The 55,635-nt window shown below is 41.9% G+C and carries 72 protein-coding genes, 1 rRNA gene and 2 other annotated features; of the genes, 71 read left to right on the forward strand and 2 right to left on the reverse strand.

Going from position 1 to position 55,635, the window contains the following annotated elements; translation table 11 throughout:
* Positions 1–43 precede the first annotated feature (43 nt).
* From rrf to BM213_RS05640, 70 genes are all read left to right on the forward strand, one after another.
* A 5S ribosomal RNA gene (gene rrf / locus BM213_RS05290) occupies positions 44–160 on the forward strand.
* 221 nt (positions 161–381) lie between these two features.
* Positions 382–792, forward strand: coding sequence for a CtsR family transcriptional regulator (locus tag BM213_RS05295; protein WP_370627990.1), 411 nt, complete (start codon positions 382–384; stop codon positions 790–792).
* Positions 793–806: 14 nt separating this feature from the next.
* Positions 807–1,358: a protein-arginine kinase activator protein McsA gene (gene mcsA / locus BM213_RS05300; RefSeq protein WP_091701732.1), complete on the forward strand. Its 552-nt coding sequence runs from the start codon at positions 807–809 to the stop codon at positions 1,356–1,358.
* Positions 1,351–2,415 (forward strand): protein-arginine kinase McsB, encoded by a 1,065-nt coding sequence (gene mcsB, locus BM213_RS05305; RefSeq protein ID WP_091701735.1) that lies wholly within the window; start codon positions 1,351–1,353, stop codon positions 2,413–2,415. Before mcsA ends, mcsB begins: the two co-directional genes overlap by 8 nt.
* 20 nt (positions 2,416–2,435) lie before the next feature.
* On the forward strand, positions 2,436–4,868 hold the full coding sequence (gene clpC, locus BM213_RS05310) for an ATP-dependent protease ATP-binding subunit ClpC (protein ID WP_091701738.1): 2,433 nt from the start codon (positions 2,436–2,438) through the stop codon (positions 4,866–4,868).
* A 57-nt stretch (positions 4,869–4,925) separates the two neighbouring features.
* Complete coding sequence (gene radA / locus BM213_RS05315; protein WP_091701741.1) at positions 4,926–6,320, forward strand: DNA repair protein RadA; 1,395 nt, start codon at positions 4,926–4,928, stop codon at positions 6,318–6,320.
* A 90-nt stretch (positions 6,321–6,410) separates the two neighbouring features.
* Positions 6,411–7,499 (forward strand): PIN/TRAM domain-containing protein, encoded by a 1,089-nt coding sequence (locus BM213_RS05320; RefSeq protein WP_091701744.1) that lies wholly within the window; start codon positions 6,411–6,413, stop codon positions 7,497–7,499.
* 19 nt (positions 7,500–7,518) lie between these two features.
* Complete coding sequence (ispD, locus tag BM213_RS05325; protein WP_091701747.1) at positions 7,519–8,205, forward strand: 2-C-methyl-D-erythritol 4-phosphate cytidylyltransferase; 687 nt, start codon at positions 7,519–7,521, stop codon at positions 8,203–8,205.
* A complete protein-coding gene (gene ispF, locus BM213_RS05330; RefSeq protein ID WP_091701750.1) occupies positions 8,205–8,687 on the forward strand; it encodes a 2-C-methyl-D-erythritol 2,4-cyclodiphosphate synthase in 483 nt (160 codons plus the stop codon). Before ispD ends, ispF begins: the two co-directional genes overlap by 1 nt.
* A 63-nt stretch (positions 8,688–8,750) precedes the next feature.
* Positions 8,751–10,211 carry a glutamate--tRNA ligase gene (gltX, locus tag BM213_RS05335; RefSeq protein ID WP_091701753.1) on the forward strand — a complete coding sequence of 487 codons (1,461 nt, stop codon included), beginning with the start codon at positions 8,751–8,753 and terminating at the stop codon, positions 10,209–10,211.
* 42 nt (positions 10,212–10,253) lie between these two features.
* Positions 10,254–10,476 (forward strand) — a binding site (T-box leader).
* Between the two features lie 53 nt (positions 10,477–10,529).
* Positions 10,530–11,195, forward strand: a complete 666-nt coding sequence (gene cysE, locus BM213_RS05340; RefSeq protein ID WP_003397631.1) for a serine O-acetyltransferase — start codon at positions 10,530–10,532, stop codon at positions 11,193–11,195.
* Positions 11,176–12,573, forward strand: a complete 1,398-nt coding sequence (cysS, locus tag BM213_RS05345; protein ID WP_091701755.1) for a cysteine--tRNA ligase — start codon at positions 11,176–11,178, stop codon at positions 12,571–12,573. The genes cysE and cysS overlap by 20 nt, the downstream gene beginning before the upstream one ends.
* Positions 12,574–12,577: 4 nt before the next feature.
* On the forward strand, positions 12,578–13,003 hold the full coding sequence (locus tag BM213_RS05350; RefSeq protein WP_091701758.1) for a Mini-ribonuclease 3: 426 nt from the start codon (positions 12,578–12,580) through the stop codon (positions 13,001–13,003).
* Between the two features lie 2 nt (positions 13,004–13,005).
* A complete protein-coding gene (rlmB, locus tag BM213_RS05355) occupies positions 13,006–13,743 on the forward strand; it encodes a 23S rRNA (guanosine(2251)-2'-O)-methyltransferase RlmB (RefSeq protein WP_091701761.1) in 738 nt (245 codons plus the stop codon).
* Between the two features lies 1 nt (position 13,744).
* Complete coding sequence (locus BM213_RS05360; protein WP_003397638.1) at positions 13,745–14,254, forward strand: NYN domain-containing protein; 510 nt, start codon at positions 13,745–13,747, stop codon at positions 14,252–14,254.
* Positions 14,255–14,315: 61 nt separating this feature from the next.
* Entirely contained in the window at positions 14,316–14,966 is a 651-nt protein-coding gene (sigH, locus tag BM213_RS05365) for an RNA polymerase sporulation sigma factor SigH (protein WP_091701831.1), read from the forward strand.
* A gap of 63 nt (positions 14,967–15,029) precedes the next feature.
* Positions 15,030–15,179, forward strand: a complete 150-nt coding sequence (gene rpmG, locus BM213_RS05370; protein ID WP_003397640.1) for a 50S ribosomal protein L33 — start codon at positions 15,030–15,032, stop codon at positions 15,177–15,179.
* A gap of 31 nt (positions 15,180–15,210) precedes the next feature.
* Entirely contained in the window at positions 15,211–15,393 is a 183-nt protein-coding gene (secE, locus tag BM213_RS05375) for a preprotein translocase subunit SecE (protein WP_003397641.1), read from the forward strand.
* A gap of 118 nt (positions 15,394–15,511) precedes the next feature.
* On the forward strand, positions 15,512–16,045 hold the full coding sequence (gene nusG / locus BM213_RS05380; RefSeq protein ID WP_091701763.1) for a transcription termination/antitermination protein NusG: 534 nt from the start codon (positions 15,512–15,514) through the stop codon (positions 16,043–16,045).
* A 151-nt stretch (positions 16,046–16,196) separates the two neighbouring features.
* Positions 16,197–16,622, forward strand: a complete 426-nt coding sequence (rplK, locus tag BM213_RS05385) for a 50S ribosomal protein L11 (RefSeq protein WP_003397643.1) — start codon at positions 16,197–16,199, stop codon at positions 16,620–16,622.
* Positions 16,623–16,725: 103 nt separating this feature from the next.
* Complete coding sequence (rplA, locus tag BM213_RS05390; RefSeq protein ID WP_003397644.1) at positions 16,726–17,427, forward strand: 50S ribosomal protein L1; 702 nt, start codon at positions 16,726–16,728, stop codon at positions 17,425–17,427.
* Positions 17,428–17,480: 53 nt separating this feature from the next.
* Positions 17,481–17,628 (forward strand) — a sequence feature (ribosomal protein L10 leader region).
* A 41-nt stretch (positions 17,629–17,669) separates the two neighbouring features.
* Positions 17,670–18,170, forward strand: coding sequence for a 50S ribosomal protein L10 (gene rplJ / locus BM213_RS05395; protein ID WP_003397646.1), 501 nt, complete (start codon positions 17,670–17,672; stop codon positions 18,168–18,170).
* A gap of 45 nt (positions 18,171–18,215) precedes the next feature.
* Positions 18,216–18,578: a 50S ribosomal protein L7/L12 gene (rplL, locus tag BM213_RS05400; protein ID WP_091701765.1), complete on the forward strand. Its 363-nt coding sequence runs from the start codon at positions 18,216–18,218 to the stop codon at positions 18,576–18,578.
* Positions 18,579–18,665: 87 nt separating this feature from the next.
* Complete coding sequence (locus tag BM213_RS05405) at positions 18,666–19,265, forward strand: class I SAM-dependent methyltransferase (RefSeq protein ID WP_091701767.1); 600 nt, start codon at positions 18,666–18,668, stop codon at positions 19,263–19,265.
* Between the two features lie 206 nt (positions 19,266–19,471).
* Positions 19,472–23,032: a DNA-directed RNA polymerase subunit beta gene (gene rpoB, locus BM213_RS05410; protein ID WP_091701770.1), complete on the forward strand. Its 3,561-nt coding sequence runs from the start codon at positions 19,472–19,474 to the stop codon at positions 23,030–23,032.
* Between the two features lie 49 nt (positions 23,033–23,081).
* On the forward strand, positions 23,082–26,681 hold the full coding sequence (rpoC, locus tag BM213_RS05415; protein ID WP_091701773.1) for a DNA-directed RNA polymerase subunit beta': 3,600 nt from the start codon (positions 23,082–23,084) through the stop codon (positions 26,679–26,681).
* A 126-nt stretch (positions 26,682–26,807) separates the two neighbouring features.
* Entirely contained in the window at positions 26,808–27,056 is a 249-nt protein-coding gene (locus tag BM213_RS05420) for a 50S ribosomal protein L7ae-like protein (RefSeq protein ID WP_091701775.1), read from the forward strand.
* A 101-nt stretch (positions 27,057–27,157) separates the two neighbouring features.
* Positions 27,158–27,580 carry a 30S ribosomal protein S12 gene (gene rpsL, locus BM213_RS05425; protein ID WP_003397652.1) on the forward strand — a complete coding sequence of 141 codons (423 nt, stop codon included), beginning with the start codon at positions 27,158–27,160 and terminating at the stop codon, positions 27,578–27,580.
* A 44-nt stretch (positions 27,581–27,624) separates the two neighbouring features.
* Complete coding sequence (gene rpsG / locus BM213_RS05430; RefSeq protein WP_004888658.1) at positions 27,625–28,095, forward strand: 30S ribosomal protein S7; 471 nt, start codon at positions 27,625–27,627, stop codon at positions 28,093–28,095.
* 135 nt (positions 28,096–28,230) lie between these two features.
* Complete coding sequence (gene fusA, locus BM213_RS05435) at positions 28,231–30,309, forward strand: elongation factor G (protein WP_035066575.1); 2,079 nt, start codon at positions 28,231–28,233, stop codon at positions 30,307–30,309.
* A gap of 127 nt (positions 30,310–30,436) precedes the next feature.
* On the forward strand, positions 30,437–31,624 hold the full coding sequence (tuf, locus tag BM213_RS05440) for an elongation factor Tu (protein WP_021095336.1): 1,188 nt from the start codon (positions 30,437–30,439) through the stop codon (positions 31,622–31,624).
* Positions 31,625–31,898: 274 nt separating this feature from the next.
* Positions 31,899–32,207 (forward strand): 30S ribosomal protein S10, encoded by a 309-nt coding sequence (gene rpsJ, locus BM213_RS05450; RefSeq protein WP_021095335.1) that lies wholly within the window; start codon positions 31,899–31,901, stop codon positions 32,205–32,207.
* Positions 32,208–32,230: 23 nt separating this feature from the next.
* Positions 32,231–32,857: a 50S ribosomal protein L3 gene (gene rplC, locus BM213_RS05455; RefSeq protein ID WP_091701778.1), complete on the forward strand. Its 627-nt coding sequence runs from the start codon at positions 32,231–32,233 to the stop codon at positions 32,855–32,857.
* Positions 32,858–32,884: 27 nt separating this feature from the next.
* The gene (rplD, locus tag BM213_RS05460; protein WP_091701780.1) at positions 32,885–33,508 is read left to right on the forward strand and encodes a 50S ribosomal protein L4; all 624 of its coding nucleotides are present in this window, start codon (positions 32,885–32,887) and stop codon (positions 33,506–33,508) included.
* On the forward strand, positions 33,508–33,795 hold the full coding sequence (gene rplW / locus BM213_RS05465; protein ID WP_003397660.1) for a 50S ribosomal protein L23: 288 nt from the start codon (positions 33,508–33,510) through the stop codon (positions 33,793–33,795). The genes rplD and rplW overlap by 1 nt, the downstream gene beginning before the upstream one ends.
* 27 nt (positions 33,796–33,822) lie before the next feature.
* A complete protein-coding gene (gene rplB, locus BM213_RS05470) occupies positions 33,823–34,653 on the forward strand; it encodes a 50S ribosomal protein L2 (protein ID WP_091701782.1) in 831 nt (276 codons plus the stop codon).
* Between the two features lie 57 nt (positions 34,654–34,710).
* Complete coding sequence (gene rpsS / locus BM213_RS05475) at positions 34,711–34,989, forward strand: 30S ribosomal protein S19 (protein WP_003397663.1); 279 nt, start codon at positions 34,711–34,713, stop codon at positions 34,987–34,989.
* Between the two features lie 20 nt (positions 34,990–35,009).
* Positions 35,010–35,351 (forward strand): 50S ribosomal protein L22, encoded by a 342-nt coding sequence (rplV, locus tag BM213_RS05480; protein WP_003397665.1) that lies wholly within the window; start codon positions 35,010–35,012, stop codon positions 35,349–35,351.
* 3 nt (positions 35,352–35,354) lie between these two features.
* Positions 35,355–36,011: a 30S ribosomal protein S3 gene (rpsC, locus tag BM213_RS05485; RefSeq protein ID WP_091701785.1), complete on the forward strand. Its 657-nt coding sequence runs from the start codon at positions 35,355–35,357 to the stop codon at positions 36,009–36,011.
* A gap of 2 nt (positions 36,012–36,013) precedes the next feature.
* Positions 36,014–36,448, forward strand: a complete 435-nt coding sequence (gene rplP, locus BM213_RS05490; RefSeq protein ID WP_003397670.1) for a 50S ribosomal protein L16 — start codon at positions 36,014–36,016, stop codon at positions 36,446–36,448.
* Entirely contained in the window at positions 36,438–36,638 is a 201-nt protein-coding gene (gene rpmC, locus BM213_RS05495; protein ID WP_003397671.1) for a 50S ribosomal protein L29, read from the forward strand. Before rplP ends, rpmC begins: the two co-directional genes overlap by 11 nt.
* A gap of 25 nt (positions 36,639–36,663) precedes the next feature.
* Positions 36,664–36,927, forward strand: a complete 264-nt coding sequence (gene rpsQ / locus BM213_RS05500) for a 30S ribosomal protein S17 (protein WP_091701788.1) — start codon at positions 36,664–36,666, stop codon at positions 36,925–36,927.
* 48 nt (positions 36,928–36,975) lie between these two features.
* Positions 36,976–37,344 (forward strand): 50S ribosomal protein L14, encoded by a 369-nt coding sequence (gene rplN / locus BM213_RS05505; protein ID WP_003397675.1) that lies wholly within the window; start codon positions 36,976–36,978, stop codon positions 37,342–37,344.
* A gap of 36 nt (positions 37,345–37,380) precedes the next feature.
* Entirely contained in the window at positions 37,381–37,692 is a 312-nt protein-coding gene (rplX, locus tag BM213_RS05510; RefSeq protein WP_003397676.1) for a 50S ribosomal protein L24, read from the forward strand.
* A 29-nt stretch (positions 37,693–37,721) separates the two neighbouring features.
* Positions 37,722–38,261, forward strand: coding sequence for a 50S ribosomal protein L5 (gene rplE / locus BM213_RS05515; protein WP_003397677.1), 540 nt, complete (start codon positions 37,722–37,724; stop codon positions 38,259–38,261).
* Between the two features lie 34 nt (positions 38,262–38,295).
* Positions 38,296–38,481 carry a 30S ribosomal protein S14 gene (gene rpsN / locus BM213_RS05520; protein ID WP_003397678.1) on the forward strand — a complete coding sequence of 62 codons (186 nt, stop codon included), beginning with the start codon at positions 38,296–38,298 and terminating at the stop codon, positions 38,479–38,481.
* A 33-nt stretch (positions 38,482–38,514) separates the two neighbouring features.
* Complete coding sequence (gene rpsH, locus BM213_RS05525; RefSeq protein ID WP_003397680.1) at positions 38,515–38,913, forward strand: 30S ribosomal protein S8; 399 nt, start codon at positions 38,515–38,517, stop codon at positions 38,911–38,913.
* Between the two features lie 29 nt (positions 38,914–38,942).
* Positions 38,943–39,482, forward strand: a complete 540-nt coding sequence (gene rplF, locus BM213_RS05530) for a 50S ribosomal protein L6 (protein WP_004888688.1) — start codon at positions 38,943–38,945, stop codon at positions 39,480–39,482.
* 32 nt (positions 39,483–39,514) lie between these two features.
* Positions 39,515–39,877 (forward strand): 50S ribosomal protein L18, encoded by a 363-nt coding sequence (gene rplR, locus BM213_RS05535; protein ID WP_003397682.1) that lies wholly within the window; start codon positions 39,515–39,517, stop codon positions 39,875–39,877.
* A gap of 19 nt (positions 39,878–39,896) precedes the next feature.
* Positions 39,897–40,397 carry a 30S ribosomal protein S5 gene (gene rpsE, locus BM213_RS05540; protein WP_003397684.1) on the forward strand — a complete coding sequence of 167 codons (501 nt, stop codon included), beginning with the start codon at positions 39,897–39,899 and terminating at the stop codon, positions 40,395–40,397.
* A 14-nt stretch (positions 40,398–40,411) separates the two neighbouring features.
* Positions 40,412–40,600: a 50S ribosomal protein L30 gene (rpmD, locus tag BM213_RS05545; protein WP_091701790.1), complete on the forward strand. Its 189-nt coding sequence runs from the start codon at positions 40,412–40,414 to the stop codon at positions 40,598–40,600.
* 14 nt (positions 40,601–40,614) lie between these two features.
* On the forward strand, positions 40,615–41,055 hold the full coding sequence (rplO, locus tag BM213_RS05550; protein ID WP_003397686.1) for a 50S ribosomal protein L15: 441 nt from the start codon (positions 40,615–40,617) through the stop codon (positions 41,053–41,055).
* On the forward strand, positions 41,055–42,347 hold the full coding sequence (gene secY / locus BM213_RS05555) for a preprotein translocase subunit SecY (RefSeq protein ID WP_091701793.1): 1,293 nt from the start codon (positions 41,055–41,057) through the stop codon (positions 42,345–42,347). Before rplO ends, secY begins: the two co-directional genes overlap by 1 nt.
* Positions 42,348–42,406: 59 nt before the next feature.
* Positions 42,407–43,057: an adenylate kinase gene (locus BM213_RS05560; RefSeq protein WP_091701796.1), complete on the forward strand. Its 651-nt coding sequence runs from the start codon at positions 42,407–42,409 to the stop codon at positions 43,055–43,057.
* Positions 43,057–43,803 (forward strand): type I methionyl aminopeptidase, encoded by a 747-nt coding sequence (gene map / locus BM213_RS05565; protein WP_091701799.1) that lies wholly within the window; start codon positions 43,057–43,059, stop codon positions 43,801–43,803. The genes BM213_RS05560 and map overlap by 1 nt, the downstream gene beginning before the upstream one ends.
* A gap of 98 nt (positions 43,804–43,901) precedes the next feature.
* Positions 43,902–44,120, forward strand: a complete 219-nt coding sequence (gene infA, locus BM213_RS05570; RefSeq protein ID WP_003247618.1) for a translation initiation factor IF-1 — start codon at positions 43,902–43,904, stop codon at positions 44,118–44,120.
* 30 nt (positions 44,121–44,150) lie between these two features.
* Complete coding sequence (gene rpmJ, locus BM213_RS05575) at positions 44,151–44,264, forward strand: 50S ribosomal protein L36 (RefSeq protein ID WP_091701801.1); 114 nt, start codon at positions 44,151–44,153, stop codon at positions 44,262–44,264.
* A gap of 22 nt (positions 44,265–44,286) precedes the next feature.
* Positions 44,287–44,652: a 30S ribosomal protein S13 gene (gene rpsM / locus BM213_RS05580; protein WP_003397691.1), complete on the forward strand. Its 366-nt coding sequence runs from the start codon at positions 44,287–44,289 to the stop codon at positions 44,650–44,652.
* Between the two features lie 25 nt (positions 44,653–44,677).
* On the forward strand, positions 44,678–45,067 hold the full coding sequence (gene rpsK, locus BM213_RS05585) for a 30S ribosomal protein S11 (protein ID WP_003397692.1): 390 nt from the start codon (positions 44,678–44,680) through the stop codon (positions 45,065–45,067).
* A 168-nt stretch (positions 45,068–45,235) separates the two neighbouring features.
* The gene (locus tag BM213_RS05590) at positions 45,236–46,180 is read left to right on the forward strand and encodes a DNA-directed RNA polymerase subunit alpha (protein ID WP_003397693.1); all 945 of its coding nucleotides are present in this window, start codon (positions 45,236–45,238) and stop codon (positions 46,178–46,180) included.
* 60 nt (positions 46,181–46,240) lie between these two features.
* A complete protein-coding gene (gene rplQ / locus BM213_RS05595; protein WP_003397694.1) occupies positions 46,241–46,603 on the forward strand; it encodes a 50S ribosomal protein L17 in 363 nt (120 codons plus the stop codon).
* Positions 46,604–46,716: 113 nt separating this feature from the next.
* Positions 46,717–47,571 (forward strand): energy-coupling factor ABC transporter ATP-binding protein, encoded by an 855-nt coding sequence (locus tag BM213_RS05600; RefSeq protein ID WP_091701805.1) that lies wholly within the window; start codon positions 46,717–46,719, stop codon positions 47,569–47,571.
* Positions 47,529–48,398 (forward strand): energy-coupling factor ABC transporter ATP-binding protein, encoded by an 870-nt coding sequence (locus BM213_RS05605; protein ID WP_091701808.1) that lies wholly within the window; start codon positions 47,529–47,531, stop codon positions 48,396–48,398. Before BM213_RS05600 ends, BM213_RS05605 begins: the two co-directional genes overlap by 43 nt.
* A complete protein-coding gene (locus BM213_RS05610) occupies positions 48,395–49,192 on the forward strand; it encodes an energy-coupling factor transporter transmembrane component T family protein (protein ID WP_091701810.1) in 798 nt (265 codons plus the stop codon). Before BM213_RS05605 ends, BM213_RS05610 begins: the two co-directional genes overlap by 4 nt.
* A gap of 16 nt (positions 49,193–49,208) precedes the next feature.
* Positions 49,209–49,952 carry a tRNA pseudouridine(38-40) synthase TruA gene (gene truA, locus BM213_RS05615; RefSeq protein ID WP_091701813.1) on the forward strand — a complete coding sequence of 248 codons (744 nt, stop codon included), beginning with the start codon at positions 49,209–49,211 and terminating at the stop codon, positions 49,950–49,952.
* Positions 49,953–50,098: 146 nt separating this feature from the next.
* A complete protein-coding gene (rplM, locus tag BM213_RS05620; protein ID WP_003397700.1) occupies positions 50,099–50,533 on the forward strand; it encodes a 50S ribosomal protein L13 in 435 nt (144 codons plus the stop codon).
* 23 nt (positions 50,534–50,556) lie between these two features.
* A complete protein-coding gene (gene rpsI, locus BM213_RS05625) occupies positions 50,557–50,949 on the forward strand; it encodes a 30S ribosomal protein S9 (RefSeq protein ID WP_091701815.1) in 393 nt (130 codons plus the stop codon).
* A gap of 92 nt (positions 50,950–51,041) precedes the next feature.
* Positions 51,042–51,446, forward strand: coding sequence for a DUF2521 family protein (locus BM213_RS05630; protein WP_004888712.1), 405 nt, complete (start codon positions 51,042–51,044; stop codon positions 51,444–51,446).
* Positions 51,447–51,501: 55 nt separating this feature from the next.
* Positions 51,502–52,200, forward strand: a complete 699-nt coding sequence (gene cwlD, locus BM213_RS05635; protein WP_091701818.1) for an N-acetylmuramoyl-L-alanine amidase CwlD — start codon at positions 51,502–51,504, stop codon at positions 52,198–52,200.
* Positions 52,201–52,279: 79 nt separating this feature from the next.
* On the forward strand, positions 52,280–53,287 hold the full coding sequence (locus BM213_RS05640; RefSeq protein WP_091701820.1) for an Mrp/NBP35 family ATP-binding protein: 1,008 nt from the start codon (positions 52,280–52,282) through the stop codon (positions 53,285–53,287).
* A gap of 16 nt (positions 53,288–53,303) precedes the next feature.
* Here BM213_RS05640 and gerD read toward each other — a convergent pair whose 3' ends face one another.
* Positions 53,304–53,903 (reverse strand): spore germination lipoprotein GerD, encoded by a 600-nt coding sequence (gene gerD, locus BM213_RS05645; protein WP_091701823.1) that lies wholly within the window; start codon positions 53,901–53,903, stop codon positions 53,304–53,306.
* Between the two features lie 132 nt (positions 53,904–54,035).
* Here gerD and BM213_RS05650 point away from each other — a divergent pair, with 132 nt between their 5' ends.
* A complete protein-coding gene (locus BM213_RS05650; RefSeq protein ID WP_091701825.1) occupies positions 54,036–54,632 on the forward strand; it encodes a KinB-signaling pathway activation protein in 597 nt (198 codons plus the stop codon).
* Between the two features lie 17 nt (positions 54,633–54,649).
* On the opposite strand, the gene pdaB is transcribed toward BM213_RS05650, so the two are convergent.
* Entirely contained in the window at positions 54,650–55,411 is a 762-nt protein-coding gene (pdaB, locus tag BM213_RS05655; protein WP_091701828.1) for a polysaccharide deacetylase family sporulation protein PdaB, read from the reverse strand.
* Positions 55,412–55,635: the final 224 nt, after the last annotated feature.

Raw genomic sequence — 55,635 nt, forward strand, 5'->3', positions numbered from 1 at the left:
ACCTGTTATCTAGTTTTGAAGGAATCATCCTTCTATATGATTGCTCGGTGACGATGGCGGAGAGGTCACACCCGTTCCCATCCCGAACACGGAAGTTAAGCTCTCCAGCGCCGATGGTAGTTGGCGGGACACCGCCTGCGAGAGTAGGACGTTGCCGGGCAAGAAAAGACCAAGACTAAATTTGTCTTGGTCTTTTTGTTTTATTGAACGAATACAATGGGTAAAATATATAGTAGTGTAGGAAGGGAACCCTTGCATTTTTGAAGAATTCCGTGTATATTAAAGTTAAAGTCAAATATAGTCAAAGTCAACTGGCAGAGGAGGGATTATGTGAGGAATATCTCTGATGTCATTGAGCAATATTTAAAACAAGTGCTAAATATGAGCGGAAAAGATATCGTTGAGATTAAACGAAGTGAAATTGCAGACAAATTTCAGTGTGTTCCTTCGCAAATTAACTATGTCATTAATACACGTTTTACACTAGAGAGAGGATATATTGTTGAAAGCAAGCGTGGCGGTGGTGGTTATATTCGCATTATGAAAGTGAAAGCCCAGAGCGCTTCACAACTTATTGATCATCTACTGTCACTTGTTCAAGAGCGAATTAGCCAAACGCACGGCGAACATATCATTCAACGATTGCTAGATGAAAAGGTAATTTCAGAGCGAGAGGCGAATATGATGTTAAGCGTTATTGATCGCGCCGTCTTATCTATTGATCTTCCTCATCGTGATGAACTGCGTGCGCGCATATTGAAAGCGATGTTGACATCGTTAAAGTACATGTAGAGAGGGTGAATACTTTGATATGCCAAGAGTGTAATCAGCGACCAGCAACGCTTCATTTCACTAAAATTGTGAATGGGGAAAAAACAGAAATACATCTTTGTGAGCAGTGCGCTCATGAAAAAGGTGAAATGTTTATGTTCCCGCATCAAGGCGCTTTTTCAATTAATAATTTAATTGCTGGACTGTTAAATATGGATGCGTCATTAAAAGAACAGAAAGCGCCATCTTTCCATAGCGAGCATGTATTACAATGCGAACGGTGTAAAATGACGTATGCTCAGTTTGTGAAAGTTGGACGTTTTGGTTGTGCGAATTGTTACGAAACATTTGCTCATTATTTACCACCTGTTTTTCGAAGACTACATGGCGGCCATGTGGCTCATGAAGGAAAGATTCCGAAGCGGGTCGGCGGCACACTATATATCCGTAAACAAATTGGACAGCTAAAGCACGTGTTACAAGATCTAATTGTTAAGGAACAATTTGAAAAAGCAGCCGAAGTTCGTGATCAAATTCGGGAACTTGAAACAAAATTAAAGGCAGAAGGGGGCGCTTCACATGAGTAAACAATTATTTTTTCAGCGCGCTCTTAGCCCATGGATGAGTGAAGAAGGGCCAGATTCCGATATTGTGTTAAGCAGTCGAATTCGTCTAGCAAGAAATATGAAACAATATTCGTTTCCAACCGTATTTACAAACGAAGAAGCAATCGCAATTATTGAACTATTTGAACGGTTATTTTCGCAAAAAAGCTATGGGCATATCGGACCTTTTTTCTTATTGAAAATGAACGAATTACAATCAATTGAAAAGCGAGTATTAGTTGAAAAGCATTTAATTAGCCCTCATTTAGCTGAAGATTGCACGTTTGGTGCATGTTTATTATCTGAACAGGAAGAAGCTAGTATCATGATTAATGAGGAAGACCATGTTCGCATTCAATGTTTATTTGCAGGCTTCCAATTAAAAGAAGCATTGAAAATGGCAAGCGCCTTAGACGATTGGATTGAACAGCATGTAGATTATGCCTACGACGAAAAATACGGCTATTTAACAAGCTGCCCGACGAATGTCGGGACGGGATTACGAGCATCTGTCATGATGCATTTACCAGGACTTGTATTAACACAACAAATGAACCAAATCATTCCAGCAATTAATCAACTCGGTTTAGTTGTGCGCGGTACGTACGGAGAAGGTAGTGAGGCTTTAGGTAATATTTTTCAGATTTCTAACCAAATTACATTAGGAAAAAGTGAGGAAGATATTGTCGAGGATTTAACTGGAGTTGTTCGACAATTAATTGAGCAAGAGCGAATGGCTCGTGAGGCATTAGTAAAAACTTCTAACATACAATTAGAAGATAGGGTATATCGTTCTTACGGTGTTTTAACGAACAGCCGAATCATCGGTTCAAAAGAGGCAGCACAATGTTTATCCGATGTGCGATTAGGCATTGATCTAGGATATATTACAAACGTGCCAAAAACAATTTTAACAGAGCTTATGATTTTGACACAGCCTGGATTTTTACAAAAATATGCAGGCGGTGCAATGCGTCCGCAGGAGCGAGATGTTCGTCGTGCATCGCTCATTCGTGAACGATTATGCCAATTAAGTTAAATTAGAGGGGGTTGATCAAAATGATGTTTGGACGTTTTACAGAGCGAGCACAAAAAGTGCTAGCATTAGCGCAAGAGGAAGCAGTTCGATTAGGACATAACAATATTGGGACAGAGCACATTTTACTCGGTCTTATTCGAGAGGGTGAAGGGATTGCTGCGAAAGCGCTCATGGCGCTCGGATTAGGGCCAGACAAAATTCAGAAAGAAGTAGAGTCACTAATTGGACGTGGAAACGAAGTAGGGCAAACGATTCACTATACACCACGTGCCAAAAAGGTGATTGAGCTTTCTATGGATGAAGCTAGGAAGCTTGGCCATTCTTATGTAGGAACAGAACACATTTTACTCGGTCTCATTCGTGAAGGAGAAGGTGTAGCGGCGCGTGTTTTAAACAATTTAGGTGTAAGCTTAAATAAGGCTCGTCAACAAGTGCTTCAACTGCTAGGAAGCAACGAATCTGCCTCTGGGCATCATGGGGGGACAGCTCACGCCAATACGCCGACGCTAGATAGTTTGGCGCGTGATTTAACAGCGATTGCACGTGAAGGCGGTTTAGACCCTGTGATCGGGAGAAGTAAAGAAATTCAACGTGTCATCGAAGTGTTAAGTCGCAGAACGAAAAATAATCCTGTTTTAATTGGAGAACCGGGTGTAGGAAAAACAGCAATTGCCGAGGGACTAGCTCAACAAATCGTTAATAATGAAGTGCCTGAAACGCTTCGTGATAAGCGTGTAATGACGCTTGACATGGGTACGGTCGTTGCTGGAACAAAATATCGGGGCGAGTTTGAAGATCGTTTGAAAAAAGTGATGGATGAAATTCGTCAAGCTGGCAACATCATTTTATTTATTGACGAATTGCATACGCTCATCGGAGCAGGTGGTGCGGAAGGAGCTATTGATGCATCAAATATTTTAAAACCTTCTCTTGCTCGAGGAGAGTTACAATGCATTGGAGCTACAACGTTAGATGAATATCGGAAATATATCGAAAAAGATGCGGCGTTAGAAAGACGCTTCCAGCCAATTCATGTGGGTGAACCAACTGTTGAGGAATCGATTCAAATTTTAAAAGGATTGCGGGATCGTTATGAGGCGCACCATCGTGTTTCTATTTCAGATGAGGCAATTGAGCAGGCAGTAAAGCTTTCGGATCGTTACATTTCGGATCGATTTTTACCAGATAAGGCGATTGATTTAATTGATGAAGCTTGTTCGAAAGTGCGCTTACGTTCATTCACGACACCACCAAATTTAAAAGAACTTGAACAAAAACTGGAGGAAATTCGTAAAGAAAAAGATGCTGCTGTGCAAAGTCAAGAATTTGAAAAAGCAGCATCGTTGCGAGATGCCGAACAAAAATTGCGCGAACAACTTGAGGAAACGAAACGGGCATGGAAAGAAAAGCAAGGTCAAGAAAACTCTGAAGTGACTGTAGAAGATATTGCAGCCGTCGTGTCAAGTTGGACCGGAATTCCAGTTTCTAAACTGGCTCAAACAGAGACAGAGCGGTTGTTGAAGTTAGAGGAAATTTTGCATTCTCGTGTAATCGGACAAGAAGAAGCAGTTAAAGCTGTTGCAAGGGCTGTTCGTCGTGCTCGAGCAGGGTTAAAAGATCCGAAGCGCCCAATCGGTTCATTTATTTTCCTTGGACCGACAGGTGTAGGAAAGACAGAGTTGGCAAGAGCGCTTGCTGAAGCGATGTTTGGTGACGAAGATGCAATGATCCGCATCGACATGTCCGAATATATGGAGAAACATTCAACGTCTCGCCTTGTTGGTTCTCCTCCAGGATATGTTGGCTATGAGGAAGGCGGACAATTGACAGAAAAAGTTCGCCGGAAACCGTATTCTGTCATTTTATTAGATGAGATCGAAAAGGCGCATCCAGATGTGTTTAATATTTTGTTACAAGTATTAGAAGATGGACGCTTGACAGACTCTAAAGGACGGACGGTTGATTTCCGAAATACAATTATCATTATGACATCAAACGTCGGTGCTGACGCCCTTAAGAGAAATAAATACGTTGGTTTTAATGTACAAGATGAGAGTCAGCAGTACAAAGATATGAAGGGAAAAGTAATGGACGAGTTGAAAAAGGCATTCCGTCCAGAGTTTTTAAACCGAATTGATGAGATTATCGTCTTCCACTCACTTGAGAAAAAACATTTAAAAGAAATTGTATCATTGATGGTCGAACAACTGAAAAAACGACTACAAGAACAACAAATTGATTTAGAATTAACAGATGCAGCGATTGAAAAATTAGCGGAAGAAGGATATGACTTAGAATATGGAGCTCGTCCGTTGCGCCGAGCGATTCAAAAACATGTCGAAGATCGTTTATCTGAAGAATTGTTAAAAGGAACGATTAGTAGCGGGCAAAAAGTCGTCATGGATGTAAAAGAAGGTCAGTTTGTTGTACTAACAAACGAGACAGTAAAATAACAAAACAAGGTATGCTTACGTGCATACCTTGTTTTTCATGATGAAAGGAATGGAGCAATGGTTAAACGGAAAACGAAATTTGTTTGTCAACATTGTGGGTACGAAACAGCGAAATGGATGGGGAAATGTCCGGGATGTCATTCATGGAATGCTATGGTGGAGGAAACGGAAATTGTAAAACCCCATCATCGTGCGTTATTTGTGCATACAGAAGGGGTATTAGCGAAACCTGTATCCATTACTACGGTAGAGACAACGCAAGAGCCAAGAATTGACACAAAGTTTACAGAGTTCAATCGCGTGTTAGGGGGCGGAATTGTTCGCGGTTCCCTCGTTTTGATCGGGGGCGACCCTGGCATTGGGAAATCGACATTGTTATTGCAAATTTGCGCCCAGCTCGCAAACGATGAACATGCTGTGCTATATATTTCCGGGGAAGAATCCGTCAAACAAACGAAGCTTCGTGCTGAACGGTTGCATGTGACGGCCGACCATTTATATGTTTTATCTGAAACGAATTTAGAGCATATTATTCAAACGGTGGATGAGATGAAGCCTGCGTTTGTCGTCATTGACTCGATTCAGACGATATATCGTTCGGAGATTACATCAGCCCCGGGAAGTGTCTCACAAGTTCGTGAATGTACAGCGGAGCTGATGCGAATAGCTAAAACGAAAGGAGTTGCTATTTTCATTGTCGGACATGTGACGAAAGAAGGGGCGCTTGCAGGACCGCGCATTCTTGAACATATGGTTGACACTGTATTATATTTTGAGGGAGAACGACATCATACGTACCGCATTTTACGGGCGGTAAAAAACCGGTTTGGCTCTACAAATGAAATCGGCATTTTTGAGATGAAAGAAACAGGACTCACAGAAGTAAAAAACCCATCAGAAATTTTTTTAGAAGAGCGTTCTAAAGGTGCATCCGGCTCTACCGTTGTCGCTTCCATGGAAGGTACAAGGCCGGTATTAGTCGAAATTCAAGCATTAGTGTCACCGACTAGCTTCGGAACGCCGCGTCGTATGGCAACAGGCATTGATCATAATCGTGTTTCTTTGCTGATGGCTGTATTAGAAAAACGGGTAGGCTTGCTTCTTCAAAACCAAGATGCGTATTTAAAAGTAGCTGGTGGCATCAAGCTGGACGAACCTGCTATTGACCTAGCGATCGCTGTAAGCATCGTCTCAAGCTTTCGCGATCAACCGACAAATCATACGGATGTTGTCATTGGGGAAGTTGGATTGACAGGGGAAGTTCGCCGCGTGTCTCGGATTGAACAGCGTGTGCAAGAGGCAGTTAAGCTTGGTTTTCAGCGCATTATTATTCCGAAAAGTAACATCGGTGGATGGAACATGCCAGAAAGTGTTGAAGTCATTGGTGTGGCCGATGTAGAAGAAGCGTTGTATTACTCGTTAGGAGAAGGGAAAAATCGGCCAATATTTTAACAAAACGATTAAAAAATGATTAAAAATGATGCTCATATTGGTTTCAAACATTGGAAACTGTTTATAATGTAATAGGGGAGGTGAAAAAACGTGTTAAAACGAATTGTGCAAGCATCCTTTTTAATTACTGGGGGAATGCTGGGAATTATTTTCTTTCCTACTTTGTTGAAATTGTTGCACCTTAACGATCTTCCTTATATCGATAGTCCATATGTAGCGGCCCCAGTTGGTGCGATCATCGTATTCCTTCTCACGTTTTGGTTAGTCGATCATGTGGTTGGACTCATTCATTGGATGGAAGAAACGCTAGTTAAAGCACCTGTGACGGACTTGTTGTTTGGGAGTCTCGGTCTCATTTTTGGGCTCATTGTTGCCTTTTTAGTCGTCATTCCGTTGAATTCTATTCAAATTCCTTTTGTTAATACGATGTTGCCCATTTTTCTTACGCTATTGTTAGGTTACCTAGGTTTTCAAGTTGGGTTCAAAAAGCGAGATGAGTTAATGAACTTATTTTCTTTAACGAACAGAAGCGGAAAGAAAAAAGGGAGCGAGGAAGAAGAGAAAAAAGGAAAGTCGTTAAAAATTTTAGATACGAGTGTCATTATTGACGGACGGATCGCTGACATTTGCCAAACGGGTTTCTTGGAAGGGACGATTGTCATTCCGCGCTTTGTGTTAGAAGAATTACAACATATCGCTGATTCTTCTGATGCCCTCAAGAGAAATCGCGGACGAAGAGGGCTAGATATCTTAAATCGAATTCAAAAAGAATTAGCCATTAACGTTGAGATATATGAAGGTGATTTTGAAGGAATTCAAGAAGTTGATAGCAAGCTCGTAAAATTGGCGCAACTTACGTCAGGGATTGTCGTGACAAATGATTTTAACTTAAATAAAGTATGTGAGTTGCAAAATGTTCCGGTGTTAAACATTAACGACTTAGCAAACGCCGTCAAACCGATCGTTCTTCCAGGGGAAGAATTAAATGTTCATGTGATTAAAGATGGAAAAGAACAAAACCAAGGTGTTGCCTATTTAGATGACGGAACGATGATCGTTGTTGAAGACGGGAAAGATTATATCGGAAAACGGGTCGATGTACTTGTGACAAGCGTCTTACAAACTTCAGCAGGAAGAATGATTTTCGCCAAATTAAAGCTACTCGAAAAAGCATTATGAGCTGTTAGGAGATAGGGAAATGAACTATTCTGTCATTATACCGGCAGCTGGTCAAGGCAAACGAATGAATGCAGGAATGAACAAACAATTTATCGATCTTGAAGGAATGCCAGTTATCATTCATACGTTACGTGTATTTGAACGGGATGTTTTATGCCAAAACATTGTGTTGGTCGTTAATGATCAAGAACGTGAACAGTTTGTTCGTCTGCTCCATCGTTTTGAAATAAAAAAAGTGACATCAATAGTTCCCGGAGGGGAAGAACGACAACAAAGTGTTTACAATGGATTGAAAGCGGTGGGCGATACGGGCATCATACTCATTCACGATGGTGCTCGCCCGTTTGTTACAATTAAAAAAATTCATGAACTCGTTCAAGTAACGGAAAAGACAGGGGCGGCCGTGTTAGCTGTTCCTGTAAAAGATACGATGAAAAAGGTGGTCGATGGCCAAATTGAAAAAACGGTCGATCGATCGAGCTTGTGGGCTGTACAAACACCACAAGCTTTTTCCGTGCCGTTAATTCGCCATGCCCATGAACAGGCGAAAGAAGAACAGTTTATCGGGACAGATGATGCGAGCCTTGTCGAGCGGATCGGTCATCGAGTTGCTATTGTCGAAGGTGAATATACGAATATTAAACTGACAACAAAAGAAGACTTATTATTTGCAGAAGCCATTTTACGTACGAGAGGAGATCAATGATGTATCGAATTGGACAAGGGTTTGATGTCCATCAGTTTGCTGAAGGGCGTCCGCTTATTATTGGTGGGGTAACGATTCCGTATGAAAAAGGATTGCTCGGACATTCGGATGCAGACGTATTGTTGCATGCGATTGCTGATGCTTGTTTAGGGGCTATTGGTCAAGGGGATATCGGTAAGCATTTTCCCGACACAGATGAAGCATACAAAGATGCAGATTCAGCACTTCTTTTGCAACATGTATGGAGCATTGTGCGCCAACATGGATACAAACTTGTTAATGTGGACTGTACAATTATTGCCCAAAAACCAAAAATGGCACCGTATATTGCAAATATGCAGGAGCGAATTGCTGAGTTGTTAGAAGGGAACGTTTCACAAGTAAACGTGAAGGCAACGACAACAGAAAAGCTTGGTTTTACAGGAAGAGAAGAAGGAATAGCTGCCCAGGCCGTCGTTTTACTACAAAAGAATAATGAATGATGGATTTTGTAGGCGGTTTACGGTACAATGAGGTACAGAAATTAGGTAGATGGAGGTCATGACATGTCACAGGAAGTAAGGGTGCGCTACGCACCGAGTCCGACTGGTCATTTACATATTGGCGGTGCGCGCACAGCATTATTTAATTATTTATTCGCTCGCCATCATCGTGGAAAATTTATCGTTCGTATTGAAGATACAGATATTGAACGGAATGTAGAAGGCGGCGAACAGTCGCAACTTGAAAATTTGAAATGGCTCGGTATTGAATATGACGAATCTATAGATAAAGATGGTGGCTACGGACCTTATCGTCAAACAGAGCGTCTGCACATATATCGTCAATATACAAATGAATTGCTAGAAAAAGGATATGCTTACAAATGTTTTTGTACGCCCGAGGAACTAGAGCAGGAGCGTGAGGCACAAAAAGCAGCTGGTATTGCTGCCCCACAATATAGTGGCAAATGCCGTCATTTAACGCCAGAACAAATTCAGCAGCTAGAAGCGGAAGGTAAACCATACACGATCCGTCTAAAAGTGCCGGAAGGGAAAGTGTACGAATTTGAAGATATGGTGCGTGGCCGTGTTTCTTTTGAATCAAGAGATATTGGAGATTGGGTCATCGTGAAAGCAAATGGTATCCCAACGTATAACTTCGCTGTCGTCATTGATGACCATTTAATGAAAATTACACATGTATTCCGTGGTGAAGAGCATTTATCAAACACGCCAAAACAGTTGATGGTGTATGAATATTTCGGTTGGGAGCCACCAAAATATGCGCATTTGACGCTAATCGTAAATGAAAATCGTAAAAAATTGTCCAAACGTGATGAATCGATTATTCAATTCGTTTCGCAGTATAAAGAGCTTGGTTATTTGCCAGAAGCGATGTTCAACTTCTTTGCGTTATTAGGTTGGTCACCAGAAGGAGAAGAGGAGATTTTCACAAAAGAAGAACTTATCCGCATGTTCGATGTTTCCCGCTTATCAAAATCTCCATCGATGTTTGATAAGCAAAAGTTGACGTGGATGAACAACCAATATATTAAAAAGCTTGATTTAGATCGTCTCGTTGAATTGTCACTCCCTCATTTAATTCAGGCTGGGCGCTTGCCAGAACAAATGACAAATGAGCAAAAGCAGTGGGCTCGTGATTTAATTGCGTTATACCAAGAGCAAATGAGCTATGGTGCTGAAATTGTAGAGCTATCAGAGCTTTTCTTTAAAAAAGATATTGAATATGATGAAGAAGCGAAAGCAGTTTTGGCCGGTGAACAAGTGCCACATGTATTGAAAGCATTTTACGAGCAAATCGAACAGCTTGCAACGTTTAATAGTGAGCAAGTTAAGGCTGCGATTAAAGCGGTACAAAAAGAGACAGGACAAAAAGGGAAAAACTTGTTTATGCCGATTCGTGTGGCTGTAACAGGACAAACGCACGGTCCGGAACTTCCAGAGGCGATTCGTTTGCTCGGAAAAGAAACGGTAATGTCCCGATTAGCAAAACTCATCGGTTAACATTTCTTTGCTTATGTAATAAAATAGGTATAAGTCATATAGACGAAAGCGTTGAAGAGGAGAAGTAGAAAGAATGCAGCATGCCAGAGAGAACCACCTTGGCTGGAAGTGGTTTATGCTTGATTCTTTTGAAATGCACCTCCGAGCCTCCTTTCGAACCAGAGACGTTCTGCAGTAGAATGGAGCGGATTCCCTTCCGTTATAAGGGCAAGAGGGGGCCTTTTAGGCTAAACAGAGTGGAACCGCGCGATAAAGCGTCTCTGTGTCATTGTACACAGGGACGTTTTTTATTGGACAGATGACAAAGGGGGGAACAAGATGTTTAAGACATTAAAAGAAGACATTGAGGTTATTTTTGAACAAGACCCAGCGGCGAGAAGCTATTTAGAAGTTATTTTAACGTATTCAGGCTTGCACGCTATTTGGGCACATCGCATTGCGCACGCACTTTACAAGCGGAAATTTTATTTTTTAGCTCGTTTGATCTCACAAATTAGCCGCTTCTTTACCGGCATCGAAATTCATCCAGGAGCGAAAATCGGTCGTCGTTTTTTCATCGATCATGGCATGGGGGTTGTCATCGGGGAGACGTGCGAGATCGGTGATAACGTGACGGTATATCAAGGGGTAACACTCGGTGGAACGGGAAAAGAAAAAGGAAAACGTCACCCAACAATTAAAGATAACTGCTTAATTGCTACTGGAGCAAAGGTACTTGGTTCGATCACAATTGGAGAAAATTGTAAGATTGGGGCTGGCTCTGTCGTGTTGAAAGATGTACCGCCAAACTCAACGGTTGTTGGGATTCCAGGACGGGTCGTTGTGCAAAACGGCGTACGTGTTAACAAAGATTTAAATCATTGTGATTTGCCGGATCCAATTGCGGATCGTTTCAAAGAGTTAGAAGCAGAAATTGCACAACTAAAAGCACAAGTACAAGAACTAAAGAAAGGAACGGTGAACCATGAGCATTCAAGTATATAATACGTTAACGCGGAAAAAGGAGCCATTCATTCCACTAGAGCCAAACAAAGTGAAAATGTACGTGTGCGGTCCAACGGTATATAACTATATTCATATCGGTAACGCCCGTCCGGCTATCGTGTTTGATACGATTCGCCGCTATTTACAATTTCGTGGTTATGAAGTTCAATATGTCTCTAATTTTACGGACGTAGACGATAAATTGATTCGCGCAGCGAGGGAATTAGGGGAAGATGTGCCGAGCATTGCTGAACGGTTTATTGAAGCTTATTTTGAAGATATTACAGCGCTTGGCTGCAAGAAGGCAGACGTTCACCCACGTGTGACAGAAAACATTGATACAATCATTCAATTTATTGAACAGTTAATTGAAAAAGGGTACGCGTATGAAGTTGAAGGTGACGTATATTATCGCACCCGCCGTTTCTCCGACTACGGTAAATTATCACATCAGTCCATCGATGAATTAAAGTCGGGAGCTCGTATTGAAGTCGGAGAGAAAAAAGAAGATCCGCTTGATTTTGCGCTATGGAAAGCGGCAAAAGAAGGTGAAATTTACTGGGATAGTCCGTGGGGCAAGGGGCGCCCGGGCTGGCATATTGAGTGCTCAGCGATGGCACGAAAATATTTGGGGGATACGATCGATATACATGCTGGTGGACAAGATTTAACGTTTCCGCACCATGAAAATGAAATTGCTCAATCCGAGGCGCTAACGGGCAAACCTTTTGCGAAATATTGGTTGCACAACGGCTATATTAATATTGAAAACGAAAAAATGTCAAAGTCGCTAGGGAATTTTATTTTAGTCCATGACATTATTAAGCAAGTTGATCCACAAGTGTTACGTTTCTTTATGCTTTCTGTCCATTATCGCCATCCGATCAATTATAGTCAATCTTTGCTTGAAAGTGCGAAAAGTGGATTAGAGCGTTTGAAGACGGCGTATGCCAATGTCAAGCATCGCTTGCAAAGCAGCACAAATTTAACGACAAACGATGAACAATGGCTTGCGAAAATTGAGCAATTGAGAAACGAGTTTATTCGCGAAATGGATGATGATTTTAATACAGCGAACGGGATTGCTGTGCTATTTGAGCTAGCGAAACAAGCGAACATATATTTGTTGGAGAAACATACATCACAAACTGTCATTCAAATGTTTTTACAACAATTTGAGCAATTTTTTGATGTGCTCGGTCTTTCGTTACAACAAGACGAGTTGCTTGATGAAGAAATTGAAGCGCTCATTCAACAAAGAATTGAAGCGAGAAAAAACCGCGATTTTGCGTTAGCTGATCGCATTCGGGATGAGCTGAAAGCGAAAAACATCATTTTAGAAGATACACCGCAAGGAACGAGATGGAGAAGAGGATAAAACGATGTTGCATTTGTTTAACAAGATTAAAGACTTCCAACAGTTAAACGGTTTAACATTAGCTTATATCGGTGATGCCGTATACGAACTATTCGTCCGGCATCACCTTCTCGCCTTAGGAAAAGTAAAACCGAATGATTTACACAACTTAGCAAAAACATATGTTTGTGCTAAAGCGCAGGCGAATGTGTTACAATGGCTGCTCAGCCATAATCACCTTTCGGAACATGAACTCGCTATCGTTCGACGTGGACGTAATGCGAAATCAGGGAGCACGCCGAAAAACACAGATGTACAAACATATCGTCAAAGCACTGGGTTTGAGGCGTTAATTGGCTACCATTTTTTAAGTGGAAATGAGGAGCGGCTCAACCAGTTGATGCAATGGGCGTTAGATGTACATCGTCATGAAGCGGAAAGGAAGGTATAGCGATGGATCTTATCATCGGTAAAAATCCGGTATTTGAAGCATTAAAATCCGGACGGGAAATCAATAAAATATGGGTTGCTGAAGGTTCACAACGCGGTCAAATGCAACCGATTATTCAGCTTGCAAAGGATATGGGGATTATGGTGCAATATGTCCCTAAAAAAAAGATGGATCAATTGAGTGCAAGAAATCATCAAGGGGTCATTGCGCAAGTTGCCGCATATCGATACTATGACATAGATGATTTATTTAAAAAAGCGGAGGAACGTGGAGAAGCTCCATTCTTTATTATTTTGGACGAGCTTGAGGATCCGCACAACTTAGGTTCTATTATGCGCACGGCTGACGCAGTAGGGGCGCATGGCATAATTATTCCGAAACGTCGTGCAGTTGGCTTAACCGCAACGGTAGCGAAAGCTTCGACTGGTGCGATCGAATACATTCCTGTTGCGCGCGTAACGAACTTAGCTCGAACGGTAGATGAATTAAAAGAACGAGGCATTTGGATTTTTGGAACAGATGCAAAAGGAGAACAAGACTATCGTCAACTAGATGGCGTGATTCCTTTGGCACTAGTTATTGGAAGTGAAGGGAAGGGAATGAGTCGTTTATTGCGAGATAAATGTGATGTACTCGTTCGTTTGCCAATGATTGGTCATGTGACATCGTTAAATGCCTCTGTTGCGGCTAGTTTGTTAATGTATGAGGTGTACCGAAAGCGTCATCCACTAGGTGAATAACATGGATATTTTAATCGTTGATGGTTACAACATCATCGGTGCTTGGCCGGAATTGCGAAAACTACGTGATACCGACTTAGCTTTAGCGCGCGATCGGCTCGTAGAGAAAATGGCGGAATATCAAGCATTTACCGGCTGTAAAGTAATTATCGTTTTTGACGCACACCTCGTACAAGGAGCAACAAAAAAATATGTTGATCACCAAGTAGAAGTCATTTTTACGAAAGAAAATGAAACAGCAGATGAGCATATTGAAAAATTGGCAAAGTCGCTTCAGCGAGTTCGGACGAAAGTGTATGTTGCTACGTCAGATTATACGGAACAATGGGCGATTTTCGGTCAAGGCGCGTTGCGCAAATCGGCTCGGGAGCTACTTATTGAAGTGGATGCGGTGCAGCATCATATTTCAAAAAACGTTCAGCACATTCAACAAAAAAAACCAGTTTCAAAAATTCCTCTCACAGATGAAGTCGCAAAAATTTTCGAAAAATGGCGAAGAGGGGAAAAATGAACGATTGACCCTGTAAAAAAATGTACTGTATAATACTTTTATCCATGTGCAGGGCGGGGGGATCGGCGTGAGCGCAAATGACAAGCAACAAAATCGCTACGAACAATTGGAAGATGAAATGATTGTCGAGCTTGTGCATCAGGGGGATAGTGAGGCACTTGATTATTTAATTCATAAGTATAAAAATTTTGTTCGCGCGAAGGCACGTTCATACTTTTTAGTCGGTGCAGATCGCGAAGATATCGTGCAAGAAGGAATGATTGGACTGTATAAAGCAATTAGGGATTTTAAAGAGGAGAAACAATCGTCGTTCAAAGCATTTGCGGAACTATGTATTACACGACAAATGATTACAGCAATTAAGATGGCTACGCGCCAAAAACATATTCCATTGAATTGCTATGTTTCGTTGGACAAGCCGATTTATGAAGACGACTGTGCTCGCACGCTAATGGACGTTCTTTCTGGAACGAAAATGACTAATCCAGAAGAATTAATTATTAACCGTGAAGAATTTGATCATATTGAAGGGAAAATGACCGAATTACTTAGCGATTTAGAGAGAAAAGTACTTCTTCTTTATCTAGAAGGTCGATCGTATCAAGAAATTTCCGAAGAGCTTAATCGGCACGTTAAGTCAATTGATAACGCATTGCAACGGGTAAAACGCAAGTTAGAGAAGTATATAGAAATTCAAGGAATTAGCTTATAATATTGACATAAAAAAAAGTTGTATGATACAGTTTTTAAGACGTAGTATGTCGGAGGAAAACGTATGCGCAAAAAAGTGATTTTAGCATGTAGCCAATGTTTAAATAGAAATTATTCAACAATGAAAAATGTTGCTCAACATAGTGAGCGGCTTGAGATGAAAAAGTTTTGCAAAACGTGCAATACGCATACGCTTCACCGTGAAACGAAGTAACGGATGATCCCGAGATGTTGGAGGGTTTTATATGCAACAATTAACGAAATTTTTCCGCGAAGTCGTTCGTGAAATGAAAAAAGTTAGCTGGCCGAAACGAAAAGAATTAGTAAACTACACCATTACCGTTTTGGCGACGGTTGCGTTTTTCACCGTATTTTTTGCTGTTGTTGATTTAGGAATTTCAGAGCTAGTTCGCTTTATACTTGAATAGCACTAGGATATCCATGGTATAATGAAAGATAACGAACAGAAATAAAGCCCGGTAACGGGTTTTTATTTTGCCTAAAAAAGATATGTTTAGGGAGGGAAGGACGATAGCGTCCCAACAAATGGAAAAGAATTGGTATGTTATTCATACGTACTCAGGTTACGAAAATAAAGTAAAGACGAACTTAGAGAAGCGTGTTGAGTCGATGGGTATGCAAGATAAAATTTTTCGTGTTGTTGTACCTGAGGAAGAAGAGACAGACATAAAAGGTGGAAAAAAGAAAGTAGTAAAAAAGAAAGTATTTCCGGGTTACGTACTTGTAGAAATGATTATGACTGATGACTCTTGGTACGTTGTCCGCAACACCCCAGGAGTAACGGGATTTGTCGGTTCAGCTGGTGCGGGATCGAAGCCGACGCCACTTCTTGAGGAAGAAGTTTCAGCCATTTTAAAACGCATGGGCGTTGACTTAATCGAGCTTGAATTTGATTTTGAATTGAATGAAACTGTTCGTATTAAGGAAGGCCCATTCGCAAAATTCGTTGGAACGATTCAAACAATTGAGATGGACAAACAAAAAGTAACGGTGCTCGTGGATATGTTCGGACGCGAAACACCGGTAGAACTTGACTTTTCCCAAATCGAAAAAATATAATGGTAAACAACTTGCAAACATGCAAGAAAAGTGATAATATTTTAAGGTCAGTATGTCTCAATCATTGAGACGAATGCGATGATTGTTTTCATATATGGAGTGGGAGGGAACATCCCTAATACCACATCACGGACTTAAGGAGGTGTGTCTCGTGGCTAAAAAAGTAATTAAAGTTGTCAAATTGCAAATTCCTGCAGGGAAAGCGAATCCAGCACCACCAGTCGGTCCAGCATTAGGTCAAGCTGGTGTTAACATCATGGGATTCTGTAAAGAATTCAACGCTCGTACAGCTGATCAAGCAGGTTTAATCATTCCTGTTGAAATTACGGTATATGAAGACCGTTCATTTACATTTATTACGAAAACTCCACCTGCTGCTGTATTACTTAAAAAAGCGGCTGGTATCGAGTCTGGTTCTGGTGAGCCAAACCGTAATAAAGTGGCAACAGTAAAGCGCGACAAAGTGCGCGAGATTGCTGAAACAAAAATGCCAGACTTAAACGCGGCGAGCATTGAAGCAGCTATGCGCATGATCGAAGGAACAGCGCGTAGCATGGGTATCGTCATCGAAGACTAATGAAGATCTGGCTGGAAAAGGTTGCGGAAGCGAACTATATAGTTTTCGCAACCTTTATTCGTGGGAGGTCTTTCCGTTAAAACCACAAAAGGAGGAAATAAACATGCCAAAAAGAGGAAAACGTTACTTAGAGGCAGCGAAATTGATTGATCGCTCAACAGCATACGCTGTACAAGAGGCGATCGAGTTAGTGAAAAAGACGAATGTTGCAAAATTTGACGCAACAGTAGAGGTTGCTTTCCGTTTAGGTGTTGATCCGAAGAAAGCGGATCAACAAATTCGTGGTGCAGTTGTACTGCCACATGGTACAGGTAAAGTACGCCGCGTGTTAGTACTTGCGAAAGGTGAAAAAGCGAAAGAAGCAGAAGCTGCAGGTGCGGATTACGTAGGCGACACAGATTACATTAACAAAATCCAACAAGGTTGGTTTGAGTTCGATGTGATCGTTGCTACTCCTGATATGATGGGTGAAGTTGGTAAAATCGGTCGTATTTTAGGGCCAAAAGGATTAATGCCAAACCCTAAAACAGGAACAGTTACGTTCGAAGTTGCCAAAGCGGTTAACGAAATTAAAGCTGGTAAAGTAGAGTACCGCGTTGATAAAGCAGGAAATATCCATGTACCAATCGGTAAAGTATCATTCGATACAGAAAAATTAGTAGAAAACTTCACAACAATTTACGAAACAATCTTAAAAGCGAAACCGGCAGCGGCAAAGGGCACATACGTGAAAAACGTAACAGTTGCTTCAACGATGGGTCCTGGCGTAAAAGTAGATCCTTCTACAGTTGCTGTTGCTCGCTAATATATAGATGTTGACTTTCTAATTGGAATTTAGTAAAATACTCATTGTTTGAAAAAAGGATATCATTTGTACCGTAGACAGTAGGTGCCTCATGCAAGGCTTAATTTCCTACCGAGGTGTTGAGACTGATAAATGAGTGCATGCGTGCACTTTTAGGGGCCTCCATGTCTACGTTGACGTGGAGGCTTTTTATTGGGCGGTATAAGTGGTGTTGAAACTCAACTTCTACAGGAGGTGTTGACATGAGCAGCGTACTTGAACAAAAGCAGCAGCTAGTGGCGGAGATTGCTGAAAAACTTCGCGCGAGCAAGTCAACGATCATCGTTGATTACCGTGGCTTAAATGTCGCTCAAGTTACAGAACTTCGTAAGCAACTTCGCGAAGCGGGCATCGAGTTCAAAGTGTACAAAAACACATTAACTCGTCGTGCTGTTGCTGAGCTAGGCTTAGAAGGTTTAGACGAAACATTAACAGGTCCGAATGCAATTGCATTCAGCAATGAAGATGTCGTTGCTCCTGCGAAAATTTTGAACGAATTCGCGAAAAAGAACGAAGCGTTAAAAATTAAAGCAGGTATCATCGAAGGTAACGTAGCAACGTTTGAAGAAGTTAAGGCACTTGCAGAGCTTCCATCTCGCGAAGGCTTGCTCTCTATGTTGCTTAGCGTTCTTCAAGCACCAATCCGCAACTTTGCTCTCGTTACAAAAGCGGTTGCTGAGAAGAAAGAAGAGCAAGGTGCTTAATTTCCGAATCGTCTAAAATTAAAACATTAAGGAGGAAGATCGATCATGACTAAAGAACAAATCATTGAAGCGGTTAAAAATATGACTGTTTTAGAATTAAACGACTTAGTAAAAGCAATTGAAGAAGAGTTTGGTGTAACTGCTGCTGCTCCTGTAGTAGTTGCTGGCGGTGCTGCTGGTGCTGCTGCTGAAGAAAAAACTGAATTCGACGTAATCCTTGCGGATGGCGGTGCGCAAAAAATTAAAGTTATTAAAGTTGTGCGCGAACTTACTGGTCTTGGCTTAAAAGAAGCAAAAGACTTAGTAGACAACACTCCAAAGCCAGTTAAAGAAGGCGTTTCTAAAGAAGAAGCTGAAGAAATCAAAGCGAAACTTGAAGAAGCTGGCGCGAAAGTTGAAATTAAGTAATGATGTAGGGAAGCTCGCTCGTAGTAGCGAGCTTCTTTGTATTTTCATGTTCATTCGTTTACAATGAAAGAAAGAGAGGTGAGTGTGATGGTTGATCATTACTATACGGAGCGACCAAATGTAGAGAGTAAACCGTTTCAATGGACGTATATGCTACGAGGGCATCAATTTTTATTTACAGTCGATCAAGGGGTGTTTTCGAAAAAAGAAGTGGATTTTGGTTCGCGGTTATTAATTGAGACGTTTGTTGAGCCAACTGTGCCGGGGAATATTCTTGACGTCGGATGTGGGTATGGGCCGATCGGTTTAGCGCTTGCGAAAAATTTCCCGCACCGAATGGTAGATATGATCGATGTGAACGAACGAGCGATTGAGTTGGCGGAGAAGAACAAGCGGCAAAACAAAATTGAAAACGCGCGAATTTACATAAGTAATTTATTTGAACGAGTTGAAGGACAGTTTGCGGCGATTGTTACAAACCCACCGATTCGCGCTGGCAAGGCGGTTGTCCATGCTATTTTTGAACAAAGTGCAAACTATCTTCTTCCCAAGGGGGAGCTTTGGGTTGTTATTCAAAAAAAACAAGGAGCTCCATCTGCATTAGAGAAGTTAAACATGATCTTTGCTCAAGTTGATGTTGTTGAAAAGAAAAAAGGTTACTTTATTATTCGGGCACAAAAAGCTTGACGCCTAAACCTCTTTATGATATCATTATAAAATGCTAAATGTGTATTTTTTTAGTTTACGTATGCTGTGTATGCATGTATAATTTTAGTTTTAAAGGAAAAACTTATAAAATATATAATAGGTCAAACATGTGGTTTTCTTATAAGAAACCATTTCTTTTTTGTCTTACGACAAGTTATTAATGTTTGATTTGAGGGGTGAATCAGTTGACAGGTCAACTAGTTCAATACGGACGACACCGCCAACGAAGAAGTTATGCGCGCATTAGTGAGGTGTTGGAACTACCGAACTTAATTGAAATTCAAACTTCTTCCTACCAGTGGTTTCTCGACGAAGGATTGCGTGAAATGTTTCAAGATATTTCACCGATCGAAGATTTTACAGGAAATTTGTCACTAGAATTTATTGATTACAGCTTAGGAGAGCCGAAGTACTCTGTTGAAGAGTCGAAAGAACGCGACGTTACATACGCGGCACCGCTTCGGGTCAAAGTGCGCCTCATCAACAAGGAAACAGGCGAAGTAAAAGAACAAGATGTATTTATGGGAGACTTCCCGTTAATGACAGAAACAGGAACATTCATCATTAATGGTGCTGAACGCGTTATCGTTTCACAGCTTGTTCGTTCACCGAGCGTGTACTACAGCGACAAAGTGGATAAAAATGGAAAGCGCGGGTTTACGGCCACTGTTATTCCGAACCGCGGCGCATGGCTAGAATACGAAACAGACGCAAAAGACGTTGTTTACGTTCGTATCGATCGTACGCGTAAGTTGCCTGTAACTGTATTGTTGCGAGCGCTAGGTTTTGGCTCAGACCAAGAGATTGTCGATTTGCTTGGTGATAATGAGTATATTCGTAACACGTTAGAAAAAGACAATACAGAGAGCACAGAAAAAGCATTGCTTGAAATTTATGAACGGTTACGTCCTGGGGAGCCGCCTACCGTTGAAAATGCAAAAAGCTTGTTGATCTCTCGTTTCTTTGATCCGAAACGATACGATTTGGCGAGTGTAGGTCGTTATAAAATCAACAAAAAGCTTCATATTAAAAACCGTTTATTTGGTCAGCGTTTGGCGGAAACGCTCGTTCATCCAGAAACGGGTGAGGTAATCGCAGAAAAAGGAACTGTTCTTGATCGTAGAACGCTCGACCGCATTTTACCTGAGCTTGAAAAAGGGATTGGTATGCGAAAATACCAACCGCTCGGGGGCGTTGTCGAAGATGAATTTGCTTTGCAAGCGATCAAAATTTACGCCCCAAATGATCCAGATGGCGAAAAAGTCATCACGGTCATTAGCAACGGATACATTCCGGAAACGGTAAAACATATTACCCCTGCGGATATTATTGCATCCATTAGCTACTTCTTTAACTTATTGCATGGGGTCGGTGATACGGACGATATCGACCATTTAGGAAACCGTCGACTTCGTTCTGTTGGCGAGTTGTTGCAAAATCAGTTCCGAATTGGTCTTTCGCGCATGGAGCGCGTCGTTCGCGAACGGATGTCCATTCAAGATACTAACACAATTACGCCACAGCAACTCATTAACATTCGTCCGGTAATTGCGGCGATTAAAGAGTTTTTTGGAAGCTCGCAATTATCGCAATTCATGGATCAAACAAACCCGCTTGCAGAGCTGACACATAAACGCCGTCTGTCTGCGCTTGGTCCAGGTGGTTTAACGCGTGAACGTGCTGGTTTTGAAGTGCGTGACGTTCACTATTCGCACTACGGGCGCATGTGTCCAATTGAAACGCCGGAAGGTCCAAACATCGGGTTGATCAACTCGCTTTCGACATATGCGAAAGTTAATAAATTTGGCTTTATTGAAACGCCTTACCGTCGTGTTGATCCTGAAACAGGAAAAGTAACGGATCAAATTGACTATTTAACAGCGGATGAGGAAGATAATTACGTCGTTGCTCAAGCGAACGTTCCAATTGCGGAAGATGGAACGTTTTTAGAGGAAAACGTCGTTGCTCGCTTCCGTGGTGAAAATATTGTTGTTAAGCGCGATCGCGTTGACTATGTAGACGTTTCACCAAAACAAGTTGTGTCAGTTGCGACTGCATGCATTCCATTCTTAGAAAACGATGACTCGAACCGCGCGCTCATGGGTGCGAACATGCAACGTCAAGCTGTTCCACTTATGCAGCCTGAAGCGCCAATTGTCGGTACGGGAATGGAATATGTCGCAGCGAAAGATTCCGGTGCCGCAGTAATTTGTAAACATCGCGGGATCGTGGAGCGAGTAGAGGCGAAAGAGATTTGGGTGCGCCGTTTAATCGAAGTTGATGGAAAAGAAGTAAAAGGCGATTTAGATAAATATCGTTTGTTGAAATTTGTTCGTTCAAACCAAGGAACATGTTACAACCAACGTCCAATCGTCAAAGCAGGCGATATCGTTGAGAAAGGCGAAATTTTAGCGGACGGTCCATCCATGGAAAAAGGTGAGTTAGCGCTTGGGCGTAACGTGCTTGTCGCGTTTATGACGTGGGACGGATACAACTACGAAGACGCGATCATTATGAGTGAGCGTCTTGTAAAAGATGATGTGTACACGTCTATCCATATCGAGGAATACGAATCTGAAGCGCGCGATACAAAGCTCGGTCCGGAAGAAATTACGCGCGATATTCCAAACGTTGGTGAAGATGCGCTTCGTAACTTAGATGAACGCGGTATTGTCCGCATCGGTGCAGAAGTAAAAGATGGAGACTTGCTTGTCGGTAAAGTTACTCCAAAAGGTGTTACGGAGTTAACTGCAGAAGAGCGCCTATTACATGCTATCTTTGGCGAGAAAGCACGTGAAGTTCGAGATACATCTTTACGCGTACCACATGGTGGGGGCGGAATTGTCCTTGATGTAAAAGTATTTAACCGCGAAGATGGTGACGAGTTGCCGCCAGGTGTAAACCAGCTTGTTCGCGTGTACATTGTACAAAAGCGGAAAATTTCTGAAGGTGACAAAATGGCGGGACGCCATGGAAACAAAGGGGTCATCTCGCGCATTTTACCTGAAGAAGATATGCCGTTTTTACCGGATGGCACCCCAGTGGACATTATGTTAAACCCACTAGGCGTACCTTCACGTATGAACATCGGGCAAGTATTTGAGTTACATCTCGGAATGGCAGCAAGAAAACTCGGGCTTCATGTTGCTTCACCTGTATTCGACGGTGCCAATGAAGAAGATGTATGGACAACTTTAGAGGAAGCAGGAATGGCACGCGATGCCAAAACGGTTTTATATGACGGACGTACTGGAGAGCCGTTTGACAACCGTGTTTCTGTCGGTATTATGTACATGATTAAGCTCGCACACATGGTTGACGATAAGTTGCATGCTCGTTCGACAGGTCCATATTCACTCGTTACACAACAGCCACTCGGAGGAAAAGCACAATTTGGTGGTCAACGTTTCGGTGAAATGGAAGTATGGGCGCTTGAAGCGTACGGAGCGGCTTACACGTTACAAGAAATTTTAACAGTCAAATCGGACGACGTCGTTGGTCGTGTGAAAACGTACGAAGCGATCGTGAAAGGTGAAAACGTCCCAGAACCAGGCGTTCCGGAATCGTTCAAAGTATTAATTAAGGAATTACAAAGCTTAGGTATGGATGTCACAGTTTTATCGAGTGACGAAAAAGAAATTAGCATGGAGAATTTCGGGGAAGATGATGACGTTCCACCAGTTGACATCATCCCACCTACAGATGAGTCAGCCAAAGAAGATGAAGGCGTCGTTGTGAAAGAATAGCGTGTTGACATAAGGGTAAAACCTGGATATTAAAAGGGAGGTAGGCCCCTTGTTAGATGTAAATAAGTTTGAATATATGAAGATCGGACTCGCTTCACCCGAGAAAATTCGTTCTTGGTCGTATGGTGAAGTTAAAAAACCAGAAACGATTAACTATCGAACATTAAAACCAGAGAAAGACGGACTATTTTGCGAACGCATTTTTGGTCCGACGAAAGACTGGGAATGTCATTGTGGAAAGTATAAGCGCGTTCGTTATAAAGGTGTCGTTTGTGATCGATGCGGTGTGGAAGTTACGCGAGCAAAAGTTCGTCGTGAGCGCATGGGTCATATTGAACTAGCAGCCCCTGTTTCACATATTTGGTATTTTAAAGGAATTCCTAGCCGCATGGGACTTGTGTTAGACATGTCCCCTCGCGCGCTAGAAGAAGTCATTTATTTTGCATCTTATGTCGTGACTGATCCGGGTGATACGCCATTAGAAAAGAAACAATTGCTTTCTGAAAAAGAGTATCGCGCGTATCGTGAAAAGTACGGGAACTCATTCCAAGCTTTGATGGGTGCAGAAGCGATTAAAAAGCTTCTGCAAGACATCGATCTTGAAAAAGAAGTAGAGACGTTAAAGGAAGAATTGAAGACGGCACAAGGGCAGCGTCGGGCTCGCACAATTAAACGTCTCGAAGTGCTAGAGGCTTTTCGCAACTCTGGCAACGACCCGTCTTGGATGGTATTGGACGTTTTACCGGTCATTCCACCGGAGTTGCGCCCGATGGTCCAATTGGATGGTGGACGTTTTGCGACGTCAGATTTGAACGATTTATATCGTCGAGTAATTAACCGAAACAATCGTCTAAAACGTCTGTTGGATCTTGGCGCACCAAACATTATCGTTCAAAACGAAAAGCGAATGCTTCAAGAGGCGGTTGATGCGTTAATTGACAATGGTCGCCGCGGTCGCCCTGTTACAGGGCCAGGAAACCGTCCGCTGAAGTCACTGTCGCACATGTTGAAAGGAAAGCAAGGACGTTTCCGTCAAAACTTGCTCGGTAAGCGTGTTGACTATTCTGGACGTTCCGTTATCGTTGTTGGGCCAAACTTAAAAATGTATCAATGTGGTTTGCCGAAAGAAATGGCGCTTGAGTTGTTTAAGCCGTTTGTAATGAAAGAGTTAGTAGAGCGCGGTTTAGCGCACAACATTAAAAGCGCGAAGCGAAAAATCGAGCGCGTTCATCCAGAAGTTTGGGATGTGTTAGAGTCTGTTATTAAAGAACATCCGGTACTATTAAACCGTGCACCGACTCTTCACCGTCTTGGAATCCAGGCGTTCGAGCCAACGCTTGTAGAAGGTCGTGCCATTCGCTTACATCCGCTCGTATGTACTGCGTACAACGCGGATTTTGACGGTGACCAAATGGCTGTTCACGTGCCGCTTTCAGCAGAAGCGCAAGCTGAAGCACGTCTACTTATGCTAGCAGCGCAAAACATTTTGAATCCGAAAGATGGAAAGCCGGTCGTTACTCCTTCACAGGACATGGTTTTAGGAAACTACTATTTAACGATGGAGCGTGAAGGGGCAGTCGGAGAAGGAATGGTATTCAAAGACACAGACGAAGCGTTGTTAGCATATCATAACGGTTATGTTCATTTGCATACACGCATCGCCGTTCATGCAGGTTCGTTGAAAAACGAAACATTTACAGAAGAGCAAAACAATAAGTTACTCGTAACGACTGTCGGGAAATTGATCTTTAATGAAATTTTGCCGAAGTCATTCCCTTATATTAATGAGCCGACGCAAGAAAACATTGAAGAACGAACACCGAATAAGTATTTCCTAGATAAAGGTGTGAACGTGAAAGAAGAAATTCGCAAGCGTCCGCTCGTTCCACCGTTTAAGAAGAAAATTCTTGGTAACATCATTGCGGAAGTATTTAAACGCTTTAAAATTACAGAGACATCCAAAATGCTTGACCGCATGAAGGATCTTGGATTCAAGTATTCGACGAAAGCCGGTATTACAATCGGGGTAGCTGACATCGTTGTCTTGTCTGAAAAACAAGAAATTTTAGAAGAAGCACAAGCGAAAGTTGATATGGTATTAAAACAATTTAGACGCGGTTTAATTACTGATGAAGAGCGTTATGAGCGTGTCATTTCGATTTGGAGTGCGGCGAAAGATAAAATTCAAGGTCGTCTAATGGAGTCGCTTGATAAGCGAAATCCGATTTTCATGATGAGTGACTCCGGAGCCCGTGGTAACGCATCGAACTTTACGCAGCTTGCAGGTATGCGCGGGTTAATGGCGAACCCAGCCGGGCGCATTATTGAACTTCCGATTAAGTCTTCGTTCCGTGAAGGATTAACGGTACTTGAATATTTCATTTCAACGCACGGAGCGCGTAAAGGTCTTGCTGACACGGCGTTGAAAACAGCCGACTCTGGTTATTTAACGCGCCGTCTCGTAGACGTTGCGCAAGACGTCATCATTCGTGAAGACGATTGCGGTACAGATCGAGGCACGTTAATTTGTGCGTTAAAAGACGGTACGGAAGTCATTGTAAAACTCGAAGATCGCCTTGTGGGACGTTATGCACGAAAAACGGTAAAACATCCAGAAACAGGCGAAGTGCTTGTGCGTGAAAATGAAATGATTACAGAAGACATCGCAAACGCCATTGTAAAAGCTGGAATTGAAGAAGTGTGGATTCGTTCTGCATTTACATGTAATACGCGTCACGGTGTATGTAAAAAATGTTACGGACGCAACTTGGCGACGGGCGCAGAAGTTGAGGTTGGTGAAGCGGTCGGTATTATCGCAGCCCAATCGATCGGTGAACCAGGTACACAGCTTACAATGCGTACGTTCCACACAGGCGGGGTAGCAGGAGACGATATTACACAAGGTTTACCGCGCGTACAGGAGTTATTTGAAGCGCGGAATCCGAAAGGTCAGGCGGTTATTTCGGAAATTGACGGCGTTGTCGCGGCAATTAATGAAACACGCGATCGTCAGCGTGAAATCGTCGTTCAAGGTGAAGTTGAGACGCGGACGTATACGACTCCTTATAGCGCACGTCTTAAAGTACAGGAAGGACAGAAAGTTGAACGCGGTCAAGAACTAACGGAAGGTTCAATCGACCCGAAAGAACTATTGAGAGTCAAGGATATGAATGCTGTTCAAGAGTACTTGTTGCGTGAAGTACAAAAAGTATATCGCATGCAAGGGGTAGAAATTAGCGATAAACATATTGAAGTCATGGTTCGCCAGATGCTTCGTAAAGTTCGCGTCATCGATGCAGGCGATACAGACTTGTTGCCAGGTACACTACTTGACATCCATCAATTTACGGATGCGAATACAAAAGTATTGTTGGAGGGCAAACGTCCGGCGACAGCTCGTTCTGTGCTACTTGGAATTACAAAAGCATCACTTGAAACAGATTCGTTCTTGTCTGCAGCTTCATTCCAAGAGACGACACGTGTCTTAACGGATGCGGCAATTAAAGGAAAACGTGATGAATTGCTAGGATTAAAAGAAAACGTCATTATCGGTAAACTTGTTCCGGCAGGGACAGGAATGGCACGCTATCGTAAAGCAAAGCCAATCATTAAAACGAGTAAAGATGAAGATGTTGTCACAACGAAATAATGATCAACCTATTGCTAGCGTCGTTTTGCTAGCAATAGGTTGAAAAAATATTAGTTGACAGAGCTCTTAGAAAGTGATAGCATAATAAAGGTGTTCCGAAACCTGTCACTTTGGAGGATATGTTACATGTCTTATGAAAAAGTCGCACAGGCTAAACAAATTATTGTAGGAACGAAACAAACAGTGCGAGCTCTGAAAGGTGGAAAGGTACGTGAAGTTGTGATCGCTGAAGATGCGGATGAAACGATTGTCCGAAAAGTCGTAGAGGCGGCAAATGCAGCGCATGTACCTGTATGTAAAGTGGACTCGATGAAAAAACTCGGGAAAGCTTGTAAAATCGAAGTAGGAGCTGCAGCTGTTGCGATTATTCGTTAAAAACTGTTTTTGTGGGTTACTACAAAAACTTTGTTTTTGCATAAAAATGAGCCACCTGGATGTGTGGGCTTGAATTTGATTATGAAGGGAGGAAATTTACCATGCCTACAATTAACCAGCTTGTACGTAAAGGTCGTACAAAAAAGGTAGTGAAATCTAAATCACCTGCGTTAAATAAAGGGTATAACAGCTTCAAAAAAGTTCAAACAACTGTTTACTCTCCGCAAAAACGTGGAGTATGTACACGTGTAGGTACAATGACACCAAAGAAGCCAAACTCTGCGCTTCGTAAATATGCCCGTGTACGTTTATCTAACGGTATCGAGGTAACTGCATACATCCCAGGTATCGGTCACAACTTACAAGAACACAGCGTTGTATTAATTCGCGGTGGACGTGTAAAAGACTTACCAGGGGTACGTTACCACATCGTCCGCGGTGCTTTAGATACAGCAGGTGTAGCGAACCGTATGCAAGGTCGTTCTAAATACGGTGCGAAAAAACCAAAAGCAGCTAAGAAATAATATTCGACATCTTTTGTTGATTTTTACTGAAAGGAGGAAAAAATATGCCACGTAAAGGTCCGGTTCCTAAACGAGATGTGTTACCAGATCCAATTTACAATTCAAAGCTAGTTACACGTTTAATCAATAAAATTATGATTGACGGTAAAAAAGGTAAAGCACAAAAAATTCTTTACACAGCGTTCGATATCATTCGTGAGCGCACAGGTAAAGATCCAATGGAAGTGTTTGAGCAAGCGTTGAAAAACGTTATGCCAGTTCTTGAAGTTCGCGCACGCCGTGTTGGTGGTGCAAACTATCAAGTTCCTGTTGAGGTGCGTCCAGAGCGCCGTACAACATTAGGTCTTCGTTGGCTCGTGAACTACGCTCGTCTTCGTGGAGAAAAAACGATGGAAGAGCGTTTAGCGAACGAAATCATGGATGCTGCAAACAACACAGGTGCAGCTGTGAAGAAACGCGAAGATACGCACAAAATGGCAGAAGCAAACAAGGCGTTTGCGCACTATCGCTGGTAATTTTTTCTGTTAAATTAAGAATAGGTGAGAGCGATGCGGTTGAAACTAAAAAAGCATGCCCATCGCTCATTCGCCTATATTCCTATATGCAAATAAAATTACGATACTTCATTTAAGGAAGGAGAAAAAATCCATATGGCAAGACAGTTCTCCTTGGAAAACACTCGCAATATTGGAATCATGGCTCATATTGACGCCGGTAAAACAACAACGACAGAGCGTATCCTTTTCTATACAGGACGCGTTCATAAAATCGGTGAAGTTCATGAGGGCGCAGCGACGATGGACTGGATGGAGCAAGAACAAGAACGCGGAATTACAATTACGTCCGCGGCAACAACAGCTCAATGGAAAGGCCATCGTATTAACATCATCGATACACCTGGACACGTCGACTTCACAGTAGAAGTTGAGCGTTCATTGCGTGTATTGGACGGTGCAGTAGCTGTACTAGACGCACAATCAGGCGTAGAGCCACAAACAGAGACAGTATGGCGCCAAGCGACTACATACGGTGTTCCACGTATCGTTTTCGTTAACAAAATGGACAAGATTGGCGCAGATTTCTTATACTCTGTTAAAACGCTTCATGATCGTTTACAAGCGAATGCGCACCCTGTTCAACTGCCGATCGGTGCAGAAGATCAATTTACAGGTATTATCGACCTCGTTGAAATGTGCGCATATCACTATCACGATGAATTAGGAAAAAATATCGAGCGTATTGAAATTCCTGAAGACTATCGTGATATGGCTGAAGAATATCGCGGCAAATTAATTGAAGCTGTTGCAGAGCTTGACGAAGAATTAATGATGAAATATTTAGAAGGGGAAGAGATTACAAAAGAAGAATTGAAAGCTGCAATTCGTAAAGCCACAGTTTCTGTGCAATTCTTCCCAGTATTTTGTGGTTCTGCATTCAAAAACAAAGGTGTTCAATTAATGCTTGACGGCGTAGTTGACTACTTACCGTCTCCAGTTGATATTCCTGCGATTAAAGGAACTGTTCCTGATACAGAAGAGGAAACAGTTCGTGAAGCGCGTGATGACGCTCCGTTTGCAGCGTTAGCGTTCAAAATTATGACAGACCCTTATGTTGGTAAGTTGACGTTCTTCCGCGTATACTCTGGAACATTAAACTCTGGTTCATACGTGTTGAACTCAACAAAACGTAAGCGTGAACGTATCGGTCGTATTCTGCAAATGCACGCAAACCACCGCGAAGAAATCGCGCAAGTGTACGCAGGTGACATTGCGGCAGCTGTAGGTTTAAAAGATACAACAACTGGTGATACGCTGTGTGATGAAAAAGACCCAGTCATCTTGGAGTCTATGCAATTCCCAGAGCCAGTTATTCAAATCGCGATCGAACCGAAGTCGAAAGCTGACCAAGATAAGATGAGCACAGCGTTACAAAAACTTCAAGAAGAAGACCCTACATTCCGTGCTTGGACAGATCAAGAAACAGGTCAGACAATCATCGCGGGTATGGGTGAGCTTCACCTTGACATCATCGTTGACCGTATGCGTCGTGAGTTTAAGGTAGAAGCAAACGTTGGTGCTCCACAAGTTGCGTACCGCGAAACATTCCGTAAGTCGGCACAAGTTGAAGGGAAATTTGTGCGCCAGTCTGGTGGTCGCGGTCAATACGGTCACGTTTGGATCGAGTTCTCACCAAACGAAGAAGGAAAAGGCTTCGAATTCGAAAACGCGATCGTTGGTGGGGTTGTTCCGAAAGAATACATTCCTGCCATCCAAGCAGGTCTTGAAGATGCAATGCAAAATGGTGTCCTTGCAGGATATCCAGTTGTCGACATTAAAGCGAAATTGTTCGACGGTTCTTACCACGATGTTGACTCAAGTGAAATGGCGTTCAAGATCGCTGCTTCTATGGCGTTGAAAAACGCAGCGGCAAAATGTGACCCTGTATTGCTTGAGCCAATCATGAAAGTAGAAGTCATCGTCCCTGAAGAATATTTAGGTGACATTATGGGTGACATCACTTCTCGTCGCGGTCGCGTCGAAGGTATGGAAGCTCGCGGTAACGCACAAGTTGTTCGCGCGATGGTTCCACTTTCTGAAATGTTTGGATACGCAACTTCATTGCGTTCAAATACACAAGGTCGCGGAACGTTCACAATGGTATTTGACCATTATGAAGAAGTTCCGAAGAGCATTGCCGAGGAAATCATCAAAAAAAATAAAGGTGAATAATTGATTTTCTAGCATTGTTCAAGTATAAATACTTATGTAAGACTTGGAAGTGGACGTGCCTGTGCACTTTCACTTCCAAGCATTCTATATTCTATACTTAATAAAAAACACTAAGGAGGATATTATAATGGCTAAAGCGAAATTCGAACGTACGAAACCACACGTCAACATTGGTACAATCGGCCACGTTGACCATGGTAAAACAACTTTAACAGCTGCAATCACAACAGTTCTTGCGAAACAAGGTAAAGCAGAAGCACGCGCATATGACCAAATCGACGCTGCTCCAGAAGAGCGTGAGCGCGGAATTACGATCTCAACTGCACACGTTGAGTACGAAACTGACAACCGTCACTATGCACACGTTGACTGCCCAGGTCACGCTGACTACGTGAAAAACATGATCACAGGTGCTGCGCAAATGGACGGCGCGATCCTTGTTGTATCTGCTGCTGACGGTCCAATGCCACAAACTCGTGAGCACATTCTTCTTTCTCGCCAAGTAGGTGTACCTTACATCGTTGTATTCTTAAACAAATGCGACATGGTAGACGATGAAGAACTTTTAGAGCTTGTTGAAATGGAAGTTCGCGATCTATTATCTGAATACGACTTCCCTGGAGACGAAGTTCCTGTAATTAAAGGTTCTGCGTTAAAAGCACTTGAGGGAGATCCAGCTTGGGAAGAAAAAATCATTGAGCTTATGAACGCTGTTGATGAGTACATCCCAACTCCACAACGCGAAATCGATAAACCGTTCATGATGCCAGTTGAGGACGTATTCTCAATCACTGGTCGTGGTACAGTTGCTACTGGTCGCGTTGAGCGCGGTATCTTAAAAGTTGGTGACCAAGTAGAAATCATCGGTCTTTCTGAAGAGCCAAAAGCAACAACTGTTACAGGTGTTGAAATGTTCCGTAAGCTTCTTGACCAAGCTGAAGCTGGTGACAACATCGGTGCGCTTCTTCGCGGTGTTTCTCGTGACGAAGTACAACGCGGTCAAGTATTAGCAAAACCAGGAACAATCACTCCACACACAAAATTTAAAGCACAAGTTTACGTATTAACAAAAGAAGAAGGTGGACGTCATACTCCATTCTTCTCTAACTACCGTCCACAATTCTACTTCCGTACAACGGACGTAACAGGTATCATCCAACTTCCAGAAGGTGTTGAGATGGTAATGCCTGGTGACAACATCGAAATGACAGTAGAATTAATCGCGCCAATCGCGATCGAAGAAGGTACAAAATTCTCGATCCGTGAAGGTGGACGTACAGTAGGTGCAGGTTCTGTATCTGAAATCATCGAGTAATCGATAAAGTGGTCTAGCTTGCTGCTAGACCACTTATTTTTGTTCCATTGAAAATGCGTGACGAAATATGTATAATAGGAAAGGCAGTTTGTTTAGAAAAGAAATAAAAAACTTGCATTAGGCATGAAAATTATATATAATAATAAACGTTGGTCTTTGACTGCGATGAAGTGGAAGGTTGCTGACACACCCGGCCGCTTTGCCATGGCGAGTGTGAAGGAAATTTCCATGGAGAATGTCTATTTTAAAAATAGGCGAAGAAGGAGGGAAAATAATGGCAAAAGAAAAAATTCGTATTCGTTTAAAAGCGTATGATCATCGGATTCTTGATCAATCTGCTGAGAAAATTGTGGAAACTGCAAAGCGTTCAGGCGCGACTGTATCTGGACCGATTCCGTTACCAACTGAAAAAACGGTGTACACGATCTTACGTGCGGTTCATAAATACAAAGACTCTCGTGAGCAGTTCGAAATGCGCACACATAAACGCTTAATTGATATCGTCAATCCGACTCCACAAACAGTAGATTCTTTAATGCGTTTAGACTTACCGTCTGGTGTCGATATTGAAATCAAGTTGTAATTGCGATATAGGAGGTGTGAAAGATGAAAGGAATCTTAGGAAGAAAAATCGGCATGACTCAAGTATTCGCTGAAAACGGAGATCTTATTCCTGTAACAGTTATTCAAGCGACTCCAAACGTAGTTCTTCAAAAGAAAACGATTGAAAACGACGGTTATGAAGCGATTCAATTAGGTTTTGAAGACTTGCGTGAAAAATTAGCGAACAAACCACAAAAAGGTCATGCTGCAAAGGCGAACACCACACCTAAGCGCTTCATTCGTGAAATTCGTGGTGTAAATCTTGCGGAATATGAAGTAGGTCAAGAGGTAAAAGTTGATATTTTCAACGAAGGTGAAATCGTTGATGTAACAGGCACATCGAAAGGTAAAGGTTTCCAAGGTGCAATTAAACGTCATGGACAATCTCGTGGACCGATGGCTCACGGTTCTCGTTATCATCGTCGTCCTGGTTCAATGGGTCCGATCGCTCCAAACCGTGTATTTAAATCTAAAGAGCTTCCGGGTCGCATGGGTGGCGAGCGTGTAACGGTGCAAAACTTAAAAGTTGTAAAAGTGGATCCAGAACGCAACTTAATTTTAATTAAAGGAAATGTACCAGGTCCGAACAAAGGGCTTGTTATTATTAAAAGCGCGGTTAAAGCGAAATAATTTCTTTAAGAAAGGAGGAATTACCCAATGCCAAAAGTAGCATTGTATAACCAAAACGGAGAAAACATCGGTGAAATTGAATTAAACGATGCCGTATTTGGTATTGAACCGAACAAACATGTGTTATTTGAAGCGGTAATTATGCAACGTGCTTCCTTGCGTCAAGGAACTCATAAAACAAAAAATCGTGCAGAAGTGAGCGGCGGTGGCCGTAAACCATGGCGTCAAAAAGGTACTGGACGCGCTCGTCAAGGATCGATTCGTTCTCCACAATGGCGTGGTGGTGGTATTGTATTTGGTCCAGTTCCACGTAGCTACAGCTACAAACTTCCTAAAAAAGTTCGTCGCTTAGCCATTAAATCAGCTTTATCTTCAAAGGTGCTTGAAAACAACATCGTTGTGTTAGATAACCTAGCGCTTGAAGCACCAAAAACAAAAGAAATGGTTAAAATTTTAAACAATCTTTCTGTTGATCGCAAAGCGTTAATTGTAACAGCTGATGCAAACGAGAACGTGATCCTTTCAGCTCGTAACATCCCAGGAGTGACAGTTGTAACAGCGAGCGGCATCAACGTTCTTGATGTACTCAACCACGACAAGCTTGTCATTACGAAAGCTGCTGTGGAAAAAGTAGAGGAGGTGCTTGCATAATGAAAGATCCTCGCGATATTATTAAGCGCCCCGTCATTACTGAACGTTCAACAGAGTTGATGACTGAGAAAAAATATACGTTCGAAGTTGATGTGAAAGCGAACAAAACAGAAGTAAAAGACGCAATTGAGGCGATCTTCGGCGTAAAAGTAGCGAAGGTCAACATTATGAACTATAAAGGAAAGTTCAAACGCGTCGGTCGTTATAGCGGATTAACAAATCGTCGCCGCAAAGCGATTGTAACATTAACGCCAGACAGCAAAGAGATCGAACTATTTGAAGTATAAGTTTAAAAGTGAAGGAGGGAAACGGACATGGCGATTAAAAAATATAAGCCAACGTCTAACGGTCGTCGTGGTATGACGGTTTTAGACTTCTCTGAGCTTACAACAGATAAGCCGGAAAAATCGTTGCTTGCGCCTTTAAAGAAAAAAGGCGGTCGTAACAACCAAGGTAAACTGACTGTTCGTCACCAAGGTGGCGGTCATAAACGTCAATACCGTATTATTGACTTCAAACGTGATAAAGATGGCATTCCAGGACGCGTTGCTACAATCGAATACGATCCAAACCGTTCTGCGAACATCGCGTTAATTCATTACGCAGATGGTGAAAAGCGTTACATTATCGCTCCGAAAAACTTAGAAGTTGGCATGGAAGTCATGTCAGGTCCAGATGCGGATATTAAAGTAGGTAATGCATTACCTTTAGCAAACATTCCAGTTGGTACAGTAATTCACAACATTGAGTTGAAACCTGGTAAAGGTGGACAATTAGTGCGTGCTGCAGGTACATCTGCGCAAGTGTTAGGTAAAGAGGGTAAATATGTACTTGTTCGTTTATCTTCAGGTGAAGTTCGTATGATTTTAGCAACTTGCCGCGCGACAGTCGGTCAAGTTGGTAACGAACAACATGAGCTTGTGAACATCGGTAAAGCTGGACGCGCTCGTTGGTTAGGTATTCGTCCGACAGTTCGCGGTTCTGTTATGAACCCTGTTGATCACCCACATGGTGGTGGTGAAGGTAAAGCACCGATCGGACGTAAGTCTCCAATGACTCCATGGGGTAAACCAACGCTTGGATTCAAAACACGCAAAAAGAAAAACAAATCCGACAAATTTATTGTACGTCGTCGTAAAAAATAACGGGGTTGAGCTACGGTTCAAAAGAACCGTAGAGCAATCACGAAAGGAGGTTCACTTATGGGTCGCAGCTTGAAAAAAGGTCCTTTTTGTGATGATCATTTAATGAAAAAAATTGAGAAATTGAACGAAACTGGACAAAAACAAGTAATCAAAACATGGTCTCGTCGTTCAACTATTTTCCCGCAATTCATCGGTCATACGATCGCTGTTTACGATGGTCGTAAACACGTTCCGGTTTACATCACAGAGGACATGGTTGGTCATAAGCTCGGTGAATTTGCGCCAACGCGCACATACAAAGGCCATGCTGCTGATGATAAGAAAACAAGACGTTAATATGAGAGGAGGCTTTCATTATGCAAGCTAAAGCTGTTGCTAGAACGGTTCGAATTGCTCCTCGTAAAGCTCGCTTAGTCATTGACTTAATTCGAGGAAAGCAAGTAGGTGAAGCAGTTGCCATTCTTCGTCATACGCCAAAAGCTGCTTCTCCAATTATCGAGAAAGTATTAAAATCTGCAGTGGCAAATGCAGAACATAACTATGACATGGACGTTAACAAGCTTGTTGTTACAGAGGCTTATGTGAACGAAGGACCAACATTGAAACGTTTCCGTCCTCGTGCACAAGGTCGTGCGAGCGCAATTAACAAACGCACAAGCCATATCACGATCGTTGTTTCAGAAAAGAAGGAGGGATAATCAGTGGGTCAAAAGGTGAATCCAATCGGTCTTCGCATTGGTATTATCCGTGATTGGGAATCAAGATGGTACGCTGAAAAAGATTATGCGGACCTTTTACACGAAGATCTTAAAATTCGTGAATACCTTACAAAGCGTTTAAGCGATGCAGCTGTTTCTCGCATTGAGATCGAGCGTGCGGCAAACCGTGTGAACATCACTATCCACACAGCGAAACCAGGAATGGTTATCGGTAAAGGTGGATCTGAAGTTGAAGCGCTTCGCAAAGCGTTGAACGAACTAACTGGCAAACGCGTTCATATCAACATCGTTGAAATTAAAAAGCCAGATTTAGAAGCGAAACTTGTTGCAGAAAACATCGCGCGTCAAATTGAAAATCGCGTATCTTTCCGTCGTGCGCAAAAACAAGCGATCCAACGCACAATGCGCGCAGGTGCAAAAGGAATTAAAACGATGGTATCTGGTCGTCTAGGTGGAGCAGATATTGCTCGCTCAGAACATTACAGTGAAGGAACAGTCCCACTTCATACTCTTCGCGCTGACATTGATTACGCAACGGCAGAAGCAGACACAACATACGGAAAAATCGGCGTGAAAGTATGGATTTATCGTGGAGAAGTCCTTCCTGCGAAAAAGAAAACTGAGGAAGGAGGAAATTAATCATGTTAATGCCAAAACGCGTAAAATATCGTCGTGAACATCGCGGTCGTATGAAAGGTCGCGCAAAAGGCGGTACGGAAGTACATTTTGGTGAATACGGTTTACAAGCGTTAGAACCAGCATGGATTACAAACCGTCAAATCGAGGCTGCTCGTCGTGCGATGACTCGTTACATGAGACGTGGCGGTAAAGTATGGATTAAAATTTTCCCTTCAAAGCCATACACAGCAAAACCACTTGAAGTGCGCATGGGTTCCGGTAAAGGTGCTCCAGAAGGTTGGGTAGCTGTTGTTAAACCTGGTAAAGTCATGTTTGAAATCGCTGGGGTTTCTGAAGAAGTAGCACGTGAAGCGTTACGTCTTGCTTCTCATAAACTTCCAATCAAATGTAAATTCGTAAAACGTGAAGAAATTGGTGGTGAATCAAATGAAAGCTAAAGAAATTCGTGAACTTACCACTGCCGAGATTGAACAAAAGATTAAAGCGTTGAAAGAAGAGTTATTCAACCTTCGCTTCCAATTGGCAACAGGTCAATTAGAGAATACAGCTCGTATTCGTGAAGTACGCAAAGCGATTGCGCGTATGAAAACTGTTATTCGCGAAAGAGAGATCGCTGCTAACAAATAATTGATATCGAGAGGAGGTTCGCACAATGAGTGAACGCAACAATCGTAAAGTTCTCGTTGGCCGTGTTGTTTCTGACAAAATGGATAAAACAATCACGGTTCTTGTAGAAACTTATAAAAAGCATCCTCTTTACGGCAAACGCGTAAAGTATTCAAAGAAATATAAAGCGCATGACGAAAACAACGTGGCAAAAGTGGGCGACATCGTAAAAATTATGGAAACACGTCCTCTTTCTGCAACAAAACGTTTCCGTCTTGTTGAAGTGGTTGAAAAAGCTGTAATCATTTAATGAATATGTTCGGTATGATGGATACAAATCCGAAAGGAGGTTTCGTCAATGATTCAACAAGAAACTCGTATGAAAGTTGCTGATAACTCTGGTGCACGTGAAGTGCTTGTTATTAAAGTGCTAGGTGGTTCTGGTCGTCGTTATGCGAATGTGGGCGACATCGTTGTAGCGACTGTTAAAGATGCAACACCAGGTGGCGTTGTTAAAAAAGGTCAAGTTGTTAAAGCGGTTGTCGTTCGTACGAAACGTGGCGTGCGCCGTACAGATGGCTCTTACATTCGCTTTGATGAAAATGCTTGCGTAATCATTCGTGATGACAAGAGCCCACGCGGTACACGTATTTTCGGACCAGTTGCTCGCGAATTGCGTGAAAAAGACTTTATGAAAATCGTTTCTTTAGCTCCAGAAGTGATTTAATGAAAAGGAAAAGCCTTTTAAGGAGGTGCGATTCAGATGCATGTAAAAAAAGGTGATAAAGTACAAGTGATCTCTGGTAAAGATAAAGGCAAACAAGGCGTTATCCTCGCTGCGTTTCCAAAGAAAAACCGAGTGCTTGTTGAAGGTGTGAATATCGTCAAAAAACATGTAAAACCTTCTCAAGCAAATCCACAAGGCGGCATCATCAGCCAAGAGGCGCCAATCCACGTTTCAAACGTAATGCCTCTTGATCCAAAAACAGGATTACCAACTCGTGTTGGATATAAAGTAGTCGACGGTAAAAAAGTTCGCTATGCGAAACGCTCTGGTGAAATTTTAGATAAATAATGAAGTGATTGAGGAAGGGAGGTACTCAAATGAACCGCCTTAAAGAAAAGTATTTGAAAGAAGTTGTTCCTGCTCTTATGAGCAAGTTTAACTATAAATCTGTGATGCAAGTTCCAAAAATCGAAAAAATCGTCATCAACATGGGTGTTGGTGATGCGGTACAAAACGCGAAAGCGTTAGATAACGCTGTAGAAGAACTCGCATTAATTTCTGGTCAAAAACCAGTTGTTACACGCGCGAAAAAATCAATCGCAGGTTTCCGTCTTCGTGAAGGAATGCCAATCGGTGCGAAAGTAACTCTTCGCGGTGAGCGTATGTACGAGTTTTTCGATAAGCTTGTTTCCGTTTCTTTACCGCGCGTGCGCGACTTCCGTGGCGTTTCTAAAAAATCGTTTGACGGACGCGGAAACTACACGTTAGGTGTAAAAGAGCAATTAATTTTCCCAGAAATTGATTACGATAAAGTAAACAAAGTTCGCGGTATGGACATCGTGATCGTTACAACTGCGAAAACAGACGAGGAAGCTCGTGAATTACTTGCATTGCTCGGTATGCCATTCCAAAAATAATCATTCCCATTCGTAAAAAGAGGGAGGCGAAAACGTGGCTAAAAAATCAATGATCGCGAAACAAAAACGCACACCAAAGTTTAAAGTGCAAGCGTACACTCGTTGTGAGCGTTGTGGACGTCCACACTCCGTGTATCGCAAATTTAAACTTTGCCGTATTTGTTTCCGTGAATTAGCGTATAAAGGTCAAATTCCTGGTGTGAAAAAAGCAAGCTGGTAATAAACCCATGAGTTGGGAAGGAGGTAAAACATAATGGTGATGACAGATCCAATTGCAGATATGCTTACTCGCATTCGTAATGCGAACATGGTGCGTCACGAGAAACTTGAAGTTCCTGCTTCAAAAATTAAAAGAGAAATCGCTGAAATTTTAAAGCGTGAAGGTTTCATTCGTGATGTCGAATATATTGAAGATAACAAACAAGGTATTCTTCGTATTTTCTTAAAGTACGGTCCAAACAATGAACGCGTAATTACAGGTCTTAAACGCATTAGCAAACCTGGTTTGCGCGTATATGCAAAAGCGGACGAAGTTCCACGCGTATTGAACGGATTAGGAATTGCAATTCTTTCAACATCTCAAGGTATTTTAACCGACAAAGAAGCACGTCAAAAACGCACTGGCGGCGAAGTGTTAGCATACATTTGGTAATTATTTTGCAACGAATGGAGGTGTAATACATGTCACGTGTTGGTAAAAAACCATTGGAAATTCCAGCTGGTGTTACAGTTACATTAAACGGTAACACAGTTACTGTAAAAGGTCCGAAAGGTGAACTTACTCGTACGTTCCATCCAGATATGATCATTAAATTAGAAGGTAACGTTTTAACAGTTGAGCGTCCAAGCGATGAGAAACATCATCGTGCGCTTCATGGAACGACTCGTAGCTTACTTGCAAACATGGTTGAAGGTGTTTCGAAAGGCTATGAGCGTGCACTTGAGCTTGTCGGTGTCGGTTACCGTGCGACAAAGCAAGGGAAAAAGCTCGTGTTAAGCGTAGGATACTCTCATCCTGTTGAAATTGAGCCTGAAGAAGGACTTGAAATCGAAGTTCCTTCACAAACAAAAATTATTGTTAAAGGTGCGGACAAACAACGCGTTGGTGAATTAGCAGCAAACATTCGTGCCGTTCGTTCACCAGAGCCTTACAAAGGAAAAGGTATTCGTTACGAAGGCGAAGTTGTACGTCGTAAAGAAGGTAAAACTGGTAAGAAATAATGCTGCTTAGGTAAATGAAAGGAGTGACACGAATGATCACTAAGCTTGATAAAAATGCAGTTCGCAAAAAAAGACACGCTCGTGTTCGTCGTAAAGTAGTAGGAACTGCGGAACGTCCACGCTTAAATGTGTTCCGTTCAAACAAACACATTTATGCACAAATCATTGACGATATGAAAGCTGTGACGCTTGTTAGCGCGTCAACATTAGATAAAGATTTCGATTTAGAATCAACGGGCAATGTTGAAGCAGCTCAAAAAGTGGGCGAATTAATTGCTAAACGTGCACTTGAAAAAGGAATTACATCGGTTGTATTTGACCGTGGTGGATATTTATATCATGGACGTGTTAAAGCACTTGCAGACGCTGCTCGTGAAGCTGGATTACAATTCTAATTAAGAAGGAGGGACAGAGATGCGTCGCATTGATCCAAATAAACTTGAACTAGAAGAACGCGTTGTTGCCGTTAACCGCGTAGCTAAAGTTGTAAAAGGTGGACGTCGTTTCCGTTTCGCTGCGTTAGTCGTTGTTGGTGACAAAAACGGTCATGTCGGCTTTGGAACTGGAAAAGCTCAAGAAGTTCCGGATGCAATTCGTAAAGCAATTGAAGATGCGAAGAAAAACTTAATTACTGTACCGATCGTTGGTACAACGATTCCACATGAAGTAATCGGACATTTCGGAGCAGGTGAAATTATTTTAAAACCAGCATCTGAAGGTACAGGAGTTATCGCCGGTGGTCCTGCACGTGCGGTATTAGAGTTAGCAGGCATTAGCGATATTTTATCGAAGTCAATTGGTTCCAACACACCAATCAATATGGTGCGCGCAACAATCGACGGTTTGAAGCAATTAAAACGTGCTGAAGATGTTGCAAAATTGCGCGGTAAAACAGTTGAGGAACTGTTAGGATAAGGGAGGGAAAAATGATGGCGAAAAAATTAGCAATTACCCTCACTCGCAGCGTAATCGGTCGTCCGCAAGACCAACGCGTGACGGTTAAAACATTAGGTTTAAGAAAATTGCATCAAACAGTTATTCATAACGATAATCCAGCCATTCGTGGGATGATCAATAAAGTTTCTCACCTTGTAACAGTAAAAGAATTAGAAGAATAAGGAGGTGCCTAGGCATGAAGCTACATGAATTACAACCAGCACCGGGTTCCCGTAAAGAACGTAACCGTGTTGGTCGTGGTATCGGCTCTGGTAACGGAAAAACTTCTGGTAGAGGACATAAAGGGCAAAACGCTCGCTCTGGCGGCGGTGTACGCATCGGCTTTGAAGGTGGTCAAACACCTTTATTCCGTCGTTTACCAAAACGCGGCTTTACAAACATCCATCGTAAAGAATATGCGATCGTTAATCTCGAAGTGTTAAATCGCTTTGAAGACGGTACGGAAGTGACACCAGAATTGTTGCTTGAAACAGGCGTAGTAAGCAAATTGAAAGCAGGCATCAAAGTTCTTGGAAACGGTGAGCTTACAAAAAAATTAACAGTAAAAGCTCATAAATTCTCTGCTTCTGCAAAAGAAGCAATCGAAGCTGCTGGCGGTACGACTGAGGTGATTTAATGTTTCGAACAATCTCCAATTTTATGCGCGTGGGTGATATAAGAAGAAAAATTGTATTCACCCTTCTTATGCTCATTGTATTTCGCATCGGTACGTTTATTCCTGTACCGGGTGTAAATGCAGATGTGCTAAAAATGCAAGATCAATTCAACGCTTTTGGTGTATTGAACACGTTCGGTGGTGGCGCTCTACAAAACTTTTCTATTTTTGCGATGGGCGTTATGCCATATATTACGGCATCCATCATCGTACAGTTATTACAGATGGATGTTGTTCCTAAATTTACGGAATGGTCGAAGCAAGGGGAAGTAGGCCGCCGTAAACTTGCTCAGTTTACTCGCTATTTTACAATTGTGCTTGGTTTTATCCAGGCGTTTGCTATGTCGTACGGCTTTCATAATATGTCTGATGGTATGCTTATTAAAAACCCAGGCATCTCGACATATTTGCTTATTGCGCTCGTTTTAACAGCTGGAACAGCCTTTTTAATGTGGCTTGGTGAGCAAATTACAGCCAAAGGTGTTGGAAACGGTATATCAGTATTAATTTTTGCAGGGATCGTTTCTAGCATTCCGATGACACTCAATCAAATTTACGTTCAACAATTTGAAAACGCTGGTGACCAGCTGTTTTTACGCATCGTGACAGTAGCGTTAATCGCTTTAGCAGTTGTAGCGGTCATTGTTGGCGTCATTTATATTCAACAAGCGTTTCGGAAAATTCCGATTCAGTATGCGAAGCGATTAGAAGGACGTAGTCCAGTAGGTGGTCATTCGACACACATTCCGTTAAAAGTAAACCCGGCAGGTGTTATTCCGGTTATTTTTGCGGTGTCGTTTATCATTACTCCACCGACGATTGCATCGTTTTTCGGCTCGAATGATGTAACATTGTGGATCAAAAAAGTTTTTGACTACACACAACCAGTTGGTATGCTCATATACGTCGCTTTAATTGTTGCCTTTACGTATTTTTATGCGTTTGTTCAAGTCAATCCAGAACAAATGGCGGACAATTTGAAAAAGCAAGGTGGTTACATTCCAGGCATTCGTCCAGGAAAGAACACGCAAGAATTCATTACACGCGTTTTGTATCGTTTAACTTTCGTTGGGGCTCTATTTTTAGCAGCAATCGCTGTTCTTCCTGTTTTCTTTATCGAGTTCGCTAAACTACCGCCTTCTGCTCAAATTGGAGGAACGAGCTTGCTAATCGTCGTTGGCGTTGCTTTAGAGACGATGAAGCAGCTAGAAAGCCAATTAGTGAAGCGCCATTATAAAGGCTTTATTAAATAAAGAGGTGTTGGGAATTTTATTCCCTCTACCTCATATAGAGAGCTGAGGGGGAGAAATTGATGAATTTAGTATTGATGGGACTGCCGGGAGCTGGAAAAGGCACACAGGCAGAGAAAATCGTTGAGAAATACAAAATTCCTCACATTTCTACTGGGGATATGTTTCGAGCAGCGATGAAAGAGGGAACAGAGCTCGGTTTAAAGGCGAAATCATATATGGATCGCGGTGATCTTGTTCCAGATGAAGTGACAATCGGCATTGTTCGTGAGCGTTTAAGCAAGGACGATTGCCAAAACGGTTTTTTGCTTGATGGGTTTCCGCGAACAGTTGCTCAAGCTGAAGCGTTAGAAACGCTTCTTCAACAATTGAACCGCTCCATCGACTATGTCATTAACATTGAAGTAGACAAAAACATTTTAATGGAACGTTTAACAGGTAGACGCATTTGTAAAGAATGCGGAGCAACGTATCATCTTGTATTTAATCCGCCAGCACAAGTCGGTGTTTGTGATAAATGCGGTGGAGAGTTGTATCAACGTGCAGATGATAACGAAGCGACAGTAGCGAACCGTCTTGAAGTCAATATAAAGCAATCCCAGCCGTTGCTTGATTTTTACGCGGCGAAAGGGTATTTGCGCAACATTGACGGACAACAACATATTGATCAAGTGTTTGCTGACATTTGTGAATTACTTGGGGGCTTACAATAATGATCATTTGCAAAACCCCGCGTGAAATTGAAATTATGCGTGAAGCTGGCCGAATTGTTGCGTTAACTCATCAAGAGTTACAAAAATATATCGAGCCAGGTATAACGACAAAAGAGCTCGATCATATTGCTGAAACGTTTATTCGCAAACATGATGCAATTCCTTCGTTTAAAGGATATAATGGATTTCGTGGGAGCATTTGTACGTCAGTAAACGAGGAGCTCGTTCACGGCGTCCCAGGAGACCGTGTGCTTCGCGAAGGGGACATTATTAGCATCGACATTGGCGTAAAGTACAATGGATATCATGGTGATTCGGCGTGGACATATCCAGTCGGAGCCATTTCAGAAGAGGCGAAAAAGCTTTTAGAAGTGACAGAGCAGTCATTGTATCGTGGATTGGAAGAAGCGAAACCTGGCGCACGGTTAACAAACATTTCCCATGCGATCCAAACATACGTTGAGGCGCATAACTTTTCCGTTGTGCGTGAGTATGTCGGACATGGAATTGGTCAAGACTTACATGAAGATCCGCAAATCCCACATTACGGTCCGCCAAATAAGGGACCGCGGTTAAAGCCAGGCATGGTTCTGTGCATTGAGCCGATGGTGAATGCAGGAACCCGTTATGTTCGCACGTTAGAAGATAATTGGACAGTCGTCACAGTAGATGGCAAGCTTTGTGCTCATTTTGAACATACGATTGCGATTACTGAGGCGGGATATGAAATTTTAACAACACTTTGAACGCTTTAACCTTCTTTGCGGATGCGCATCGTAAGCTGTAAACTGGTCGTGTTAGTTGAACATGTTACTCATTTCAAAAAAGAAGGGAGAGCCGTTCAATGGCGAAAGACGATGTAATTGAAGTGGAAGGTACAGTCGTTGAAACGTTGCCGAATGCGATGTTCCGAGTGGAACTTGAAAATGGTCATACCGTTTTAGCTCACGTTTCAGGTAAAATTCGCATGCATTTTATTCGCATTTTACCAGGTGATAAAGTAACAGTTGAGTTATCACCTTACGATTTAACACGTGGAAGAATTACGTATCGATATAAATAACACTCCGCACGAACAAGGAGGTAAGTTCTCATGAAAGTTAGACCATCTGTAAAACCGATTTGCGAAAAATGCAAAGTTATTCGCAGACGCGGAAAAATTATGGTTATTTGTGAAAATCCAAAGCATAAACAAAAACAAGGATAAAACTTGAGGAGGTGTACAAATCATGGCACGTATTGCAGGTGTAGATATTCCTCGTGACAAACGTGTAGTCATTTCATTAACATACATTTACGGAATCGGTAAAGCAACTGCACAAAAAATCTTAGCAGAGGCTGGCGTATCTGAAGACACTCGCGTTCGCGACTTAACAGAAGAAGAATTAGGGAAAATTCGTGAAATCGTAGATCGCTTGAAGGTAGAAGGAGATCTTCGTCGCGAAGTATCTTTAAACATTAAACGTTTAATGGAGATCGGTTGCTATCGTGGTCTTCGTCATCGTCGCGGATTGCCAGTTCGTGGCCAAAATACGAAAAACAACGCTCGTACACGTAAAGGTCCACGTCGTACAGTAGCGAACAAGAAAAAATAATTAAGTAAAGGAGGTTCATGAACGAATGGCACGTAAAACGAATACGCGTAAACGTCGTGTAAAAAAGAACATTGAATCTGGTATTGCTCATATCCGTTCGACTTTTAACAACACAATCGTCACAATTACAGACGTTCATGGAAATGCAATTTCTTGGTCAAGTGCAGGTGCGTTAGGCTTTAAAGGCTCTCGTAAGTCAACTCCGTTCGCTGCACAAATGGCTGCAGAAGCTGCTGCAAAAGCATCTATGGAGCATGGCATGAAAACTGTTGAAGTAAACGTAAAAGGTCCGGGTGCTGGTCGTGAAGCAGCAATTCGTGCACTTCAAGCGGCTGGGCTAGAAATTACAGCGATCAAAGATGTTACACCGGTTCCACATAACGGATGCCGTCCGCCAAAACGTCGTCGTGTTTAATTTCTCTGTATAGAATTTGCGTATGTGTCAATAATGGGATATAGTCATTCTTACAGGGAAATGAAAAACAGTTGTTGTGCACATTCGGGAACTTATTCATGGGGGAATTTCGATTGAGCTGTCATCGGTTTAATCGGGGTTTCGACGTTTTGAAGGAGGGTTAAAGGAATGTTGGAAATCGAAAAGCCGAAAATCGAAACGGTTGAAATCAGCGAGGATGCCAAATATGGCAAATTCGTCGTTGAACCACTTGAGCGTGGATATGGTACAACTTTGGGTAACTCCTTACGTCGTATCCTGTTATCCTCACTCCCTGGTGCCGCTGTAACATCTGTTCAAATAGATGGTGTATTGCACGAATTTTCAACAATTGATGGCGTCGTGGAAGATGTAACAACGATCATTTTAAATGTTAAAAAGCTAGCGCTAAAAATTTACTCGGACGAAGAAAAGACGCTTGAGATTGATGTACAGGGTGAAGGAGTCGTTACAGCTGCGGATATTACTCACGATAGCGATGTAGAAATTCTCAATCCAGACCTTCATATTGCTACTTTGGCAAAAGACGGTCGTTTGCGCATGAGAATGACAGCGAAGCGCGGGCGTGGGTATACACCAGCTGATGCTAATAAGCGCGAGGATCAACCGATAGGTGTTATCCCGATCGATTCCATTTATACGCCGGTATCGCGCGTATCGTACCAAGTCGAAAATACGCGCGTCGGTCAAATGACAAACTACGACAAGTTAACGATCGACGTGTGGACAGATGGTAGCATCGGCCCGAAAGAAGCAATCTCACTAGGGGCAAAAATTTTAACAGAGCACTTGAACATTTTTGTGAACTTAACAGACGAAGCACAACATGCTGAAATCATGATCGAAAAAGAAGAAGACCAAAAAGAAAAAGTGCTCGAAATGACAATTGAAGAGCTTGATCTTTCTGTTCGTTCGTACAACTGCTTAAAGCGTGCTGGCATCAACACAGTGCAAGAGCTTGCTCAAAAAACGGAAGAAGATATGATGAAAGTGCGCAACTTAGGCCGCAAGTCGCTTGAGGAAGTAAAAGCGAAGCTAGAAGAGCTAGGATTAAGCTTACGTAAAGATGACTAGTTAAGCGTTTGGTTAACTAGGCATTTTCATGTTAAAAGTGAAATAAAGGAGGGACATCACATGTCTTACAGAAAATTAGGACGCACAAGCTCTCAACGTAAAGCATTGCTTCGTGATTTAGTGACAGACTTAATCATTAATGAGCGAATTGAAACAACAGAAGCTCGTGCAAAAGAGTTGCGTTCTGTTGTAGAAAAAATGATTACATTAGGAAAGCGCGGCGATTTGCATGCACGTCGTCAAGCGGCTGCATTCGTTCGCAAAGAAGTAGCAAACACAGAAACAGGTCAAGATGCGATTCAAAAATTGTTCAGCGATATCGCACCACGTTATCAAGACCGTCAAGGTGGTTATACACGCATTATGAAACTTGGACCACGTCGCGGTGACGGTGCGCCAATGGTGATTATTGAACTAGTTTAATATGTTTTTACAAGGGCGAGACAGTTTTTGAACTGGATCTATGCCCTTTTTTTGTTTTCTTTTTTGTAGTAGAGTAGAGAGTAAGAAAATTCAGAAGAGATGAGGAGAGAAACGTGGAAGTTGTAGTACGTGTAGAAGACGTAAGTTTTCAGTATGCAAACGAAAACATATACGCGTTACAAAACATTTCATTCCAAGTGTATAAAGGAGAATGGGTAACAATTGTTGGACATAACGGATCAGGGAAATCGACGCTTGCTAAATTGTTGATTGGCCTATTGCCATCTACGAGTGGAACGATTCACGTATGCGGTATTCCGTTAAATGAAGAAACAGTATGGGACGTTCGAAAACGACTAGGGATTGTTTTCCAAAACCCAGATAACCAATTTGTTGGAACGACTGTCCAAGATGACGTTGCTTTTGGTCTTGAAAATCAAGGGATACAAAAAGATGAGATGTCAAAACGTATAAATGAAGCATTGAAAAAGGTAAAAATGGAAGATTTTATTCATCACGAGCCGCATCGCTTATCAGGTGGACAAAAACAACGTGTCGCCATTGCAAGCGCCATCGCTCTTCAGCCAAATGTCATTATTTTAGATGAGGCGACATCAATGCTTGATCCAAGTGGAAAAAAAGAAGTTCTTCATGTGATGGAATCGCTTCGACGCGAGCATCATATGACAGTCATCTCTATTACTCACGACTTAAACGAAGTCGCAAAAGCTGATCGTGTACTTGTGATGAATAAGGGACGCATCGTGTTAGAAGGGACGCCTGCGCACATTTTTTCATACGGATCGAAATTAGAGCAAATGGGATTAGACTTGCCGTTTTCCCTTCAATTAAGTCAACAATTGAAACAAAAGCATATTCCGCTTACAATGGATCATCTAAATATGGAGGGGTTGGTGAGTGAATTATGGACATTGTATTCCGCGATGTCGAACACCGTTACCAAGTAAATACCCCTTTTGAGAAACGGGCGTTGTACGATATTCATGTTGATATTCGGAGCGGGTCGTATGTCGCCGTGATCGGTCATACAGGATCAGGGAAGTCCACTTTTTTGCAACATTTGAATGGCTTACTCCAGCCGACAAAAGGGACTGTTCATCTCGGGGATTATACAATAACAGCAGGAAAGAAAGAAAAACAGTTAAAGCCTTTGCGAAAAAAAGTAGGAATCGTGTTTCAATTTCCTGAACATCAACTATTTGAAGAAACAGTAGAAAAAGATATTTGCTTCGGTCCGATGAATTTCGGTATGAAAGAAGAAGATGCAAAAGCTCGTGTGCGTGAATGGTTAACACTTGTTGGTTTGTCAGAGGATGTGCGGCATAAATCACCATTTGCTTTAAGTGGGGGACAAATGCGTCGTGTCGCCATCGCAGGCGTTTTGGCGATGGAGCCAGAAGTGCTTGTGTTAGATGAACCGACTGCTGGATTAGATCCTCGTGGTCGAAAAGAAATGATGGAGATGTTCGCTAGCCTTCAACAACAAAAACGGATGACGATTGTGCTCGTCACACATAGTATGGAAGAAGCAGCACGTTATGCCGATGAGATTATCATCATGCATCAAGGGACGATTGTGCGAAGAGGGACGCCGGAGCAAATTTTCCGTCACGTCGATGATTTACTACATCTCGGATTAGATGTACCTGAAACGATATTGTTTCAGCGAGCCATCGAACAAAAATTTGGCGTACAATTCGACGCACCGTGTTTAACGATGGAAGATATCGTTCAATCATTACAAATGCTATTTGCTAGGGTGAAACGCACATGATGAACAGTATGATTATTGGAAAATATGTTCCTGGAGACTCTCTCATCCATCGGCTCGATCCACGTACAAAGCTCATCATGATGTTTATTTACGTCTTTATCGTGTTTCTTGCCAATAACGGGTGGACATATGGGCTATTAACTTGTTTTACGTGCGCCTTATTTGTTTTATCGCGCATTCCAATTACGTTTATGTTAAAAGGTTTAAAACCGATTTTATGGGTCATTGTCTTTACCTTTCTTCTCCATGTTCTATTAACAAAAGAAGGACATGTCGTGTTTCAATGGTTTGGAATCGAAGTGTATGATAAAGGTATTCAACAAGGAGCGTTTATCTCTTTGCGCTTTTTGCTTCTAATCGTTGTAACTACATTATTAACTTTAACAACAACCCCGATTGAAGTGACAGATGGTATGGAGTCGTTACTTTCGCCTTTAAAAAAATGGAATATACCTGTTCATGAGCTGGCGTTAATGATGTCTATTTCCCTTCGTTTCATTCCAACGCTGATGGAAGAAACGGAAAAAATTATGAAAGCTCAAATGGCGCGAGGTGTTGATTTTTCAAGCGGTCCATTATCAGAACGAATGAAAGCGATGACGGCTTTGCTCGTACCTTTATTTATTAGCGCATTTAAGCGCGCAGAAGAACTGGCTGTGGCGATGGAAGTGCGCGGGTATCGCGGAGGGAACTATCGGACAAAATGGCGCGAGTTGACGTGGAAGCGTGCAGATACGGTTTTTATGCTTTTGCTTACCTTATTGGCCATTGCGTTATGTTTACTTCGTTCGTAAAAGGGGCTAAGTTCAGATGACGAGAAGAATAAAATGTATTATTGCGTATGATGGTACACATTTTGCAGGATATCAAATTCAACAACAAAAGCGAACAGTACAAGGGGAGCTTGAACGTGCCCTTTCCATTATTCATAAAGGACAATTCGTTCGCGTACACGCCTCAGGTCGGACGGACGCAACTGTTCATGCACAAGGACAAGTCATTCATTTCGATACACCGCTTGCGATTCCTGATGAAAAGTGGCCAAAAGCGTTAAATGCCCTTCTTCCTGATGACGTGATTGTTAAACAAGCGAGCGAAGTGTCCTCTGCTTTTCATGCTCGGTTTAGCGTGAAAAAGAAGGAATACCGTTATCGCGTATGGACCGGGGAGCGGAATGTGTTTTTGCGTCATTATGCGTATTATTATCCGTATCCACTAAATATAACAGCAATGAATGAAGCGTTACATTATCTTGTCGGGACGCATGATTTTACAAGCTTTTGTTCGGCGAAAACTGAAGTGGATGATAAAGTTCGCACAATTTATGAGGCGGAAATCATCCAAGAAGGAGAAGAGCTCATTTTTCGCCTTGTTGGCAACGGCTTTTTGTACAATATGGTTCGCATCATTGTTGGTACGGTGCTAGAAGTCGGACGTGGGGAGCGGTGCGCACAAGAAATGAAAACAATTTTGCAACAAAGAAATCGGAGTGCTGCAGGGAAGACGGCTCCAGGTCACGGCCTATATTTATGGCACGTTTCGTATGACAACTAATCCAGGTGTAACATTTTCTTGACATTGAGTTAAAGAAGAGATATTATATCATATGGTATGTATTTTAAACCCACGATTAGCCCCGGAATTTAATCGTGTTGAAATAAATATCGCTTGTTTATTTTTTATTTTAGGAGGGAAAACAAATGCGTACGTATATGGCGAAGCCAAACGAAGTAGAACGTAAATGGTACGTTGTTGATGCAGAAGGCAAAACGTTAGGACGTCTTGCTAGTGAAGTTGCTGCAATTTTGCGCGGTAAACATAAACCAACTTACACACCGCACGTTGACACAGGTGATCATGTTATCATCATCAACGCAGAGAAAATTGAGTTAACAGGTAAAAAATTAACAGACAAATTATACTATCGTCATAGCTTACATCCAGGTGGATTAAAGGTAAGAACAGCGCTTGAAATGCGCACAAATTACCCAGAACAAATGCTTGAAAAAGCGATTCGCGGCATGCTTCCAAAAGGTAGCCTTGGTCGTCAAATGTTCAAAAAATTGCACGTTTATCGCGGAAGTGAACATCCGCATCAAGCACAAAAACCAGAAGTTTATGAACTTCGCGGATAATTGATTAAAAGGAGGGCATTATTTTGGCACAGGTACAATACTACGGCACAGGCCGTCGCAAAAGCTCAGTTGCGCGCGTGCGTCTCGTTCCAGGTGAAGGACGCATTATCGTAAATGGTCGTGACATTCGTGATTACGTTCCATACGAGTCATTAGTTGAAGTTGTAAAACAACCACTTGTTTTAACAGAAACATTCGGTAGCTACGATGTACTAGTAAACGTAAGCGGCGGTGGATTCACAGGTCAGGCAGGCGCAATCCGTCATGGCATTGCTCGTGCATTGTTACAAGTTGACCCTGAATATCGTCAAATATTAAAACGTGCAGGCTTGTTAACGCGTGATTCTCGTGTGAAAGAGCGTAAAAAATACGGTCTCAAAGGCGCTCGTCGTGCACCACAATTCTCAAAACGTTAATTTCAACAAATCTCGGCAATTATTTTGCCGAGATTTTTTTTTGTATGTTCCTTTGTCACATGCAAACAATATACATAAGGAGGGACAGCAAAATGGGAATGCTTACATCATTTACAGCGAAGAAATTAGAAAAACAGCTTACTTATGAACGAAACGTATTGCGGGATCTTTCTTATCGTGAATTGTGTAGACGTGTACATACATATTGGCAACGATATATGATTATCTCTCATGTCATTGAAAACATTTGTATTGACGCTGCGGTTGAAGCGTACTTACTCGGGGCGCATTATAGTCGATTTGCATATTACGGCGAGAAAATCGAAACGGTAAAAAGTCGTTGTATAGATGAGTATGAGCAGCTCATTCATGAGCTACATGAGTACATGAAACAGTGGAGAGATGGAATATACGATGTATGTGCTCGCTATATCGACGTATGGTGGGAAGAGGGAATGGAAAAAGGATTGCGTCGTCAAAAGCTTCGTTTAAAATAACCGTTCTAAATTCTTCTCTTGTCCCATATAACATAAATAGTGGGGAGGAGAAGGGATGAAAATACGCGTTATCGTTCTTTTTATCGTTTTTGTCCTTTTGTTACAGTTTTACGTGTTAAGCGATCGCTCGTGGAAAGCATGGAGCTTACCGTTATCAGGGAAGGTAATCATTCTTGACCCAGGGCACGGCGGCCCTGACGGGGGGGCGATTGGGGGAGATGTAATTGAGAAAGAAATAGCTCTTCATGTAGCGCTAAAATTACGTGATTACTTACAACAACAAGGTGCGCTCGTTCAAATGACAAGAGAAGGGGATTACGATTTAGCAAGCAAGCAAACGAGAGGATATAGTCGGAGGAAAATAGAAGATTTACAACGACGAGTTCAATTTGTTAATGAGTCAGAAGCTAATTTTTTTATTAGCATCCATTTAAATGCGATCCCTTCACCGAAATGGAAAGGCGCGCAAGTGTTTTATTATCCTTCGTTAAAGGAGAATGAACGATTAGCTAAGTTTATTCAACAAGAGCTACGCGGTAATTTGGAAAATACAGACCGATTGGCGAAACCGATTCAAACAGTATATTTATTAAAAAAAGCAAAAAAGCCAGGAGTTTTAGTTGAGGTAGGCTTTTTGTCCAATGAAGAAGAGCGAATGTTGTTATCGTCTCCATCGTATCAAGAAAAGCTTGCCGCTTCGATTTACAAAGGTGTTTTGCGCTATGTATCAAATGAACTCGATCCTTCTGAATGAGAGGGATTCATTTTTTTATTAAGAAAATTATGTTATATTGAAAGTGTGAAACCGAATACATAAGGATTGGTGAGGCGCGATGTTGACAGAAAAACAAGTTGTGGAACTGCTCGAAACAATTTATGACCCTTTTTTGAAAAAAACGTTTAAAGAAACAGGGGCCATTCAAGAAGTCAAGATAAATGAAGAAAAAGGGCTAGTGAGTGTGAAAATTGCTCTAGCTAAAACGGAAACGGCTCAACAACTTCAAGTACAACAAACCGTTGTGCAACGTTTAAAAGATGCAGGGGCGTCTTCTGTTGGACTTCGCTTTGCTCAATTGCCGTTAGAAGAAGAGCGAATGGTAAATGAGCCGATTTATTTGGCGATCGCAAGTGGAAAAGGTGGAGTAGGAAAATCGACTGTTTCCGTTAACTTAGCTGTTTCGCTTGCAAGGCTTGGTAAAAAAGTCGGTTTAATTGACGCTGACATTTATGGGTTTAGCGTACCAGACATGATGGGCATCACTGAGCGCCCTATTGTTCGTGGGGAAAAAATCATCCCAGTTGAACGGTTCGGAGTAAAAGTTATTTCTATGGGCTTTTTTGTAGAAGATAATTCCCCGGTCATTTGGCGCGGCCCGATGCTTGGGAAGATGTTAAAAAACTTTTTTGATGAAGTGGAATGGGGAGAGTTGGATTATTTATTATTAGATTTGCCTCCAGGTACAGGCGATGTGGCGTTAGATGTGCATACAATGCTCCCAACATCGAAAGAAATTATAGTGACGACTCCTCATCCAACAGCAGCTTTTGTAGCAGCGAGGGCGGGAGCGATGGCGGTACGTACAAATCATGAAGTTGTCGGTGTCATTGAAAATATGTCATATTTTGAAAGCAAAACGACGGGGGAAAAAGAATACATTTTTGGAAAAGGTGGCGGTCAAAAGTTAGCTGAAGAACTGCAGACGGATTTATTAGGACAACTGCCGCTCGGACAACCAGATTGGAACGATGATGATTTCGCCCCTTCAGTATATGGGGAAGATCATCCGATCGGAAAAGTGTATATGGATATTGCAAGAAAAATCATTGCGAAATTGCGATGAGGGGCGATTGAGCCCCTCATGCTGTTTGCTCTTCGCCGCTTGACTCTTCCTCATCAGTTTTCTTCTTCTCCCCTTGCATCTCCTCCGCTGCCTTCATAAGAATGTCTTCAATTTTTGCTTTAAATAGCGGGCTGCTAAAAGTTTCTGTAATCACTTTTTGCAAGTGAGCGCGAAAATCTTTATTTTTTATTTCCGTTTGTATCAGTTTTTTTATCTCTGGATTTTGCATAATGTCTACAATCATTGCTTGATATTCAGGATCTTTCATGAGCGCTTTCAACAATTTTTCATGTTCTTCTTGCATGCTTTTGGCAAAATTTTGAGCAAACTTTGGATCCTCAAATGCTTTTTTCCAAAATGTCTTTCCTTTGTCTGAAGTTAACGTTTCTTCAATTGTTTTTTTTACTATTTGTTGATCGATAACGAGTTGTTGTTTGACTTTTTCATCTCCCATTACTTCTTGAATTGCCTCTTTCCCTTCATCCGTTTTTAAAATGTCGACGACCATTTTTTTCGTTTGATCGTAATCGGGTTGAACAACGGTTTTTTCTTGCTGGGCACACCCTGCCAGTGTTAATACATAACTAAATACGAGGAGCAGAAATGTTCGTTTCATTACCAAAGGCTCCTTTCAACAAGTTTCCTTACTGTTAATATTCAATGTTCTTTGCAGAAATATTCGCTAGCATTTTTCTTATTTCGTTGATAGAATTTTGAAAGGAATATTGAAAAAGTGGAGGTTGCATAGGTGAATATTCGAAAGTGGGTTCAATTGTTCTTTTCTACATTGTTTGTCGGTGGCATAAGCACTGGAATTGTTGGCTTCGTTGTGAAGTGGAATGAATATGCTCATCTTTTTGTATCTTTTGAGATAAAAGAGATTTTATCTGTTCTCGTTTGGCTGATCGGCGTAGGCTTTATTTTTAGTGTCATTAGTCAAATGGGTTTCTTTGCATATTTAACGATTCATCGCTTTGGTCTCGGGATTTTTCGTTCAGTTCAGTTATGGAATGCTGTGCAAATTGTCTTAATCGCCTTCGTTTTATTTGACCTTGTTTATTTCCGTTACCAGTTGTTTGCTGAACAAGGAGAATCGATTGTTAGTTATGTGCTTGTGGCCTTGTTTATTTTTGTGTTCGGACTTGTTGTTGCATATGTAAAAATGAGGGAAACAAATAGAGAGGCGTTTGTGCCTGCATTGTTTTTCATGGTTGTTGTTACAGTGATTGAATGGTTCCCAGTATTGAGAATTAACGAAGAAAATTGGCTATATTTAATGTTGTTTCCATTGTTAATTTGTAATGCGTATCAATTGCTCGTTTTGCATAGACTTTTACGTAAATAAAATGAGGCGGTACAGCCTCATTTTATTTCTTTGCTTTTTATATGCGCGTTGTTGACAAGATCAGATATTGGTACACTTTTATATCCTTCTTTTTTCATCCATATAATGATTTGTTCTAACGCTTGAGCGGTTTGTTTCGCCGAATCTGATGCGTGGAGTAATACAATATCTCCGCTTTTCGCGTTTTCTGTAACATTTTGTACGATCGAGTTTACCCCAGGATTAAGCCAATCTTTTGAATCAACACTCCAATGCACGACAGTATAGCCGAAAGAATGAACAGTTTTTAGAACGTTTTTGTTAAAATTTCCTGTTGGCACACGAAGAAAAGAGACGTGTTTCATCCCTAACGTATCAAATACTTTTTTAGCTTGTGCTAAATCACGGATAATTTTCCCTCGTTCAAGCTCGGTATAGTTTTTATATTCGTAGCCCATACTTCCGATTTCATGACCATCCTCTACAATTTTTTTCACGATGCGAGGATGACGCTCTGCCCAAGAAGCAGATAGGAAAAACGTGGCCTTTACATCATGTTTTTTTAATACGTTTAAAATAGGAATAGCATTTGTTTCTCCCCAACTAATGTCAAATGTTAGGGCGAGCTCATTTTTTTTATTTTCGACTCTGTAAATTGCTTTCGGCCCAAGATCGTTGGAAAATACAGATTCATTTGCGATTTGTTGAATATACAAAATGGAGGCTGTAACAAAGGCGATTGATATGATGAGAAGCCACTTTTTTATTTTCTTTCCGTCGAGAATATAAAAAAACTTCAATATTTGTCCCCCCTTGTCCTTTTTATGACCATCTTATGCAAAAAACATCATGATATGATGAATGAATAAATAACAACATTTTTTAAAAGAATATTGTTGACAATAAAATGTTTTGTATGTTAAATTAATAAACGTCGTCAGCGTCAGTACAAAATGATGTTGACGTAAACAAGAAGAAGTGATAAAATACTAAAGTCGTCGTTAGACAAACATGTTCCTTGAAA

Origin of the sequence: Anoxybacillus pushchinoensis, assembly GCF_900111795.1 — a bacterium.
GTDB lineage: Bacteria > Bacillota > Bacilli > Bacillales > Anoxybacillaceae > Anoxybacillus > Anoxybacillus pushchinoensis.

What these genes read in the sequence shown, in the direction of transcription:
- fusA (WP_035066575.1), top strand. Translation starts at nt 28,231, where the DNA reads ATGGCAAGACAGTTCTCCTTGGAAAACACTCGCAATATTGGAATCATG.
- infA (WP_003247618.1), top strand. Translation starts at nt 43,902, where the DNA reads ATGGCGAAAGACGATGTAATTGAAGTGGAAGGTACAGTCGTTGAAACG.
- rpsE (WP_003397684.1), top strand. Translation starts at nt 39,897, where the DNA reads ATGCGTCGCATTGATCCAAATAAACTTGAACTAGAAGAACGCGTTGTT.
- BM213_RS05610 (WP_091701810.1), top strand. Translation starts at nt 48,395, where the DNA reads ATGATGAACAGTATGATTATTGGAAAATATGTTCCTGGAGACTCTCTC.
- rplF (WP_004888688.1), top strand. Translation starts at nt 38,943, where the DNA reads ATGTCACGTGTTGGTAAAAAACCATTGGAAATTCCAGCTGGTGTTACA.
- rpmJ (WP_091701801.1), top strand. Translation starts at nt 44,151, where the DNA reads ATGAAAGTTAGACCATCTGTAAAACCGATTTGCGAAAAATGCAAAGTT.
- nusG (WP_091701763.1), top strand. Translation starts at nt 15,512, where the DNA reads ATGGAAAAGAATTGGTATGTTATTCATACGTACTCAGGTTACGAAAAT.
- rpsK (WP_003397692.1), top strand. Translation starts at nt 44,678, where the DNA reads ATGGCACGTAAAACGAATACGCGTAAACGTCGTGTAAAAAAGAACATT.
- rplL (WP_091701765.1), top strand. Translation starts at nt 18,216, where the DNA reads ATGACTAAAGAACAAATCATTGAAGCGGTTAAAAATATGACTGTTTTA.
- rpmD (WP_091701790.1), top strand. Translation starts at nt 40,412, where the DNA reads ATGGCGAAAAAATTAGCAATTACCCTCACTCGCAGCGTAATCGGTCGT.
- rpsJ (WP_021095335.1), top strand. Translation starts at nt 31,899, where the DNA reads ATGGCAAAAGAAAAAATTCGTATTCGTTTAAAAGCGTATGATCATCGG.
- rplM (WP_003397700.1), top strand. Translation starts at nt 50,099, where the DNA reads ATGCGTACGTATATGGCGAAGCCAAACGAAGTAGAACGTAAATGGTAC.
- gerD (WP_091701823.1), bottom strand. Translation starts at nt 53,903, where the DNA reads ATGAAACGAACATTTCTGCTCCTCGTATTTAGTTATGTATTAACACTG.
- tuf (WP_021095336.1), top strand. Translation starts at nt 30,437, where the DNA reads ATGGCTAAAGCGAAATTCGAACGTACGAAACCACACGTCAACATTGGT.
- ispF (WP_091701750.1), top strand. Translation starts at nt 8,205, where the DNA reads ATGTATCGAATTGGACAAGGGTTTGATGTCCATCAGTTTGCTGAAGGG.
- rpmG (WP_003397640.1), top strand. Translation starts at nt 15,030, where the DNA reads ATGCGCAAAAAAGTGATTTTAGCATGTAGCCAATGTTTAAATAGAAAT.
- BM213_RS05560 (WP_091701796.1), top strand. Translation starts at nt 42,407, where the DNA reads ATGAATTTAGTATTGATGGGACTGCCGGGAGCTGGAAAAGGCACACAG.
- BM213_RS05420 (WP_091701775.1), top strand. Translation starts at nt 26,808, where the DNA reads ATGTCTTATGAAAAAGTCGCACAGGCTAAACAAATTATTGTAGGAACG.
- rpsQ (WP_091701788.1), top strand. Translation starts at nt 36,664, where the DNA reads ATGAGTGAACGCAACAATCGTAAAGTTCTCGTTGGCCGTGTTGTTTCT.
- rplW (WP_003397660.1), top strand. Translation starts at nt 33,508, where the DNA reads ATGAAAGATCCTCGCGATATTATTAAGCGCCCCGTCATTACTGAACGT.
- cysE (WP_003397631.1), top strand. Translation starts at nt 10,530, where the DNA reads ATGTTTAAGACATTAAAAGAAGACATTGAGGTTATTTTTGAACAAGAC.
- rplP (WP_003397670.1), top strand. Translation starts at nt 36,014, where the DNA reads ATGTTAATGCCAAAACGCGTAAAATATCGTCGTGAACATCGCGGTCGT.
- BM213_RS05350 (WP_091701758.1), top strand. Translation starts at nt 12,578, where the DNA reads ATGTTGCATTTGTTTAACAAGATTAAAGACTTCCAACAGTTAAACGGT.
- BM213_RS05360 (WP_003397638.1), top strand. Translation starts at nt 13,745, where the DNA reads ATGGATATTTTAATCGTTGATGGTTACAACATCATCGGTGCTTGGCCG.
- radA (WP_091701741.1), top strand. Translation starts at nt 4,926, where the DNA reads ATGGTTAAACGGAAAACGAAATTTGTTTGTCAACATTGTGGGTACGAA.
- rplO (WP_003397686.1), top strand. Translation starts at nt 40,615, where the DNA reads ATGAAGCTACATGAATTACAACCAGCACCGGGTTCCCGTAAAGAACGT.
- BM213_RS05640 (WP_091701820.1), top strand. Translation starts at nt 52,280, where the DNA reads ATGTTGACAGAAAAACAAGTTGTGGAACTGCTCGAAACAATTTATGAC.
- rplB (WP_091701782.1), top strand. Translation starts at nt 33,823, where the DNA reads ATGGCGATTAAAAAATATAAGCCAACGTCTAACGGTCGTCGTGGTATG.
- map (WP_091701799.1), top strand. Translation starts at nt 43,057, where the DNA reads ATGATCATTTGCAAAACCCCGCGTGAAATTGAAATTATGCGTGAAGCT.
- BM213_RS05295 (WP_370627990.1), top strand. Translation starts at nt 382, where the DNA reads ATGAGCGGAAAAGATATCGTTGAGATTAAACGAAGTGAAATTGCAGAC.
- secE (WP_003397641.1), top strand. Translation starts at nt 15,211, where the DNA reads ATGCAACAATTAACGAAATTTTTCCGCGAAGTCGTTCGTGAAATGAAA.
- ispD (WP_091701747.1), top strand. Translation starts at nt 7,519, where the DNA reads ATGAACTATTCTGTCATTATACCGGCAGCTGGTCAAGGCAAACGAATG.
- rplX (WP_003397676.1), top strand. Translation starts at nt 37,381, where the DNA reads ATGCATGTAAAAAAAGGTGATAAAGTACAAGTGATCTCTGGTAAAGAT.
- BM213_RS05630 (WP_004888712.1), top strand. Translation starts at nt 51,042, where the DNA reads ATGGGAATGCTTACATCATTTACAGCGAAGAAATTAGAAAAACAGCTT.
- rpsH (WP_003397680.1), top strand. Translation starts at nt 38,515, where the DNA reads ATGGTGATGACAGATCCAATTGCAGATATGCTTACTCGCATTCGTAAT.
- mcsB (WP_091701735.1), top strand. Translation starts at nt 1,351, where the DNA reads ATGAGTAAACAATTATTTTTTCAGCGCGCTCTTAGCCCATGGATGAGT.
- truA (WP_091701813.1), top strand. Translation starts at nt 49,209, where the DNA reads ATGACGAGAAGAATAAAATGTATTATTGCGTATGATGGTACACATTTT.
- clpC (WP_091701738.1), top strand. Translation starts at nt 2,436, where the DNA reads ATGATGTTTGGACGTTTTACAGAGCGAGCACAAAAAGTGCTAGCATTA.
- secY (WP_091701793.1), top strand. Translation starts at nt 41,055, where the DNA reads ATGTTTCGAACAATCTCCAATTTTATGCGCGTGGGTGATATAAGAAGA.
- rplV (WP_003397665.1), top strand. Translation starts at nt 35,010, where the DNA reads ATGCAAGCTAAAGCTGTTGCTAGAACGGTTCGAATTGCTCCTCGTAAA.
- rpmC (WP_003397671.1), top strand. Translation starts at nt 36,438, where the DNA reads ATGAAAGCTAAAGAAATTCGTGAACTTACCACTGCCGAGATTGAACAA.
- rplD (WP_091701780.1), top strand. Translation starts at nt 32,885, where the DNA reads ATGCCAAAAGTAGCATTGTATAACCAAAACGGAGAAAACATCGGTGAA.
- rpsG (WP_004888658.1), top strand. Translation starts at nt 27,625, where the DNA reads ATGCCACGTAAAGGTCCGGTTCCTAAACGAGATGTGTTACCAGATCCA.
- BM213_RS05405 (WP_091701767.1), top strand. Translation starts at nt 18,666, where the DNA reads ATGGTTGATCATTACTATACGGAGCGACCAAATGTAGAGAGTAAACCG.
- rplC (WP_091701778.1), top strand. Translation starts at nt 32,231, where the DNA reads ATGAAAGGAATCTTAGGAAGAAAAATCGGCATGACTCAAGTATTCGCT.
- rplE (WP_003397677.1), top strand. Translation starts at nt 37,722, where the DNA reads ATGAACCGCCTTAAAGAAAAGTATTTGAAAGAAGTTGTTCCTGCTCTT.
- rpsM (WP_003397691.1), top strand. Translation starts at nt 44,287, where the DNA reads ATGGCACGTATTGCAGGTGTAGATATTCCTCGTGACAAACGTGTAGTC.
- rplQ (WP_003397694.1), top strand. Translation starts at nt 46,241, where the DNA reads ATGTCTTACAGAAAATTAGGACGCACAAGCTCTCAACGTAAAGCATTG.
- rlmB (WP_091701761.1), top strand. Translation starts at nt 13,006, where the DNA reads ATGGATCTTATCATCGGTAAAAATCCGGTATTTGAAGCATTAAAATCC.
- rplA (WP_003397644.1), top strand. Translation starts at nt 16,726, where the DNA reads ATGCCAAAAAGAGGAAAACGTTACTTAGAGGCAGCGAAATTGATTGAT.
- rpsS (WP_003397663.1), top strand. Translation starts at nt 34,711, where the DNA reads ATGGGTCGCAGCTTGAAAAAAGGTCCTTTTTGTGATGATCATTTAATG.
- rplJ (WP_003397646.1), top strand. Translation starts at nt 17,670, where the DNA reads ATGAGCAGCGTACTTGAACAAAAGCAGCAGCTAGTGGCGGAGATTGCT.
- cwlD (WP_091701818.1), top strand. Translation starts at nt 51,502, where the DNA reads ATGAAAATACGCGTTATCGTTCTTTTTATCGTTTTTGTCCTTTTGTTA.
- rplN (WP_003397675.1), top strand. Translation starts at nt 36,976, where the DNA reads ATGATTCAACAAGAAACTCGTATGAAAGTTGCTGATAACTCTGGTGCA.
- BM213_RS05605 (WP_091701808.1), top strand. Translation starts at nt 47,529, where the DNA reads ATGGACATTGTATTCCGCGATGTCGAACACCGTTACCAAGTAAATACC.
- cysS (WP_091701755.1), top strand. Translation starts at nt 11,176, where the DNA reads ATGAGCATTCAAGTATATAATACGTTAACGCGGAAAAAGGAGCCATTC.
- rpsL (WP_003397652.1), top strand. Translation starts at nt 27,158, where the DNA reads ATGCCTACAATTAACCAGCTTGTACGTAAAGGTCGTACAAAAAAGGTA.
- rplR (WP_003397682.1), top strand. Translation starts at nt 39,515, where the DNA reads ATGATCACTAAGCTTGATAAAAATGCAGTTCGCAAAAAAAGACACGCT.
- BM213_RS05590 (WP_003397693.1), top strand. Translation starts at nt 45,236, where the DNA reads ATGTTGGAAATCGAAAAGCCGAAAATCGAAACGGTTGAAATCAGCGAG.
- gltX (WP_091701753.1), top strand. Translation starts at nt 8,751, where the DNA reads ATGTCACAGGAAGTAAGGGTGCGCTACGCACCGAGTCCGACTGGTCAT.